The organism is Burkholderia sp. 22313 (assembly GCF_052045245.1).
GTDB lineage: Bacteria > Pseudomonadota > Gammaproteobacteria > Burkholderiales > Burkholderiaceae > Burkholderia.
In genome coordinates this window covers 111,042-156,244 of the sequence record NZ_JBQEON010000015.1, presented here as the reverse complement: position 1 = coordinate 156,244, position 45,203 = coordinate 111,042, and the positions used below count along the sequence as shown (strand labels likewise).

43 protein-coding genes (1 of these 43 only partly in view) are annotated in these 45,203 nt (G+C 68.8%); 18 read left to right on the top strand and 25 right to left on the bottom strand.

The window, feature by feature from the left end; genetic code table 11:
• From ACTJKF_RS15070 to ACTJKF_RS15035, 8 genes are all read left to right on the top strand, one after another.
• The coding region (locus ACTJKF_RS15070; protein WP_440624307.1) for an aspartate aminotransferase family protein at positions 1-1,365 on the top strand (1,365 nt) is incomplete at its 5' end.
• A gap of 62 nt (positions 1,366-1,427) precedes the next feature.
• Positions 1,428-2,543, top strand: coding sequence for a polyamine ABC transporter substrate-binding protein (locus ACTJKF_RS15065; RefSeq protein WP_440624306.1), 1,116 nt, complete (start codon positions 1,428-1,430; stop codon positions 2,541-2,543).
• A 188-nt stretch (positions 2,544-2,731) separates the two neighbouring features.
• Positions 2,732-3,886: an ABC transporter ATP-binding protein gene (locus ACTJKF_RS15060; RefSeq protein ID WP_440624305.1), complete on the top strand. Its 1,155-nt coding sequence runs from the start codon at positions 2,732-2,734 to the stop codon at positions 3,884-3,886.
• Positions 3,887-3,896: 10 nt separating this feature from the next.
• Entirely contained in the window at positions 3,897-4,883 is a 987-nt protein-coding gene (locus ACTJKF_RS15055; protein WP_440624309.1) for an ABC transporter permease subunit, read from the top strand.
• Positions 4,880-5,719: an ABC transporter permease subunit gene (locus ACTJKF_RS15050; protein WP_440624304.1), complete on the top strand. Its 840-nt coding sequence runs from the start codon at positions 4,880-4,882 to the stop codon at positions 5,717-5,719. The genes ACTJKF_RS15055 and ACTJKF_RS15050 overlap by 4 nt, the downstream gene beginning before the upstream one ends.
• Positions 5,720-5,817: 98 nt before the next feature.
• Positions 5,818-7,398, top strand: a complete 1,581-nt coding sequence (locus ACTJKF_RS15045; protein ID WP_440624303.1) for a DUF3138 family protein — start codon at positions 5,818-5,820, stop codon at positions 7,396-7,398.
• 112 nt (positions 7,399-7,510) lie between these two features.
• Positions 7,511-8,815 (top strand): NAD(P)/FAD-dependent oxidoreductase, encoded by a 1,305-nt coding sequence (locus ACTJKF_RS15040; RefSeq protein ID WP_440624302.1) that lies wholly within the window; start codon positions 7,511-7,513, stop codon positions 8,813-8,815.
• A gap of 33 nt (positions 8,816-8,848) precedes the next feature.
• The gene (locus ACTJKF_RS15035) at positions 8,849-10,150 is read left to right on the top strand and encodes an NAD(P)/FAD-dependent oxidoreductase (protein ID WP_440624301.1); all 1,302 of its coding nucleotides are present in this window, start codon (positions 8,849-8,851) and stop codon (positions 10,148-10,150) included.
• Between the two features lie 81 nt (positions 10,151-10,231).
• Here ACTJKF_RS15035 and gor read toward each other — a convergent pair whose 3' ends face one another.
• The 4 genes from gor to ACTJKF_RS15015 all read right to left on the bottom strand — a co-directional run bounded on the left by gor (position 10,232) and on the right by ACTJKF_RS15015 (position 14,798).
• The gene (gene gor / locus ACTJKF_RS15030; protein ID WP_440624300.1) at positions 10,232-11,587 is read right to left on the bottom strand and encodes a glutathione-disulfide reductase; all 1,356 of its coding nucleotides are present in this window, start codon (positions 11,585-11,587) and stop codon (positions 10,232-10,234) included.
• A 252-nt stretch (positions 11,588-11,839) separates the two neighbouring features.
• Positions 11,840-12,064 carry a hypothetical protein gene (locus ACTJKF_RS15025; RefSeq protein WP_043185162.1) on the bottom strand — a complete coding sequence of 75 codons (225 nt, stop codon included), beginning with the start codon at positions 12,062-12,064 and terminating at the stop codon, positions 11,840-11,842.
• Between the two features lie 373 nt (positions 12,065-12,437).
• Positions 12,438-13,559, bottom strand: coding sequence for a porin (locus ACTJKF_RS15020; protein WP_440624299.1), 1,122 nt, complete (start codon positions 13,557-13,559; stop codon positions 12,438-12,440).
• A gap of 459 nt (positions 13,560-14,018) precedes the next feature.
• Positions 14,019-14,798 (bottom strand): YoaK family protein, encoded by a 780-nt coding sequence (locus ACTJKF_RS15015; protein ID WP_440624298.1) that lies wholly within the window; start codon positions 14,796-14,798, stop codon positions 14,019-14,021.
• Between the two features lie 356 nt (positions 14,799-15,154).
• Between ACTJKF_RS15015 and ACTJKF_RS15010 the strand changes: the two genes are divergently transcribed.
• Positions 15,155-15,496: a hypothetical protein gene (locus ACTJKF_RS15010; RefSeq protein ID WP_440624297.1), complete on the top strand. Its 342-nt coding sequence runs from the start codon at positions 15,155-15,157 to the stop codon at positions 15,494-15,496.
• Positions 15,497-15,555: 59 nt separating this feature from the next.
• Here ACTJKF_RS15010 and ACTJKF_RS15005 read toward each other — a convergent pair whose 3' ends face one another.
• Both ACTJKF_RS15005 and ACTJKF_RS15000 read right to left on the bottom strand, forming a co-directional pair.
• A complete protein-coding gene (locus ACTJKF_RS15005; protein ID WP_440624296.1) occupies positions 15,556-16,083 on the bottom strand; it encodes a chromate transporter in 528 nt (175 codons plus the stop codon).
• Positions 16,080-16,694, bottom strand: a complete 615-nt coding sequence (locus ACTJKF_RS15000; protein WP_440624295.1) for a chromate transporter — start codon at positions 16,692-16,694, stop codon at positions 16,080-16,082. The genes ACTJKF_RS15005 and ACTJKF_RS15000 overlap by 4 nt, the downstream gene beginning before the upstream one ends.
• 96 nt (positions 16,695-16,790) lie before the next feature.
• Between ACTJKF_RS15000 and ACTJKF_RS14995 the strand changes: the two genes are divergently transcribed.
• Positions 16,791-17,675 carry a transcriptional regulator GcvA gene (locus ACTJKF_RS14995; RefSeq protein ID WP_440624294.1) on the top strand — a complete coding sequence of 295 codons (885 nt, stop codon included), beginning with the start codon at positions 16,791-16,793 and terminating at the stop codon, positions 17,673-17,675.
• Between the two features lie 67 nt (positions 17,676-17,742).
• Here the strand turns inward: ACTJKF_RS14995 and ACTJKF_RS14990 are convergent, their stop codons facing one another.
• From ACTJKF_RS14990 to flgB, 13 genes are all read right to left on the bottom strand, one after another.
• Positions 17,743-19,047: a solute carrier family 23 protein gene (locus ACTJKF_RS14990; RefSeq protein ID WP_440624293.1), complete on the bottom strand. Its 1,305-nt coding sequence runs from the start codon at positions 19,045-19,047 to the stop codon at positions 17,743-17,745.
• Positions 19,048-19,370: 323 nt separating this feature from the next.
• A complete protein-coding gene (gene flgL / locus ACTJKF_RS14985; RefSeq protein ID WP_440624292.1) occupies positions 19,371-20,606 on the bottom strand; it encodes a flagellar hook-associated protein FlgL in 1,236 nt (411 codons plus the stop codon).
• 17 nt (positions 20,607-20,623) lie between these two features.
• Positions 20,624-22,558 carry a flagellar hook-associated protein FlgK gene (gene flgK / locus ACTJKF_RS14980; RefSeq protein WP_440624291.1) on the bottom strand — a complete coding sequence of 645 codons (1,935 nt, stop codon included), beginning with the start codon at positions 22,556-22,558 and terminating at the stop codon, positions 20,624-20,626.
• 234 nt (positions 22,559-22,792) lie between these two features.
• Positions 22,793-23,548: a flagellar brake protein gene (locus ACTJKF_RS14975; protein ID WP_440624290.1), complete on the bottom strand. Its 756-nt coding sequence runs from the start codon at positions 23,546-23,548 to the stop codon at positions 22,793-22,795.
• Between the two features lie 220 nt (positions 23,549-23,768).
• Positions 23,769-24,752 (bottom strand): flagellar assembly peptidoglycan hydrolase FlgJ, encoded by a 984-nt coding sequence (gene flgJ, locus ACTJKF_RS14970; RefSeq protein ID WP_440624289.1) that lies wholly within the window; start codon positions 24,750-24,752, stop codon positions 23,769-23,771.
• Positions 24,753-25,934 (bottom strand): flagellar basal body P-ring protein FlgI, encoded by a 1,182-nt coding sequence (locus tag ACTJKF_RS14965; RefSeq protein ID WP_440624288.1) that lies wholly within the window; start codon positions 25,932-25,934, stop codon positions 24,753-24,755.
• 5 nt (positions 25,935-25,939) lie between these two features.
• Complete coding sequence (gene flgH / locus ACTJKF_RS14960) at positions 25,940-26,629, bottom strand: flagellar basal body L-ring protein FlgH (RefSeq protein WP_440624287.1); 690 nt, start codon at positions 26,627-26,629, stop codon at positions 25,940-25,942.
• A 21-nt stretch (positions 26,630-26,650) separates the two neighbouring features.
• Entirely contained in the window at positions 26,651-27,439 is a 789-nt protein-coding gene (gene flgG, locus ACTJKF_RS14955) for a flagellar basal-body rod protein FlgG (RefSeq protein ID WP_014895799.1), read from the bottom strand.
• A gap of 35 nt (positions 27,440-27,474) precedes the next feature.
• Entirely contained in the window at positions 27,475-28,233 is a 759-nt protein-coding gene (gene flgF / locus ACTJKF_RS14950; protein ID WP_440624286.1) for a flagellar basal-body rod protein FlgF, read from the bottom strand.
• Between the two features lie 20 nt (positions 28,234-28,253).
• Complete coding sequence (flgE, locus tag ACTJKF_RS14945; protein ID WP_440624285.1) at positions 28,254-29,495, bottom strand: flagellar hook protein FlgE; 1,242 nt, start codon at positions 29,493-29,495, stop codon at positions 28,254-28,256.
• Between the two features lie 28 nt (positions 29,496-29,523).
• Complete coding sequence (locus tag ACTJKF_RS14940; RefSeq protein WP_440624284.1) at positions 29,524-30,270, bottom strand: flagellar hook assembly protein FlgD; 747 nt, start codon at positions 30,268-30,270, stop codon at positions 29,524-29,526.
• Positions 30,271-30,337: 67 nt separating this feature from the next.
• Positions 30,338-30,763 carry a flagellar basal body rod protein FlgC gene (flgC, locus tag ACTJKF_RS14935; RefSeq protein ID WP_440624283.1) on the bottom strand — a complete coding sequence of 142 codons (426 nt, stop codon included), beginning with the start codon at positions 30,761-30,763 and terminating at the stop codon, positions 30,338-30,340.
• 49 nt (positions 30,764-30,812) lie between these two features.
• Complete coding sequence (gene flgB / locus ACTJKF_RS14930) at positions 30,813-31,301, bottom strand: flagellar basal body rod protein FlgB (RefSeq protein ID WP_440624282.1); 489 nt, start codon at positions 31,299-31,301, stop codon at positions 30,813-30,815.
• A 205-nt stretch (positions 31,302-31,506) separates the two neighbouring features.
• On the opposite strand from flgB, the gene flgA reads away from it, so the two are divergent.
• From flgA to ACTJKF_RS14915, 3 genes are all read left to right on the top strand, one after another.
• Entirely contained in the window at positions 31,507-32,706 is a 1,200-nt protein-coding gene (gene flgA / locus ACTJKF_RS14925) for a flagellar basal body P-ring formation chaperone FlgA (protein WP_440624281.1), read from the top strand.
• A gap of 118 nt (positions 32,707-32,824) precedes the next feature.
• The gene (flgM, locus tag ACTJKF_RS14920) at positions 32,825-33,157 is read left to right on the top strand and encodes a flagellar biosynthesis anti-sigma factor FlgM (RefSeq protein ID WP_440624280.1); all 333 of its coding nucleotides are present in this window, start codon (positions 32,825-32,827) and stop codon (positions 33,155-33,157) included.
• 85 nt (positions 33,158-33,242) lie between these two features.
• Positions 33,243-33,683 carry a flagella synthesis protein FlgN gene (locus ACTJKF_RS14915; protein WP_440624279.1) on the top strand — a complete coding sequence of 147 codons (441 nt, stop codon included), beginning with the start codon at positions 33,243-33,245 and terminating at the stop codon, positions 33,681-33,683.
• A gap of 87 nt (positions 33,684-33,770) precedes the next feature.
• Here ACTJKF_RS14915 and ACTJKF_RS14910 read toward each other — a convergent pair whose 3' ends face one another.
• The gene (locus ACTJKF_RS14910) at positions 33,771-35,621 is read right to left on the bottom strand and encodes a M24 family metallopeptidase (RefSeq protein WP_440624278.1); all 1,851 of its coding nucleotides are present in this window, start codon (positions 35,619-35,621) and stop codon (positions 33,771-33,773) included.
• Positions 35,622-36,020: 399 nt separating this feature from the next.
• On the opposite strand from ACTJKF_RS14910, the gene ACTJKF_RS14905 reads away from it, so the two are divergent.
• The gene (locus ACTJKF_RS14905; protein WP_440624277.1) at positions 36,021-36,860 is read left to right on the top strand and encodes a helix-turn-helix domain-containing protein; all 840 of its coding nucleotides are present in this window, start codon (positions 36,021-36,023) and stop codon (positions 36,858-36,860) included.
• A gap of 108 nt (positions 36,861-36,968) precedes the next feature.
• Here the strand turns inward: ACTJKF_RS14905 and ACTJKF_RS14900 are convergent, their stop codons facing one another.
• The 4 genes from ACTJKF_RS14900 to ACTJKF_RS14885 form a co-directional block, all read right to left on the bottom strand.
• Complete coding sequence (locus ACTJKF_RS14900; RefSeq protein WP_440624276.1) at positions 36,969-38,210, bottom strand: multifunctional CCA addition/repair protein; 1,242 nt, start codon at positions 38,208-38,210, stop codon at positions 36,969-36,971.
• Positions 38,207-38,854 (bottom strand): glutathione S-transferase family protein, encoded by a 648-nt coding sequence (locus tag ACTJKF_RS14895; RefSeq protein WP_440624275.1) that lies wholly within the window; start codon positions 38,852-38,854, stop codon positions 38,207-38,209. The genes ACTJKF_RS14900 and ACTJKF_RS14895 overlap by 4 nt, the downstream gene beginning before the upstream one ends.
• Positions 38,855-38,909: 55 nt before the next feature.
• On the bottom strand, positions 38,910-39,872 hold the full coding sequence (locus ACTJKF_RS14890) for a complex I NDUFA9 subunit family protein (protein ID WP_440624274.1): 963 nt from the start codon (positions 39,870-39,872) through the stop codon (positions 38,910-38,912).
• Between the two features lie 167 nt (positions 39,873-40,039).
• Positions 40,040-41,992: a transglycosylase SLT domain-containing protein gene (locus ACTJKF_RS14885; RefSeq protein ID WP_440624273.1), complete on the bottom strand. Its 1,953-nt coding sequence runs from the start codon at positions 41,990-41,992 to the stop codon at positions 40,040-40,042.
• Positions 41,993-42,000: 8 nt separating this feature from the next.
• Here ACTJKF_RS14885 and ACTJKF_RS14880 point away from each other — a divergent pair, with 8 nt between their 5' ends.
• Complete coding sequence (locus ACTJKF_RS14880; protein WP_440624272.1) at positions 42,001-42,609, top strand: 5-formyltetrahydrofolate cyclo-ligase; 609 nt, start codon at positions 42,001-42,003, stop codon at positions 42,607-42,609.
• Between the two features lie 68 nt (positions 42,610-42,677).
• Here the strand turns inward: ACTJKF_RS14880 and ACTJKF_RS14875 are convergent, their stop codons facing one another.
• Complete coding sequence (locus ACTJKF_RS14875) at positions 42,678-43,190, bottom strand: winged helix DNA-binding protein (protein ID WP_440624271.1); 513 nt, start codon at positions 43,188-43,190, stop codon at positions 42,678-42,680.
• 148 nt (positions 43,191-43,338) lie between these two features.
• On the opposite strand from ACTJKF_RS14875, the gene pxpB reads away from it, so the two are divergent.
• The 3 genes in view from pxpB to pxpA are tightly spaced (at most 55 nt apart) and all read left to right on the top strand, a layout consistent with a single transcriptional unit that may run on beyond the window.
• Positions 43,339-43,995: a 5-oxoprolinase subunit PxpB gene (gene pxpB / locus ACTJKF_RS14870; RefSeq protein WP_440624269.1), complete on the top strand. Its 657-nt coding sequence runs from the start codon at positions 43,339-43,341 to the stop codon at positions 43,993-43,995.
• Positions 43,992-45,065: a biotin-dependent carboxyltransferase family protein gene (locus ACTJKF_RS14865; protein WP_440624268.1), complete on the top strand. Its 1,074-nt coding sequence runs from the start codon at positions 43,992-43,994 to the stop codon at positions 45,063-45,065. The genes pxpB and ACTJKF_RS14865 overlap by 4 nt, the downstream gene beginning before the upstream one ends.
• A 55-nt stretch (positions 45,066-45,120) precedes the next feature.
• A protein-coding gene (gene pxpA, locus ACTJKF_RS14860) for a 5-oxoprolinase subunit PxpA (RefSeq protein ID WP_440624267.1) crosses the window boundary here: on the top strand, positions 45,121-45,203 show its 5' portion. 682 nt of this gene lie beyond the right edge of the window; 83 of the gene's 765 nt are visible here — the first part of the coding sequence; it begins with the start codon at positions 45,121-45,123; the stop codon falls past the right edge of the window.

The window sequence follows — 45,203 nt, the reverse complement described above, 5'->3', positions numbered from 1 at the left end:
GCGCGCACGACCGCCGAATACCGCGCGCTCGACGCCGCGCATCACATCCACCCGTTCTCGGACATGGGCGCGTTGAACCGCGCGGGCAGCCGCGTGATCGTGAAGGCCGACGGGGTGTATCTGTGGGACTCGGACGGCAACAAAGTCATCGACGGGATGGCCGGCCTCTGGTGCGTGAACGTCGGCTACGGCCGCCAGGAACTCGCCGACGCCGCGTATCGCCAGCTGCAGGAACTGCCGTTCTACAACACGTTCTTCAAGACCACGCACCCGCCGGTGATCGAGCTGTCGGCGCTGCTGGCCGAGGTGACGCCCGCGGGCTTCAACCACTTCTTCTATTGCAACAGCGGCTCGGAAGGCAACGACACCGTGCTGCGCCTCGTGCATCAGTACTGGCGCGTGCAGGGCCAGCCGCAGAAGAAATACGTGATCTCGCGCAAGAACGGCTACCACGGCTCGACCATCGCCGGCGGCACGCTCGGCGGGATGGGCTACATGCACGAGCAGATGCCGTCGAAGGTCGAGCACGTCGTGCACATCGATCAACCGTACTTCTTCGACGAAGCGCAAGCCGGCGAGACGCCCGAAGCATTCGGCCTCGCGCGTGCGCAGCAGCTCGAAGCGACGATCCTCGAACTCGGCGCGGAGAACGTCGCCGCGTTCATCGGCGAGCCGTTCCAGGGCGCGGGCGGCGTGATCTTCCCGCCGTCGACGTACTGGCCGGAAATCCAGCGGATCTGCCGCAAGTACGACATCCTGCTCGTCGCCGACGAAGTGATCGGCGGCTTCGGCCGCACCGGCGAATGGTTCGCGCATCAGCATTTCGGTTTCGAGCCGGACCTGATCACGATGGCCAAGGGGCTCACGTCGGGTTACGTGCCGATGGGCGCGGTCGGCATTCACGAGCGTATCGCGCGCCCGATCATCGACCACGGCGAATTCAATCACGGCCTCACGTACTCGGGCCATCCGGTCGCGGCGGCGGTGGCGGTCGCGAACCTGAAGCTGCTGCGCGACGAAGGGATCGTCGAGCGCGTGAAGCACGACACGGGCCCCTACTTCCAGGCGCTGATGCGCGAAACCTTCGCACGTCACCCGATCGTCGGCGAAGTGCACGGCCACGGGATGGTCGCGAGCCTGCAGCTTGCCGAAGCGCCGGCCGAACGCCGCCGCTTCGCGAACGGCGGCGACGTCGGCACGATCTGCCGCGACTTCTGCTTCAACGGCAACCTGATCATGCGTGCGACCGGCGACCGGATGCTGCTGTCGCCGCCGCTCGTGATCTCGCGTCAGGAAATCGATGAACTCGTATCGAAGGCGAAGAAGGCCGTCGATGCGACCGCCCAGCAACTGGGCATTTCGTAACGACTTTGCCTACAGGCGTGCGGCGGGCGCCGCACGCCACCATCATCCAGGGGAATCCCACCATGCGTGCCTGCTTTCTTCGCCAAGCCTGTTCCGTTGCGGCCCTTGCCGCAGTGGCCGCGTTCACGTCAGTCGCCAGTCCGTCGGCGCATGCCGAGGACCTGAACGTCTACAACTGGTCCGACTACATCGCACCCGACACGATCCCGAACTTCCAGAAGCAGACGGGCATCCACGTCAAGTACGACAACTACGACAGCGACGACACGCTGCAGGCGAAGCTGCTGGCAGGCAGCTCGGGCTACGACATCGTCGTGCCGACTTCGAACTACATGGCCAAGCAGATCCAGGCCGGCGTGTACCAGAAGCTCGACAAGTCGAAGATCCCGAACCTCGCGAACCTCGATCCGCTGCTGATGAAGATGATCGCGGATGCTGATCCGGGCAACCAGTACGGCGTGCCCTGGGCGTACGGCACGGACGGCATCGGCTACAACGCGCAGGCGGTGAAGAAGGCGCTCGGCGACAAGGCGCCGCTCGACAGCTGGGCACTCGTGTTCGACCCGGCCAACATGGAGAAGCTCAAGGGCTGCGGCGTGTCGTTCCTCGATCAGGCCGTCGACGTGTTCGCGGCCACGCTGCAGTACATGGGCAAGAACCCGAACAGCACCAACCCCGGCGACTACCAGGCTGCGTTCGAGGTCCTGAAGAAAGTCCGCCCGTACATCACCCAGTTCAACTCGTCCGGCTACATCAATGACCTCGCGAACAACGACGTGTGCGTCGCGCTCGGCTGGTCGGGCGACGTCGGCATCGCGCATCGCCGCTCGTCCGAAGCGAAGCGTTCGTACGACATCAAGTTCACCAACCCGAAGGAAGGCGGCCTGCTGTGGTTCGACGTGATGGTGGTGCCGAAGGATGCGCCGCACCCCGAGGCCGCGATGAAGTGGATCAACTACGTGTCCGACCCGAAGGTCAACGCGGCGATCACCAACACGGTGTTCTACCCGACCGCGAACAAGGCCGCGCACCCGTTCGTCACGCCGGCCGTCGCGCAGGACCCGACCGTCTATCCGCCCGAAGACGTGCTGAAGAAGATGGTGCTGATGAAGCCGATGCCGGCCGACATCCTGCGCCTCGAGAACCGTCTGTGGGCGCAGCTGAAGACGGGCCACTGACCGAAATCCAGCGCGGCGGCGCAGGCATCGGCTGAGCGCCTGCCCGCCCAGAATCCGCGGACTGTCGGTCCGCCCGCGCGCACCGCGCGCTGTTCCATCCGGCACGAGCCGTTGTCCGCGAGTCGCGTTGCGCGCCTCGCGCGGGGACGCTCACGCCTGCAATCCGTGAAGAACGAATGGTGACTCCCATGCAATCGATACCCTCTTCCGCTGCCGCACGCCACCTCCAACCGGCCGCCGCTGCCCGCCCGACGAACGACGCATTCGTGCGCATCGAAAACGTCGTGAAGAAGTTCGGCGACAGCACGGCCGTCGACAACGTCAACCTGACGATCGCGAAGAACGAGCTGTTCGCGCTGCTCGGCAGCTCGGGCTGCGGCAAGTCGACGCTCTTGCGCATGCTCGCCGGGCTGGAGACGGCCAGCGCCGGCAAGATCTTCGTCGACGGCGAGGACCTCGCGTCGCTGCCGCCGTATCGCCGGCCGGTGAACATGATGTTCCAGTCGTACGCGCTGTTCCCGCACATGTCGGTCGAATCGAACGTCGCGTTCGGGCTGAAGCAGGAAGGCACGCCGAAGAACGAGATCAAGGAACGCGTGGCCGACGCGCTCGCGCTCGTGCAGATGAGCAAGTACGCGAAGCGCAAGCCGCACCAGCTGTCGGGGGGCCAGCAGCAGCGCGTCGCGCTCGCGCGGTCGCTCGTCAAGCGCCCGAAGCTGCTGCTGCTCGACGAGCCGATGTCCGCGCTCGACAAGAAGATTCGCCAGAAGACCCAGCTCGAACTGGTGAACATCATCGAGAAGGTCGACGTGACCTGCGTGATGGTCACGCACGACCAGGAGGAGGCGATGACGATGGCGAGCCGCCTCGCGGTGATGAGCGAAGGCAAGATCGTGCAGATCGGCACGCCGGGCGAAGTGTACGAATACCCGAACAGCCGCTTCTCGGCCGAGTTCATCGGCTCGACCAACCTGTTCGAAGGCCGCGTGGTCGAGGACGAGCCCGATCACATTTTCGTCGAGAGCGACGACCTCGAAGCCCGGATGTACGTGAGCCACGGCGTGACCGGCCCGCTCGGGATGCCGGTCGGGATCTCGGTGCGGCCGGAACGCGTGCACGTGTCGCGCGACAAGCCCGGTTCGCATCACAACTGGGCGCGCGGCGTCGTGACCGACATCGCGTACATGGGCAGCTACTCGCTGTATCACGTGCGTTTGCCGAGCGGCAAGACGGTCGTGTCGAACCTGTCGAGCTCGCACCTGATGCATGACGGCGCGCCGTCGTGGAACGACGACGTGTTCGTGTCGTGGTCGCCGGCGAGCGGCGTCGTGCTGACGGCGTGAGGGCGACATGATGAGAACCTCCGCTTCCACTCCGTCCGCGCCGGTTGCCGCCGGTGCCGCCCCGGCGACGCAGGCGTCGCGACGCCGCAGCCGCTTCACCGCGCTGTCGCGCTTCCTGCCGTCGGGCCGCAGCGTCGCGATCGGCGTGCCGTTCCTGTGGCTCACGGTCTTCTTCGCGCTGCCGTTCGTGCTGGTGTTCAAGATCAGCTTCGCCGACCAGGTGATGGGGATCCCGCCGTACACGTCGCTCGTCGAGTTCAAGGATGGCGTCGTGCACTTCGCGCTGCAGCTGTCGCACTACGCGTTCCTGCTGCAGGACGACCTGTATATCGCGACCTACCTCAGCTCGCTGAAGATGGCCGCCGTATCGACGCTGCTGTGCCTGTTGATCGGCTATCCGATGGCGTACTACATCGCGCGCGCCGAACCCGGCCGGCGCAACGTGCTGATGATGGCCGTGATGCTGCCGTTCTGGACGTCGTTCCTGATCCGCGTGTACGCATGGATCGGGATCCTGAAGGATGACGGCCTGCTAAACCACGCGCTGATCGCGATGGGCGTCATCCACACGCCGCTGCGGCTCTATCACAGCGACGCGGGCGTCTACATCGGGATGGTCTATTCGTACCTGCCGTTCATGGTGATGCCGCTCTACGCGCACCTCGTGAAGATGGACCTCACGCTGCTCGAGGCCGCCTACGACCTGGGCGCCAAGCCGTGGGTCGCGTTCACGCGCATCACGCTGCCGCTGTCGAGGAACGGGATCATCGCCGGCAGCCTGCTGGTGTTCATTCCGGCGGTCGGCGAGTACGTGATTCCGGAACTGCTCGGCGGCGCCGACACGCTGATGATCGGCCGCGTGATGTGGGACGAGTTCTTCAACAACATGGACTGGCCGATGGCGTCCGCGGTGACGGTCGCGATGGTGCTGCTGTTGCTGGTGCCGATGGCGCTGTTCCAGTACTACCAGGTCAAGGAACTGGAGGAAGCAAAATGATCAAGCCGAGCAAACCGCTGTCGACGGGCGTCCTCGCCTTCGGCTTCCTGTTCCTGTACATCCCGATCATCAGCCTGGTCGTGTACTCGTTCAACGAGTCGAAGCTGGTGACGGTGTGGTCGGGCTTCTCGCTGAAGTGGTACGCGGCGCTTCTGGACGACGACGAGCTGCTCACCGCCGCGTGGCTGTCGCTGAAGATCGGCCTGCTGACGGCCACCGCGTCGGTCGTGATCGGCACGTGGGCGGGCTTCGTGCTCGCGCGCTTCGGCCGCTTCAAGGGCTACACGCTGTACACGGGGATGATCAACGCACCGCTGGTGATTCCCGAGGTGATCCAGGGGATCTCGCTGCTGCTGCTGTTCGTCGCGCTCGAACAGATGTTCGGCTGGCCGAAGGGTCGCGGAATGGTGACGATCTGGATCGGTCACGTGATGCTCTGCGTGTCGTACGTGGCAATCATCGTGCAATCGCGCGTGAAGGAGATGAACAAGTCCCTGGAAGAGGCGGCGCTCGATCTCGGCGCGACGCCGCTGAAGGTGTTCTTCGTGGTGACGCTGCCGCTGATCTCGCAGGCGCTGCTGTCGGGGTGGCTGCTGTCGTTCACGCTGTCGATCGACGATCTGGTGCTGTCGGCGTTCCTGTCCGGACCAGGCTCGACGACGCTGCCGCTGGTGGTGTTCTCGCGCGTGCGTCTCGGCCTGAACCCGGAAATGAATGCGCTCGCGACGCTGTTCATCTCGGCCGTGACGATCGGCGTGATCGTCGTGAACCAGATGATGATCGCGCGCGAGCGGCGTCGCGTGGCCGACCTGAAGGCGGCGTTCGCGCCGGCCTGACTCCCCGCCTCCCCCTCGACAACAAGATCGGCGCGCCGCGCGATGCGGCGCGCCAACCGAAACGCACGTTGACAGGCACACGACTAGGAGAATCCGCAATGAAGAAGAAACTGATCTGCCTGCTGGTGGCCGGCGCGTTGCCGGGCATCGCGCTGGCGAGCTCGACCTCCGCCGAGATCAAGGCGCTGCAGGCGCAGGTCGCCGCGCTGCAGAAACAGATGAAGGCGATGCAGGCGCAACTCGCGGCGAAGCCGGGCGGCGCCCCGGTCGCACCGGCGGGCACGGCGGCCGGGGGCGCGGCCAGACCGGCGATCGTGGCAGCCGATCCGGCCTCGCCGGACTATGGCCGCGCACAGGCTGCGCTGACCAACGACGAAGTCAGCGAAATGAAGCAGCAGATCGCGAACCAGCAGCTGAAGGTCGATTCGCTGACGGACGCGGCCAACACCGGTCCGCTCGCGGGCCTGTCGGTGACGGGCTACATCGACCCGACCTACATCTACAACCGCGCGGCCGGCACGTCGTCGTTCCTGTTCGCGAACCACGAGAACGTGTACAACTACTTCAACAGCACGTTCGGCGACCTCTACCTCGACATCAAGAAGACCTTCGGCGTCGGCCCGATGGCGCCGTCGGCGGAGATCACGCTGATGCCGAACCGCGGCAACGGCATCACGCTGCTGCAGAACTCGCGCGGCTCGATCACCGACAACCTGCTGAACACCGCGATCGTCAACGTGCCGATCACCGCGGAGACGACGCTCGTCGCCGGCCTGATTCCGAGCTTCGGCGGCTACGAGGTGCAGCAGTCGAACCAGATGCTCACGCTCACGCACAACCTGCTGTACGACTTCTCGGATCCGGGCAGCTACGTCGGCGTCGGCGCGAACTACACGAAGGGCAACTGGGCGTGGAAGTTCTTCCTCGGCAACGAACAGTACCGCACGTACGGTTCGGTCACGACGACGGGCACCAATGCGCTCGGCGATCCGATCACCACCAGCAACAAGGTGCCGACCTTCACCGCGCGCGCGGACTATACGTGGTCGAGCGCGCTCGATCTCGGCGGCTCGTTCAACATCGGCCGCCAGACGCTGTCGAGCGCGACCGACGCGAACGGGTTCGTCCACTACGGCCCGGGCGGCGCGGCACCGAGCGCCTACGGTTCGTTCTTCTTCGGCGAACTCGACGCGACCTACACGCTCGCCGACATTCAGTACAACGCAGAAGTCGACTACGGCCGCCAGCAGCATGCGGCGTTCAACGGCGGCCTCGCGCAGTGGTACGGCCTGTCGCTGCTCGCGCACCGCAAGTTCAACGCGCCGGTGGTCGGCCGCATGGGCGTGACGCTACGCTATGACCTGCTCGCGAACTCGAAGAACGGCGGTGGTGGCGGCGGCATCGCGCTGAACGGCAACGGGATGGATCCGAACAACGGGTTCGGCGTCGATGCGGACTGTCTCGCGATGTCGAAGGCCGGCGGCGGCCTGGGCTTCGAGTGCAAGGGCGCGGTGCGTCAGGACGTCGCGCTCGACCTGCTGTTCTATCCGACCCAGCAGATCACCGTGAAGGTCGAATATCGGCACGACTGGGCGAACAACAAGGTGTTCCTGCGCAACGACGGATCGTACGGCAAGTCCAACGACCTGCTCGCGACGCAGTTCATCTATTCGTTCTGATGCTGGCCGTGCGGGACGCCGTGCCGCGCGCACGGCGCCCCGAACCGTTTCATCCGGCCGGACGGCGGTGCGTCGCGCACCGGCGCCGGCCGCTTTCGAGGGAGCCGGTTCGATGACGCAGTCTTTCACCCGCCGCGCCGATGCGCTCGCGCGCGACTCGTACTACGAAGCGACCGCCACGCGCCCGGTGGTCGACGCTCCCGTGCTGGAGGACGCGATCGACGTCGACGTGTGCGTGATCGGCGCCGGCTTCGCGGGCCTGTCGACGGCGCTCGATTGCCGTGCGCGCGGGCTGTCGGTCGCCGTGATCGACGCGCAGCGGCCCGGCTGGGGCGCATCGGGTCGCAACGGCGGCCAGGCGATTACCGGCTTCGCGAAGGACGAGGTGATCGAGCAGCAGCTCGGCGCCGGCGGTGCGCGTGCCGCATGGTCGCTGTCGCTCGACGGCGTCGCGCTGATCGCCGAGCGGATCGCCCGTTACGGGATCGATTGCGACTTCACGCGCGGCTACCTGACGGTCGCGACGAAGCCGCGCCGCATCGACGACCTGCACGCATGGATGGATGCCGCGCGCTCGCGCTGGGGCCATCCGTCGCTGTCGTGGCTCGACACCGGCGCGATCCGCGCGCGCATCGCGTCGCCCCGCTATCTGGCGGGCGTCTACGATCCGCTGTCGGGCCACCTGCATCCGCTCAAATATTGCCTCGGCCTCGCCGCTGCCGCGCGCCGCGAAGGCGTCGCGCTATACGCCCATACCCCCGCGCTCGACGTGGTGCGCGGGGAACGACCGATCGTGCGCACGCCGTCGGGCGAAGTGCGCTGCCGCTTCGTCGTGTCGTGCTGCAACGCGGGCCCCGGCGGCGTGCTGCCCGCCGCGACCGCCGCGCGCATCGCGCCGATCGCGTCTTACATCATCGCGACCGAGCCGCTCGGCCGCGCGCGCGCCGACGCACTGATCGCGCAGCGCGAAGCCGTGTGCGACAACAATGTCTTCCTCGACTACTTCCGGTTGTCGGCCGACCACCGGATGCTGTTCGGCGGCCGCGCGAACTCCGCGGGCGCCGCGCCCGACGCGCTCGCCGAAACGATCTGGCGGCGGATGGTCGGCGTGTTCCCGCAACTCGCCGACGTGCGCGTCGACTACGCGTGGGGCGGCTTCGTCGACGTCACGCGCAACCGCGCGCCGGACTTCGGCGCGCTCGATCCGAACTTCTACTACGTGCAGGGCTTCAGCGGCCACGGCGTCGCACTCACCGGCATCGCCGGGCGCACGATCGCCGCGGCGATCGCGGGCGACTCGCGCGCGTTCGACCTGTTCGCGCGGTTGCGCCACCGGCGCTTTCCCGGCGGCGACGCGTGGCGGCAGCCCGCGCTCGAACTCGGGATGCTGTACCACCGCGTGCGCGAGCTGTTCTGAAGCCCTTTTCTCCGCTCTCCTGATTTCCCGACCATGCAGACCTTCGCCAACCAGCCGCACGTCGCGTCGTACTACGCGGCGACTGCCAACGATACGACCCGCCATGCGCCGCTCGCCGGCGCGACCGACGCCGACGTGTGCGTGATCGGCGCAGGGCTCACCGGCTTGTCCGCCGCGCTCAATCTCGCCGAGCGCGGCCATTCGGTGACCGTGCTCGAAGCGTCGCGGGTCGGATGGGCGGCGAGCGGGCGCAACGGCGGGCAACTGATCGGCGGCTTCGCGTGCGACATCGATACGTTCGGCCGCTTCATGCCGGCCAGCGACGTGCAGCGGATCTGGGACATGGGGCTCGAAACGCTCGCGCTCGTGAAGTCGCGCATCGCGCAACACGACATCGACTGCGCGTTCGTGCCCGGCTACCTGACCGCCGCGAACACCGCGCGCGACGCGGATGCGCTCAAGCGCTGGCGCGACGACGCCGCGACGCGCTTCGGCTACGACCGCTTCCATTTCGTCGAAGCCGGCGAACTCGGCGACTACGTGCAGTCGGCGCGCTATCAAGGCGGCCTGTACGACCCCGACAGCGGTCACCTGCATCCGCTGAACTACACACTCGGCCTCGCGCGCGCGGCGCGCGACGCCGGCGTGCGCATCCACGAGGACAGTTGCGTGACGCGCGTGCGCGACGTCGCGGGCGGCCACGTCGTCGAGACCGATCAGGGCCACGTGCGTGCGCGCTTCGTCGTGCTCGCGTGCAACACGTACGTCGGCACGCTCGCACCGGCGCTGTCGAGGAAGATCATGCCGGTCGGCACCTACGTGATCGCGACCGAGCCGCTCGGCGCGGCGCGCGCCGCCGCGCTGATGCCCGCGCGCGCGGCAGTCTGCGACAGCCGCTTCGTGCTCGACTATTTCCGGCCGGCGCCCGACACGCGGCTCGTGTGGGGCGGCAAGGTCAGCTATTCGACGCGGGCGCCGCGCGATCTGGCCGGCGCGATGCGCGAGGACATGCTGAAGACGTTCCCGCAGCTCGCGGACGTCAAGGTCGATTACGCGTGGGGCGGCTTCGTCGACATCACGATGAACCGCGCGCCGCACTTCGGGCGGGTCGCGCCGACGCTGTATTTCGCGCAGGGCTTCTCGGGGCATGGCGTGAACACGACGGCGCTCGCGGGCAAGCTGATCGCCGAGGCGATCGACGGACAGGCGAGCCGCTTCGACCTGTTCGGCCGGATCCGGCATCGCGACTTCCCCGGCGGCGCGGCGCTGCGCACGCCGGCGCTGGTGCTCGCGATGAGCTGGTACCGGCTGCTCGATGCGTTCGGCGTGCACTGAGCGCGATGCGCGGCGGCGCGGTGCGATCGTGCCCGCGCCGGCCCGCGAGCCGGCGCGCCGGTGACGGCTGGCCGGTGACGGCTAGTCGGCCACCTTCTGCCGCATCGTCACGAACTCCTCGGCTGCGGTCGGATGAATGCCGATCGTGTCGTCGAACTGCGCCTTCGTCGCGCCCGCGCGAATCGCGATCGCGATGCCCTGGACGATCTCGCCCGCGTCGCGGCCGACCATGTGCGCGCCGACCACGCGCTGGCTGTCGCGCGCGACCACCAGCTTCATCAGCGTGCGCTCGTCGCGGCCCGACAGCGTGTGCCGCAGCGCCTTGAACGACGTGCGGTAGATGTCGACGTCGCCGAGCACGCGACGCGCGTCGGCCTCGGTCAGGCCGACCGTCGCGACCTCGGGCTGGCTGAACACGGCGGACGGCACGTAATCGTGATCGGTCGCGACGCGTGACCAGCCGAACAGCGTCCGCGCGAGCAGCGCGCCGTCGCGCGTCGCGACCGGCGTGAGCTGCGGCCGCGACGTCACGTCGCCGATCGCATGGATCGATGCAACGGATGTCGCCGAATACGCATCGACCGCGATCGCGCCGCGCGCGTCGAGCAGCACGCCCGCTTGTTCGAGCCCGAGTCCCTCGACGTTCGGCACGCGGCCGGTCGCATAGAGCACCGCGTCGTACGGGCCGTGCTGCGCATCGCCGGCGCGCACGGACAGCGTGCCGTCGTCGGCGCGCGCAATCGATTCGACCACCGCGCGTGCATGGATCGCGACACCCTGCTTGGTCATCTCGTCGCTCAGGAATTGCCGCACGTCGTCGTCGAAGCCGCGCAGGATCCTGTCGCCGCGATAGAACAGGTCGACATGGCTGCCGAGGCCGTTGAAGATACCCGCGAACTCGACCGCGATATAACCGCCGCCGACCACCGCGATGCGTGCGGGCAGCTTTGCGAGCGACAGTGCCTCGCGCGACGTGATCGCATGCTCGATGCCGGGGCGCGGCGGCAGCGACGGGCGCGAGCCGGTGGCGATCGCGATGTGGCGTGCGCGGATCGTGCGCTCGCCGATCGCGACCGTATGCGCGTCGACGAGCGTCGCGCGGCCGGCGTGCATCTCGACGCCGGATTGCTTCAGCAGGTTGATGTAGATGTCGCTGAGCCGGTTGATCTCGCGGTCCTTCGCGGCGATCAGCGCGGGCCAGTCGAGCGTGCCGGCGCCGAAGGTCCAGCCGAAGCCCTTCGCGTCCTCGAGCTCGTGCGGATAGTGCGACGCGTAGACGAGCAGCTTCTTCGGGATGCAGCCGCGCAGCACGCAGGTGCCGCCGATCTGCTCCTCTTCCGCTATGCCGACGCGCGCGCCGTATGACGCCGACATCCGGGCGAGCCTCACGCCGCCGGAGCCGGCCCCGATGACGAACAGGTCGTAGTCGAAATCCATCGCAAGCCCTCATCGTGGTTCAGCAGTTCGGATGACGGCACGATAGCAAGATTCCGGAATTCGTGCGGGACGTGGCGCCGCGCGGCGCGCGCCCCAAAAAAAACGGCGAGAGACGTTGCCTCTCGCCGGTCAAACCAGCTGCCGGGTGTGCCATGCGTCACCGATCGACCACATGCCCGACCTGCCGGCTGCGCGGCACCGGTCCGCCCGGGGCGCACGAACGGCGCGCCCGGGCGGGACCAGCCGCCATGCTCAGGCCTGCGACGTGTCGCTGCCGTCCGTCGCCTGCGTGTCGTCTGCCTGCTGCGGCTGCTCTTCCTTCTTCTCGAGCATGCCTTCGATCGCTTCGGCGCCCTTGAAGCCGGCGACGGCTGCCGCGGCCTTGGTCAGCAGGCCCGCATCCGGATCCAGCTTTTCCGCGCCTTCGACGGCTGCCACTGCGCCAGCGATTTCACCCACGGTATTCAGGATACCCATCGTCATCCCCTTTGAAGAAAATCGTGAGCGCATCGTCCCACGAAAAAAAACCGGCAGACCGTGTTTGTCATCACCGGATACACAAGTTACGCACCAGGCCGGCCGCACGCGAAAACGCGCGCCGGAACGTCACCCGCGCGTGCGCCGGGGCACACGGCGGACCATGCACGCAGCGTAGTGGAAACGCGTCGCGCGCACTGTCAAAGTATGTTCTGGAATGCCGACGGAACCCTTACGGCCGGGCCCTTCCCGATGGAGCAATCGCTGAATGGTCGTCCGCGCGCATGAAGGCCGCGTGACGAAAAAAAGAGGCTCCCGCGGGAGCCTCTTCGATGCGCGCCGAGCGGCGCCGGCGCATGCGTTCCGACGTTCGTCAGAAGATATTGCGCAGGCCGATCGCGATGCCGGTCTGGTTGCTGCGGCCCGGCAGCTCGACGTTCGCCGCGCCGTTCGTCTTGTTGAAGTCGACGGTGCCGTAGACTTCCGTGCGCTTGCTCAGCGCGTATTCGGCGATGCCGACGATCGCGTAGCGGTTGCCGCTCGCGAGCGTGCCGTTCGCGGTCATCGCGTTGCGCATGTGGTCGTAGTAGAACGCGCCCGTCAGCGTCAGCGGCGTGCTGACCTGCCAGCTCACGCCCGCGAACGGACCGTCGTCGATCCGGCCCGTGCCCTTCGCGACCGGAATCGACTGCTGCGCGAGCAGGCTGTCGACGAAACCGGTGTCGTCCTTCGAGCGCAGGTAGCCCGCATAGACCTTGGCCTTGCTGAACGCGTATACGACGTTCGCGTGGTAGATCGTCTGCTTGCGTGCGGAGTTGTCGCTGTTCTGCTGCGCGCCGGCCGCGATGCTGAGCGGGCCCGCCACGTAGGACACCGACACGCCCCAGGCATTGCCCTTGCCGAGCGAACCCGGGATCTGGCCCGAGAAGCCGCCTGCACCGGTCGATTCGTAGTTGGTGCCCGTCGAATACATCGCCTTCGCGGTCAGGCCCGCGAACTTGCCCGTGTACTTGATCTGGTTGTCCGCATACAGGCCGCCACCCAGCGCGACCGGCAGCCACGCGTTTTCGAGGTAGTTGCCGACCGTCAGCGGATCGTAGGTGTCCGACAGCAGGTCGAACAGCGGGGTCTTCTGGCGGCCGAGGGTCACCGTACCGTACGGGCTCTGCAGGCCGACGTACGCTGCGCGGTTGAACAGGCGGCCGCTGTCGGCGAATGCGCCGTTCTGCAGGTTCACGCCGCTTTCGAGGTTGAACACCGCCTTCAGGCCACTGCCGAGATCTTCCGTGCCGTAGATGCCGAAGCGGCTGTTGGTGATCGCGCCGTTGGTCATCGACAGCAGGCCGTCGTTCTTGGCATTGGCGTTGGTCAGGTAACGGATGCTGGCGTCGGCGACGCCCCAGAGCGTGACCGAGCTTTGTGCGGCTGCGTACTGGCTGGCGAAGGCCAGGGCCGCGCCCCCTGCGATGACTGCGAGTCGGGTGGTCTGCTTCATGAGCTTTCCTTTTTTAGGTGTCTCCATTCATGGCCGGCCGCGTGCGCAACCGGGTGGCGATCGCGGACGCTCATGGCGCCCGCGATGTGGGCTGAATCATAAGACGAGTGCGCACGCTGAAAGAAATGGAAATGCGTGGTAGCGCGCGATTGTCGCCCGGCAACAACGTTTCCCGCGCCGGGCTTGCCTCTCGCGGGGCCGACGCGCGGCGCGACGAGGGCTGAACGGGCGCCGGTGCTGTAAGGATCCGGCGCGAAGCAGGCGAGGAAGGTTGTCGCGCGGCCGGTGGAAGCGGAACGGGCCGGAGAAGGTCGGCGGTGATGTCGATCGGCGGTATTGGATGCGGTCAGGACACCCGACTTGCGTTTGCGTGTCGTGCGGGGCGGTGCTTCGGGAATTCGGCGATTCCGTCTGGCGGGAGAGCCGGCAGGCCGCGCGGCGGCGGCCGTGCTCACGCCATCACGCCGGCCGTGGCGTCCCGCCGTCGGGGTTGCTGCCGTCGCTGCCGTTGCTGCCCGTGCTGCCCGTGCTGCCCGTGCCACCACCGCCACCGCCACCGCCACCGCCGGCGCGCCGCTGCCGCGCCCGCCGCACGATCTCCGCGAACGCGCCGACGAGCAGCAGCACCGCGCCCCACAGCGCGACTTCGGGCACGAGCCGCGTCACGAAGCCGCCCGCCACCGCGCCGGCCAGGAAGCAGAAGCTGATCGTCGCGAGCAGCGCCGAATCGTGCAGCGCACCCGCGTCGTAGCGCGGAATCAGCCCGACGAACAGCTTCTGCGCGGCGCGCCGCAGGTTGCCGGTCGTCATCACCGACGTGTACGACAGTTCCTCGAGATGGGTGAACGACAGCGTCTGCAGCGTCGCGACGAACGAGATGCCGGGAATCAGCCAGGCGCTCGACGCGCCGACCACCCCGCTCGCGGCGACGCCGAGAAACACGATCTCGACGATCAGGCTCGCGAACGCGGTGTGCCGCATCCAGCCGCGCCGCGCGGCGAGACCGAGCAGGTGCGCGACGAACACCGCGACCACGAAGCCGCCGAGCGGCGGCACGTGATGCAGCGCGGCCGCCCATTCGCCGGCCGACAGGTTGATGCCGAGCAGCGCGACGTTGCCGGTCATCGTGTTCGCGAACACGTGGCCGTGGCCGACGTAGGTGTACGCGTCGAGGTAGCCGCCGGACAGCGTCAGCAGCGCGGCGACAGTGAGATTGCGGCTGGCGCCGTCGAGATCCATCGATCCTCCCGTGTGGCGCGCCGCCCGGCCGCACAAGGCGGGCGACGGGCGGCACGAAATTCATCGGTTCCGGCGAGCGCCGGACGCCGCGGCTTCCCCGCGGCCGCGGCGCAGGCGCGCGTGCCGCGCCAATATAATGTTCGGCGTCGAGCGCGCGCGTGCCGGCACGCACCGCCGTCGCGGATTGCCGGGACGAAAGACCGGCCGAGTATACCGGCCACCGCGCCGGCCACTGCGCCGGCCACCGCGCCGGCGACGGCCCCGACCGCTACGCCGGCGGCTTCACCCGCCACCCGCAGCGACCACCCGCGGCTTCGCCTCGCCCCGCCGCGCCCTCTCAACCGCCAGCGAATGCCATGACACCCGCGAAGTTCTTCCTGCGCTACACCGTGATCCCGTTCGTCGCGATCGCGCTGGTGGCCGTCTGGGCGTTCAACCGCGAATCGGGCGAAATCGATGCGCGCCAGTATGCGGCGCTGGTGGCGGCCTATCCGTCGTTCACGCCGAAGCTGAAGCACGAGGTGGCCGATGCGTTGCGCGGCCACGACCGGCTCGGCAAGGCGGACTACGACGCGATCATGCGCGATGCGCTCGAAGCCGGTTACGTGATGGACTGGCCGGCGGCGACGGACGACGTCGGCGGCGAACGCGGCCGGCTGCTCGGCCTCGTGAACAGCGACCCGCCGGCGTCGCCGTAGCGTTCGCTATCGTCCCGGCGCGGGCGGGCATCGAGCGGCCGCCGCGCGCGGGCGCCCGCTCACTGACCGATGCCGGTCAGCCCGACCAGCGCACCGGCCGCGAGCAGCCACAGTGGATGGATGCGCGTGCGCCACGCGAGCACCGCGCACGCGGCGGTGATGCCCCACTGGATCGCGGTGCGGTTCGACGCTTCCGAGATCAGCACCGCGCTGGCCGCGACGAGCCCGGCCGTGACCGGCATCAGCCCCTGCTGCACGTAGCGGCGCCACGGCCGGTCGCGAAAGCGCTCCCACGCATGCAGCGCGAGCACCGTGACGACCGACGACGGCCCGAATTTCGCGATCGACGCGACGAGCAGCCCGGCCCAGCCGGCCACGTGCCAGCCGACCAGCGGCACGATCATCATGTTCGGCCCCGGCGCCGCCTGCGCGAGCGCGAACAGCGCGGTGAACTCGTGCGCGCTCATCCAGTGATGCACGTCGACGACCTGCCGCTGCATCTCCGGCAGGATCGTGTTGCCGCCGCCGAAGGCGAGCAGCGACAGCTGGCTGAAGATGGTCGCGATGGCGATCAGCGTGTCGTTCATGACCGGCCTCCATCGCGTGCGGCCGGGTGCCGCGGTGCCGGCACGTCACGGCGCCGCGACGCGAGCCAGATGCTCACCGGCGTCAGCACCAGCATCGTGCTCAGCAGCGGCATGCGCAGCACCGCGATCGCGACGAACGCGAGCGCGGCAATCAAGGCCGCCGTCCGCGGCGCCCGCAGCAGCGGCTTCGCGACCTTCACGGCCATCGCGACGAGCAGGCCCGCGGCCGCGGCCGCGAGCCCGCCGAACAGGTGCTGCACGCGCGGATCGCCCTGCGTCTTCGCATACAGCACGCCGAGCGCGACGACCACGAGCGTCGGGCCCGCGATCAGCCCGAGAATGCCGGCAAACGCGCCCGCGACGCCGCGAAAGCGCATGCCGACGGCCACCGACAGGTTGATCACGTTGCCGCCCGGCAGGAACTGGCAGAGGCCCAGCAGATCGGTGAATTCGTCGGCGGACAGCCATTTGCGCTCGTCGACGATCGTGCGCCGCGCGAACGGCAGCGCGCCGCCGAACGACATCAGGCCAAGCGACAGGAAGCCGGCGAACAGCTCGGCGAGGCCGATCCTGCGCAGGGGCGCGGCAGGCGGCGGAGAAACGGATTGCATGGGGCTCCTCATCAAACGGTACCCCGAGGTTACCGCCGTTCAAACGGCCGGCAAAACGATTTTATTGGCGCGCCCTTGTGATCTAGAATCACAAGCATGGCACGCGACCTCCCGCCCTTCTCCGCGCTTCGGGCCTTTGAAGCAGCGGCACGACATGAAAGCTTCAGCGCCGCCGGCGACGAGCTGCATGTGACTCACGGTGCCATCAGCCGGCAGATCGCCGGATTCGAGGCGTGGCTCGGCAAGCCGGTGTTCCACCGCTACGGCAAGCGCGTGAAGCTCACCGACGAAGGCCGCCGCTATCTCGACACGGTGCGCGCCGCGTTCGACAGCATCGCGCTCGCCACCGAGCAGCTGCGCAACACGGGCGCCGCGCGCGTGCTGCGCATCAACGCGCTGCCGACCTTCGCGATGAAATGGCTGCTGCCGCGCCTGTCGCGGTTCCAGCGCGACGTGCCGAACGTCGAACTGAAGCTGTCCACGTCGAACGCGCCGCTCGACTCGCTCGACGGCTTCGACGTCGCGATCCGCCGCGGGCCCGGCCACTGGCCGAATTGCACGAGCGGCCACTTCCTCGACGAAAGCGTGATTCCGGTCTGCAGCCCCGCGCTGCTCAAGCGCGCGCCGATCGCCCGTGCGGACGATCTCGCGCGGCACGTGCTGCTGCATTCGGATACGCGGCCGGAAGGCTGGCGCGACTGGTTCGCGGCGGCCGGCGTGACGATGAAGGGGCGCAAGCGGCAGTCGTTCGACCACTTCTACCTGGCGCTGCAAGCGGCCGTCGACGGGCTGGGTGTCGCGCTCGGCCCGCTGCCGCTGATCGACGACGAACTCGCGAGCGCCCGCCTGGTGATGCCGCTCGACGGGCCGCGCATCGCGACGCGCAGCTACTGGTGGATCGCGCCAGGCGCGCCGGCCGACGATCCGCTCGTCGCGCAGTTCTGCGCGTGGCTGCAGGCGCAGTCGAATACCGGCGGGTAACGCTCGAACACCGACGCGCGCGCACGACGACGGGCGGCGTTGCACCGCCCGCACGAGCCGGATCGGGTCAGACCACCGGGCCCGGTTCCTTTTCCTTGCGCAGGATCGCGTACAGGATGATCGCGCCGAACGTCGCGGTGCCGATCCCGCCGAGCCCGAAGCCACCGAACTTCAGCGAGAAGTCGCCCGCGCCGAGCACCAGCGTGACGGCCGCGACGATCAGGTTGCGGTTGTCGGAGAAATCGACCTTGTTGACGACCCAGATCCGCGCGCCCGTCACCGCGATCAGGCCGAACACGACGATCGACACGCCGCCGAGCACCGGGCCGGGAATCGTCTGGATCACCGCGCCGAACTTCGGCGAGAAACCCAGCCCGATCGCGATCAGCGCGGCGATCGCGAATACCAGCGTCGAATAGATCCGCGTGACGGCCATCACGCCGATGTTCTCCGCGTAGGTGGTCACGCCGGTGCCGCCGACGCTGCCCGACACGATCGTCGCGAGCCCGTCGCCGATGAACGCGCGGCCGACGTAGCGGTCGAGGTTGGTGCCCGTCATCGCGCTGACGGCCTTGATGTGGCCGAGGTTCTCCGCGACCAGGATCACCGCGACCGGCGCGAGCATCAGCATCGCGTGCGGATCGAAGACCGGCGCACGGAAGCTCGGCACGCCGAACCACGCGGCATGCGCGACGATCGCGAAATCGACCGGCTTGCCGAGGCCCATCCCGTTGGTCGCGATCGCGTAGATCACGTACGCGATCACGAGCCCGACCAGGATCAGCAGGCGCTGCATCATCCCGCGCGAGAATACCGCGACGCCGCCGACGCACAGCACGGTGACGAGCGCCATCACCGAATCGAAGGTCGACGCCGACACGCCCTTGACCGCGATCGGCGCGAGGTTCAGCCCGATCACCGCGACGACCGCGCCGGTGACGACGGGCGGCATCAGCGTCTCGATCCAGCGCGTGCCGATCGCCTGCACCAGCGCGCCGAGCGCGGCGTACACGACGCCGCACGCGATGATCCCGCCGAGCGCGACCGGGATGTTCGGGTTCGGACCGCTGCCGCCGTAGCCGGTCACCGCGATCACCAGGCCGATGAAGGCGAAGCTCGAGCCGAGGTAGCTCGGCACGCGGCCGCCGACCAGCACGAAGAACAGCAGCGTGCCGATGCCCGACATGAAGATGCACAGGTTCGGGTCGAAGCCCATCAGCAGCGGCGCGAGCACGGTCGAGCCGAACATCGCGACGACGTGCTGCACGCCCATCGCGACCATCTGCGGCCACGCCAGGCGTTCGTCGGGGCCGACCACGCGCGCGGCGCCGGTCGATTGCACCCGCCAGCGCGGGAAGTAGGAATCGGACATGGGGGAAAAGGGCTCCTGTCGAACGCCGGCTGCGGACAGTGCGCCGGTCTGGAATCTGGCGCGAGTTTACGGAGCGGAAATGGGGCTGGCAAGCAGGACGGCGAGCGGCGCGGCAAGCGCGAACCGCCGGGGCGACGGCCGTACCCGCGGGACGGGCTCCGGGACATCCGGCGGCAGGGTCGCGCCGGCGAAGGTCGCCAGTGGCCGACAATCGCCGACCATCGCCAACAATCGCCGACCATCACCGCCCGTGGCCGACGGCGGCCGGCCGGCGCGCCGCACAATGTAAGCAGGCGCTCACATCGCACAGCGCGCCGCGGACATCACGGATTGATGTACTGGAACAGCGACATGTTCTGCAACTGCGCGTAGGCTTTCTGCGCGCCGGACAGCGCATTCTGCATCTGCAGGAACTGGCTGATCGTCGACACCATGTCGGTGCTGGTGAGGTCCGCCAGGTTGCTGGTGATCTGCAGCGTGTTGGTCTGGTTCACGGTCTGCATCGCCTTGATTTCCTGCTCGCGCCCGCCGACCGACGCCTGCACGGTGAGAATGTTCGTCATCGTGTTGTTCAGCTTGGTCGTGCCGGTGGTCATCGCGTTCGTGAGCGCGGCCGCGGCTGCCGTATTGGTGCTGATCGGCACCTTCAGCGCGGCGATCATCGTGTCGAGCGTCTGGAACACGTCGGTGCCGGCCTTCGGCGCGGGCGTGACCGTGAACGTGTCGCCGCTGGCGGGCGTCCCCGACACCGGCACCGACAGGCCGTTGCCGAGCGCGATTCCCGCGCCGGCGGAATACGGCTGCGCGGCGGTCGTGGTCGGCGGGGCGACGGTATTGTCGGTCACCGTATAGGTCGGCGCGGCCGGCGTGCCGCCGAACGTGATCGTGAACTGGTGCGTGTTGGTCGCGGCCGACGGGCTCGTGATCGACACCGAGCCGATCGTCGCCGTGCCGGTGTTGCCGCTGCCGGCGAGCGGCACCGGCTGGCTGCCGAGCATCGGCACCGACTGGAACACGCTCGCGCCGTTGTCGCCCTGCGCAATCGCGCGCGAATCGGCGATCTGCACGTCGCGCGAGCCCGAGTCGCCGCTGTAGGTGACACCGCCGCCCGGCGCGTTCGCGAACGGCGCCGTGGCCGACTGGAACCCCGAGAACAGGTAGTTACCGGCGCCGTCCGTCGAGTTCGCGAGCGTCAGCAACTGGTTGCGATAGCCCTGCAGCTGCGTCGACAGCGCCGAGCGATCGCTGTCGGACAGCGAGCCGTCGCCGGCCTGGATCACGACCGTATGGATGCTGTTCAGCAGGTTGTTGACGCTCGTGAGCGTCTGGTCTTCCTTCTGCAGCGACGACAGCGCGGTGTTCTGGTTCGACGCGTACTGCGACAGCGTCGCCGACGTCATCGACAGCTGCACGGCCTGCGCCGCGCCGAGCGGGTTGTCGGCCGGGGTCGACAGGCTCACGCCGCTCGAAATCTGCTGATACAGCTGCGAAAGCTGCGCCTGCTGGTCGCTCATCTGTGCGACGTTGAGCTGGTAGAACTGGGTGGTGGAAATCCGCATCGCTCCGATCCCCGAAATCAGTTGAACAGGCCAAGCACGGTCTGGAACAGCGTCGACGCCGTCTGGATCACCTTCGCATTCGCCTGGTACAGCTGCTGATACTGCATCAGGTTGGCCGCTTCCTCGTTCTGGTTCACGCCCGACGCCGACTGCTGCGCGGACGTGATCTGGCCGACGAGCGACGTCTGCGCGGCGCTCGACGACTTGAGCTGGCTCGTCGTGTTGCCGATGCTGTTCACGTAGTTCGCGTACGCGCCGGTCAGCGTGGTCGAGCCGTTGCCGAACGACTTCGAATTGACGAGCTGCGCCAGCGCGAGCGCGTTGCTGCCGTCGTTCGTGCCGCCCGTGTTCGGCGCGACCGTGAACGTGTCGCCCACCGCCGGCGCGCCCGACACCGCCACCGTGACGCCGGCCGTCAGCGTGATCGGCGCACCCGCCTGGAACGGCTGCGCGGCCGACGTGGTCGGCGGCACGGCCGTGTTGTCGGTGACCGTGTAGGTCGGCGCGGCCGACGTGCCGCCCATCGTGATCGTGTAGTTGTGCGTGTTGGCCGCGGCCGTTGCGCTGGTGACCGACAGCGAACCGATCGTGCCGGTGCCGGTGTTCGTCGTGCTGACCGAGCTCACGTACGGCGACGCCGCCGCGATCGCCGAGCCGGCCGAGGTCGCGAGACCGAAGCCGTTCAGCGCGCCGCGCGTCGGCAGCACGGTGAACTGGTCGCCGGCCTGCATCGTGCCGGACGGCACCGAGAAATCCAGGCCGCCGAGCGACACCGGCATCGGGCCGGCCTTCTGGTCGACCACCACACCGCTCGCGCGATCGGTCAGCGTGTAGTTCGTGCCGTCGTACGACAGCGTGTAGTCGCTCGTCGTCGGCTGCGACGCGTTCGCGAACGACACGGACAGCGTTGCGTTGCCGGTGTTGCCCTGGTTCGCATAGACGGTCGGCGTGCCGGTGCTGAACAGGTTGCCGCCCGGGTTGCCCGACAGGTCGAGGCCCAGCGCGTTCTGCGCGTTGACCTGCGCGGCAAAGCTGGTCGCGATCGCGCCCAGCTGCGCCTCGGCCGGATCGAGCGTCTGTCTGCGGAACGCCAGCAGGCCGCCGAGCGTGCCGCCCGACAGCGACGCATCCGGCAGCGCCTCGTTCGGGGCCTGCGGCGTTGCGCCGGCGATGCCCTGCGACACGACGGTCAGCTCGCTCGGATCGGACGACGACGTGACGGTCGCGAGCTGGTAGCGCTTGTCGGCAACCACGAGCGGCTGGCCGCCCGCGAGGAACACGCTGTAACCGCTGTCGTTGCGCACCACCTGCACGCCGGCGAGGTTCGACAGGTTCGACACCGCGAGGTCGCGCTGGTCCATCAGCTGGTTCGGCGGCTGCCCCTGGCTGCTCGCCGCGGCGATCTGCTGGTTCAGCTGCGCGATCTGCGCGGTGTACGAGTTGATCTGCGACACGGTGCTGGTGAGCTGCGTGTTGACGCTCTGGCGCAGCGCGTCGTACTGCTGGCCGGCCGCGGTGAGCTGGTTCGCGAGCGTCTGCGCGTTGCTCATCGCCGTCTGCCGCACCGACGCGTCGGACGCATTGTTCGCGACGTTCTGCAGCCCGGTGAAATAGCTGGTGATCGCGGTCGAGATGCCGGCCGTCGGGCTGCCGACGTAGTTGTTCAGCTGCGTGACGAGCGAATACCACGTCGACAGCGCGCCGCCCTGCGACTGTGCGCTGTTCAGCTGGTCGCTCAGATACTGGCTGTACTGCCGCTGCACGGTGACGGTGTTCACGCCCTGCGGCATGTAGCCGCTCGACGTGTACTGGCCGCTCGCCTCGGCATAGACGGGGCGCTCGACCGAATAGCCGGGCGTCGCGGCGTTGCTGATGTTCTGGCCGGTCGTCGTGAGGCCCCAGAGCGCGGCATTGAGGCCGCTGACACCGAGGTTCATGAGTGTGTTGGACATGCGCGATCCTGATGAGCCGGCCGCGCTGCGGCCGCCGGGTTGCGTGACTCCCGGTATAACGGCCGCGGATCGGAAAAATTGAGGAAAAAATGCGCGTGCGGCGCCGACTGGCGCGTCGCGCGTCGGCGGCCCCGGCGAGCGGTGCCGGCGCCGGGGCGAACCGGCACGAGCCGGTTCGAAAGCCGGCCCAGAATGGAGCCGCGAGGGAGCCGCGAGGGCGGTGTAGCGGGTGCGTCAGGCCCGCGCGAGCGAGCGGCGCTTCATCTCGAGCTGCGTGATCAGGCGCTGCAGCGTGTTCTCCGCGCTGCCAGGCAGCGACATGAAGCGAAAGCCGAGCTGGAAGCGCCGCGAGCCGTTCGGCATCTGCGTCGAACGCTGCGACACGAGGCACAGGTCGAGCGCCAGCTTGCCGTGGCCGGTCAGTTCGAGCTCGACGCCCGGCAGCAGCGTGCCGACCTCGAGCGCCTCGACGCGTTCGTCGGCCGTGCGCAGCCCGACGCCGCCGAGCGACAGGTTATGCACCTCGAACACGAAGCTGTCGCCGTCCGGCAGCTTGCCGCGGCACAGGAACGGATCGATGACCGGCGCGTCGACGCGGAAATACTCGCGGCGCTGGATGCACATCAGCACGTCGGGGAAATCGGCGACGAACGCGGGCAGCCCCTCGTAGCGCGTCTCGCGCGGCGTGCGGGTGGTGAATTCGACGCGCACGCCCTCCGGCGCCGCCGCGAACGTGCAGTGCGACGCGCCCAGGATGCCGGCGTTCTGCTCGGACAGCGCACCCCAGTCGAACGTGAACGTGCGCGCGCCGACGTCGACCTCGAGCAGGCGCGTGACGAGCTGGCCGCCCGGATACTGGACGGTCAGGAAGTCGCCGCGGTTCACGAGGTTGCGCAACTGCACGCCGATCTCCAGCGGATTGCGGCGGGCATAGTCGGGCCCGGAATGGCCCGCATCCAGGCTCGGATCGGACGACGTTTCGATAGTCATGGCTAGCCGGTTTCTTGTCATGGGCGCCCGGGGCAACCGGTGCGCAATAAAACCGGGCCAGAACAAGGGCCCGGTTGCGGTCTCACACACTTAGCGGCAGTGCTCACCGAAAGTTTAGATCGAATCGCCGATTTTTTTCGCGCAAACGTTGAAACCGCGCGCGGCGGGAGCCGGGCGCGGTCCGAAAGACGACAGCAGGCGACGACGACGGGCGGGCCCGTCAGCCGATCTGCTGCATGATCGAGATCAGCTTCTTCGCGTAATTCGGGTCGGTCGCGTAACCGGCCTTCTGCATTCCGTGCGCAAAGCCCTCGACGCTGCGGCTCGCGCTCAGCACGCCCGCGTAGCGCGGGTTGTTCTTGAGCAGGTTCGCGTAATCGGTCATCGCGTGCTCGTACGAATCATACGCGCGGAACTTCGCGACGACGCGGCGCGGCGTGCCGTTCACGTATTCGGTCGTCAGCGCCGACACCGTGCGGCCCGTCCAGCCCTTGTTCGCCTTGATGCCGAACACGTTGTAGCTCGTCGAGCCGTCGCTCGCGCGGATCTCGCGCTTGCCCCAGCCCGATTCCAGCGCGGCCTGGCCGACGATGAAGCGCGCCGGGATCCCGGTGGTCGCGCTCGCCGTCTGCGCCGCGCCGGCGAGCCGGTCGACGAACGCGTCGGCGTCCTGCACGCCGCTCGCGCCCTTGACCGGCGGCGTCAGCGCGCTGCCGGCGGTATAGCCGCGCGAGCCGGCGAGCCCGCCGTTGTTCGACGCGTTCGCGTAGGCCTTCGCCATCGCGTTCATCGCGGCGAGGCTGCCTTCGTTGCCGGCCGCGCCGAAGCCCGCCGCCCCGAGCCCGGCCGCGCCGGCGTCGGCCGCCGTGTCGTCGCCCGAGCCCTGCCCCGCGTTGCGCAGCAGTTGCTTCATCAACGCGTCGGCGACGCCGATCCCGCGCTTCGACATCTGCTGCGCGAGCTGCTGGTCGAGCATCGACGTGTACATCTTCGACGTGTGCGAATCGAGCAGCCCGCCGTCGGGCGTCGCGTCGCGCATGCTCTTGAGCATCATCTGCGTGAACATCGCGTCGAACTGGCCGGCCACCGCCTTGGCGCCGGCCTGCGGCGACTGCTTCGCCTGCGCGCGCAGCGCGTCGAAACCCTGCACGTCGAGCGCAAAGCGCTGCGTGAGGTCGTTCGCGTTCGGGAGGTTGGTTGCCATTTAGATGATCTCCAGGTCCGCGCGCAGCGCGCCGGCGGCCTTCATCGCCTGCAGGATCGACATCAGGTCCGCCGGCGTCGCGCCGAGCGTGTTCAGCGCCTTCACGACGTCGGCGAGGTTCGCGCCGGCCGTCACCATCCTGAGCGCCCCGTTGTCCTGCTTCAGCTGGATTTGCGACTGCTGCGCGACCACCGTCTGCCCGTTCGAGAACGGCCCCGGCTGCGACACCACCGGTTGCGTGTTGACGACCACCGACAGATTGCCGTGCGCGACCGCGCAGCTTTGCAGCGTGACCATCTGGTTCATCACGATCGAGCCGGTGCGCGCGTTCAGGATCACCTTCGCGGCGGCCTTGTCCGGGCTCACGTCGAGGTTCTGCAGGCGCGCCATGAACGCGACCTGCTGCGCGGAATCCGCCGGCGCGGCGAGCTGGATCGTGCGGCCGTCGAGCGCCGTCGCGGTGCCCGGGCCGAAGCTCGCGTTGACCGCCGACACGATCCGCTGCGCGGTGCCGTAGTCCATGTCGTTCAGCTGCAGCTGCAGCACGCCGTTCATCTGCGCGATCGCGTTCGGCACCGAGCGCTCGACGATCGCGCCGCCGGCGATCCGGCCGGCCGCGAGCTGGTTCACCTGCACGCGGCTGCCGTTCGCGCTCGCCCCCGCGCCGCCGACCGCCATGTTGCCCTGCGCGAGCGCATACACCTGTCCGTCCGCGCCCTTCAGCGGCGTGAGCAGCAGCGTGCCGCCGCGCAGGCTCTTCGCGTTGCCGAGCGACGACACGGTCACGTCGAGCGCCTCGCCCGGCCGCGCGAACGGCGGCAGCGTGCTGGTCACCATCACGGCCGCGACGTTCTTCAGCTGCATGTTGTTCAGCGACGACGGGCCGCCGTTGGCCGAACCGTTGTTGATCGAGATGCCGAGGTTCGCGAGCATGTTCGCGAGCGTCTGCGTCGTAAACGGCGTCTGCATCGTCTGGTCGCCCGTGCCGTCGAGCCCGACGACGAGGCCATAGCCGATCAGCGGGTTGTCGCGCACGCCCTGGATCTGCGCGAGGTCCTTCAGGCGCTCCGCATGCGCGGGCACCGCGCCGAGCGCGCACGCCGCCAGCGCGAACGCGGCGGCAAGCGCGCCGAACGCACGGGTCGCACGGGACGAAAGGCGGTGAACAAGAGGCTGCGGCATCGTCATCACCACGGTGCGATGTTGAGGAAGAAGCGCTGCAGCCAGCCCATCGTCTCGGCTTCGTTGATGTAGCCCTTCGCCGAGTATTCGATCCGCGCGTCGGCCACCTGTGTCGAGTAGACCGAGTTCGCGCCCGAGATCGTGTTCGGGTTGACGACGCCGGAGAACCGCACGAATTCGTTGCCCTGGTTGATCAGCATCTGCTTCTCGCCGCTGACGACGAGGTTGCCGTTCGGCAGCACGTTGGTGACGGTCACCGTGATCGTGCCGTTGAACGTGTTCGCCGCGCTGGCGCCGCCCGTCGCCGCGAACTTGTTGTTGCCGGCCGCCGACAGGTTCGCCTTCGCGAACAGCCCGCCGAGGAACGCGGCCGTCGGCACGCTGAAGTCGGTGTTGCCCTGCCGGTTGGTGTTCGCGCCGGACGACTTGGTCGCGTTGATGTTTTCCGCGATCACGATCGTCAGGATGTCGCCGACGTTGCGCGGCCGCTGATCCTCGAACAGCGGCCGGCCCGCGTAGCCCGGGTTGTAGATCGAGCCGGGCGCCTGCATCGACATCGGCATCGGCGGCTGCGCCGTCATCGGCTGCTGGATGATCGGGTCGCGCGGAATTTGCGCGCAACCGGCGAGCGCGGCCACCGCGACCGCGCACGCGGCGCGGACGGGGGCTGACGGGAGGAGGCGAACCTGCTTCATGGCGACGACGGGACGTTCCGGTTAGCTCTTCATCTGCGTGACGGTCTGCAGCATCTGGTCGGACGTCGTCACGGCCTTGCTGTTGATCTCGTACGCGCGCTGCGTCTGAATCATGTTGACGAGCTCCTGCACGACGTTCACGTTCGACGCCTCGACATAACCCTGGTTGAGCACGCCCGCGCCGTTCAGGCCCGGCTGCGACACGTTCGGCGCGCCCGACGACGTGGTCTCGGCGAACAGGTTCTCGCCCTTCGCCTCGAGGCCGGCCGGGTTGATGAAGGTCGCGATCTGCAGCGAGCCGATCTGCACCGCGTTGCTGGAACCCGGCTGCGTGACCGACACGACGCCGTCCTTGCCGATCGTCAGCGACTGCGCGTTCTGCGGCACCGTGATCGCCGGCAGGATCTGGTAGCCGCTCGACGTGACGAGCTGGCCCTGCGCGTTGGTCTGGAACGAGCCGTCGCGCGTGTACGCGTTCGTGCCGTCCGGCATCAGCACCTGGAAGAAGCCCGCGCCGTTGATCGCGACGTCCTTCGAGTTGCCGGTCTGCGTGAGGCCGCCCTGCGTGTACAGGCGCTCGGTCGCGACCTGCTGCACGCCGGTGCCGAGCTGCAGGCCCGACGGCAGCTCGGTCTGCTGCGTCGAGTTCGCGCCCGGCTGGCGGATGGTCTGGTACAGCAGATCCTCGAACACCGCGCGCGACGCCTTGAAGCCGTTCGTGCTGGTGTTCGCGAGGTTGTTCGAGATCACGTCCATCTGCGCCTGCTGCGCATTCATGCCGGTGGCGGCAATGTAGAGCGATCGGTTCATGTTGAATCTTCTCCTGGTAGCGAGGGCCGTGCCGCTCAGCTGAAGTTGAGCAGCTGGTTCGCGGACTGCTCGTTCTGGTCGGCCGTCTGGATCAGCTTCGACTGCAGCTGGAACGCCCGTGCGTTGTCGATCATCGCGACCATCGCGGTCACCGGATTCACGTTGCTGCCTTCGAGCGAATTCGGCGTGACGACCACGTTCGGGTCGGCATCGGCCGGATTGCCGTCGGCGGTGCGGAACAGCCCGTCGTTGCCGCGCGTGAGCGTGGCCGGGTCGGGGTTCACGAGCTTCATCTGGTCGACGATCGCGACCGCCGTCGGCGGGTCGCCCGGCATCAGCGCGGACACCGTGCCGTCCTTGCCGATCGTCACTTCCGCGTTCGGCGGCACCGAGATCGGGCCGCCGTTGCCGATCACCGGCAGGTTGCTCGCGTTGACGAGCTGGCCGTTTTCGTCGACGTGCAGGTTGCCCGCGCGCGTGTACGCCTCGCTGCCGTCGGCGGTCTGCACCGACAGCCAGCCGGCGCCCTGCACGGCGACGTCGAGCGGGTTGCCGGTGCGCGTGATCGGGCCCGGCGCGTAGTCCGCGCCGGGCGTCGACGCGAGCACGTAGGTGCGCGTCGTCGTCGGGTCGATGTTGCTGCCGTCGCCGAAATTCATCGGCACCGCGCGATAGGTCGCGAGCTGCGCGCGAAAACCCGTCGTCGATGCGTTCGCGAGGTTGTTCGCGACGATCGCCTGCTGGTCGAGCGACTGCGACGCGCCCGTCATCGCCGTGTAGATCAGTCGGTCCATGGCTGCCGGTTATCCGCGCATTACAGGTTGATGAGCGTCTGGTCGACGGTCTGCTGCGTCTTGATCGTCTGCGCGTTCGCCTGGTAGTTGCGCTGCGCGGTGATCAGGTTGACGAGCTGCGACGTCAGGTCGACGTTCGAGTTCTCGAGCGCGCTGCCCTGCAGCGAACCGTGGTTCGTGCTGCCCGGCGCGGAGATCTGCGGCACGCCCGATGCGGACGATTCGGCGTACTGGTTGCCGCCGAGGTTGACGAGCCCGTTCGGGTTGTTGAAGTTCGCGAGCACGATCTGGCCGAGCACCGCGGTCTGGCCGTTCGAGTAGTTGCCGGTCAGCTTGCCGTCGGCGCCGATCGAGAAGGTCGTCAGCGTGCCGCTCGCATAGCCGTCCTGCGCGAGGTTGTTCACGCCGTCCTTGCCGCCGTACTGCGTGGTGCCGGTCAGGTCGAGCGTGAGCGTCTGCGGCGTGGCCGAGCCGTCGGTGTTCGGCACGGTGAACTGGAACTGGCCGAGCGATGCGGTCGGCGCGGCCGGCGTGCCCGTCGTCGTGCTCTGGATCGCGCCCGACGAGTCGAACGTGACCGTGCCGAGGTCGGTCGTGGCGCCGCCCTGCGGGCCCGCGTAGGCTTCCCACGTGCCGGCCGCCGACTTCACGAAATACATGTTGACCGCCTGCGAGCCGCCGAGCGAGTCGTACACCTGGATCGACGTCGAGTAGTTGTACGTCGTGGTGTCGGTCGCGTTGAACGGGGTCTTGGTCGGCGTCGTGTCCTGCGAGTTCAGGTTGAACTGGGCCGAGATCTTGGTCGTCGCGGTCGGCGCGATGTTGGTCGTCGGCGCCTGCAGCGGCACGGTCTGCGCGGTGCTGATCACGCCGTTCTTGTCGGCGGCGTAGCCCATCAGGTTCGCGCCCGCCGAGTTGACGATGTAGCCGTTCTTGTCGCGCTGGAACGTGCCGTCGCGCGAGTACGTCGTCACGCCGTTGTTCGACATCTGGAAGAAGCCGTTGCCGTTGATCGCGACGTCGAGCGACGCGTTCGTCGTGTTGATCGTGCCCTGGCCGAACTGCTGCTGCACCGATGCGAGCGTCGTACCGATCCCGATCTGCGTGTTGACCGACGTCGCGACCGAGTTCGCGTACATGTCGGAGAACTGCGCGGTGCTCGACTTGAAGCCGACCGTGTTCGCGTTCGCGATGTTGTTGCCGATCACGTCGAGCGCGTTCGAGGCGCCGGCGAGGCCGCTCAGACCCTGTTGATAACCCATTTCGGTCTCCGTTTTCGAGAAAGCTGGATCAGTTGGTGGTGGTCGTGCCGCCGGACGACGACGACGCGGTGTTCGGGAAAATCGACGCGACCTGGGTCAGCCCCACCGTCGAGCCGTTCGACAGCACGAGCCCCGCCGTGCCGTCCGCCTGCTTGACCACGCTCTGCACTTGCGCGGCGGCGAGCGTCGTCACGGTCTGCGGCGTGCCGTTGCTGTCGGTGTACGACGCGCTGACCGTGTATTTGCCGTCCGGCAGCGCATTGCCGGCCGCATCGGTCGGCGTCCAGTTGAACGGCACCGTGCCGGCCGACTGCGCGCCCGCCTTGATCGTGTTGACGACGGCGCCCGCGCTGTTCTTCACGGTGATCGTCAGGTTCGACACGTCGCTCGCGAGCGACACGCCGAACGGCGACGCCGCGCCGCTCTTCACCGCGACGCTGTTGCCCGGCGCGAGCACGTTCGTGCCGATCAGCAGCGCGGCCTGCGTCTGCTGGCCGGCCGCGAGCTGCGTCGACAGCGACGTGAGCGACGTGTTCAGCTGCGCGATGCCGCTCACCGTGTTGATCTGCGCGAGCTGCGACGTCATCTGTGAGCTGTCGACGGGGCTCGTCGGATCCTGGTTCTGCAGCTGCGTGACGAGCAGCTTCAGGAACGTCGCCTGCAGGTCGCCGGCCGACGTGCCGGTCGTCGACACGTTGTTGGTGTTCATCGTGTCGGTCGGCAGGGTCGACACGTTGGTGCCGTTGCTGCCGATCGTCGTGCTGGAGGAAGTCATCCTGGGGGGCCTTGTGTCGGAACGGTCGGTCCGGGTCTCGGTATGGAAGGGGCAGTCGGCGCGCGGCTTACGTGCCGATCGTCAGCGTCTTGAGCATCAGCGTCTTCGCGGTGTTCAGCGTCTCGACGTTGGCCTGGTACGAGCGCGACGCCGAGATCATGTTCACCATCTCCTGCACCGGATCGACGTTCGGCATCTGCACGTAGCCGTTCGCGTCGGCGGCCGGGTTCGCCGGGTCGTAGGTCGACTTCATCGGCGACGGGTCGTCGACCACCTTCGACACGCGCACGCCGCCCACGCCCTGGCCGGACGCGGTGCGCGCGCCGCCCAGCGGGTCGGTCGCGAACACGACCTGCTTGGCCTTGTACGGCTTGCCGTCGGGGCCGGTCGCGCTGTCGGCGTTCGCGAGGTTCGACGCGGTGACGTTCAGGCGCTGCGATTGCGCGGACAGCGCCGAACCGGCGACGCCGAAGATGTTCATCAACGAGGGCATGGAGGCTCCTGGTTCGAGGGCGAAAGCGGCGGGTGCGAAAGCGGCGCGCTTACGAGTTCGTCGAGATCGCGGCGATCATCGCCTTGATCTGCTGGGTCATCACGGTCATCCCGGTCTCGTAGTGCAGCGCGTTGTTCGCGAACTGCACGCGCTCGACGTCGAGATCGACCGTGTTGCCGTCGAGCGACGGCTGCAGCGGCATCCGGTATTGCGCGCGACCGTAGTCGTCGGCCGGGCCGCCCGTCGGAATCAGCTTCGCGGTGCCGGCCATGTGGCCGGGCGCCGTCGAGACCATCGTCATCCCGCTGGTCACGCCGGCCGGCTGCGCCATCGGCAGCTGCGCGGCATTGCTCGGCGCGAGACCGCCGCTGGTCTGCTTCAGCGAACGCGCGAGGGTCGACGCGAAATCGACGTCGCGGGCCTGGTAGCCGGGCGTGTCGGCGTTCGCGATGTTCGACGACAGCAGTTCCTGCCGATAGGCGCGCACGTCGAGCGCCTGTCGGCCGAACGCGAATTCGGCATCGAGTTTGTCCAGCATGTGTGCGTCTCTCCGTATGAAGCGCTGCACGCCCCTTGCGCCGGATGGCAACCCAAGAGGCTTTTTTCCATGACAGCGATGGTAGGCGCCGGGCGCAACCGGCAATCGGGCGAATAACGCGGCAAAGGCCCCCTCTATTCATCGTTTGCGCGACGGCCGCGCTCCCTAGAATGCGAATCGGATCAACGGCTTCGAGGACACGGCAATGACAGGCAGCGCACTTCGCGGGAACCCCGGACGCGGCATGCGGGTGCGCCGTGCGTTCGCGCTCGCCGCGGCGCTGTGGCTCGCGGCGCCGGTCGCGCACGCGGACGACGGGATGATCGTGATTCCCGGACGCGGCGAGTCGGCCGAAGCCGCGCTCGCGCATGCGAATGCGGCGCGCGGCGGGCAGTTCGGCGGGAACGCGGGAGCGGCTGTCGGGACGGGCATGGCGATGGCGGGCGGCGCCGCGGGTACGGCCGGCGTGGCCGCTACCGGCTACGCGCCGCAGCCGGCCGGCGCGATGGCCGTGACGAGCGTTCCGCCGCCGGCCACCGTGCCGGCACCGGCGCCACGCCCCGTCTATGCAGCCGCGGGCGCGAACGCCGCGTATGGCGCGCAGCGCGCAGTCGACCCGGGCAGCGTCGCGACCGTCGTCGCCGGTACGGCCGAACCCGCGTCGAATGCCGCTCGGCCGGCGGTCGCCGCGCGCATGGCGGCGGCGCGCGCCGGTTCGACCGCGCCGGCGCCGCGCACGCCGGCGGCTTCCGCCCACCCGGCCCAGGCGGCCACGCCGCCCGGCCAGCAGGACCCCGAGTCGATCCGGCGCACGGCCCTCGCGTTCCTGCAGCAGCAGGTCGCGGGCCTGCCGGGCAAGACCACCGCGACCGTCGCGGCCGCGTTTCCGCGCGGGCTCGCCGCCTGCACGACGCTCGAGCCGTTCCTGCCGACCGGCGCGCGCCTGTGGGGCCGCACGACGGTCGGCGTGCGCTGCGCGGGCGAACGGCCGTGGACGGTCTATCTGCAGGCGAAGGTTGCCGTGCAGGCCACCTATTACGTCGCCGCGCGGCAGATCACGCCCGGCGAGCCGCTCACCGCGGCCGACCTCGTCGCGCGCGACGGCGACCTGACGGTGCTGCCGCTCGCGGTGATCACCGATCCCGCGCAGGCGGTCGGCGCGACCGCGCTCGCGCGCATCGCGGCCGGGCTGCCGCTGCGCCAGGACATGCTGAAGAGCGCCGCGTCGGTGTCGGCCGGCCAGTCGGTGCGGGTCGTCGCGGCCGGGCCCGGCTTCACGATCTCGGCCGAGGGCAGCGCGCTCGCGAACGCGGCACCGGGCCAGTCGGTGCGGGTCAGGATGGCCGCGGGGCAGATCGTCACGGCGATCGTGAAGGACGCCGGAACCGTGGAAATTCCGCTGTAGGGCCGGATCCCGCCGCAAGATTGCAAAGAATTGTTTATTCGGAGAATTTCGGGCTCACGGTGCTAAAGTTCGGGCCGACCCGGCCGTTATCTGGGTCATACCGTACAGGAAACCCATCGTGAAGATCGATTCCACTCCGAACCCGAGCCCACTCGCGCCGACCGGCAACGGCGCGGCCCGCGCGCAATCCGGCGCGGCTTCGTCGTCGTCCGCACCGGCGGCCGACGCTGGATCGACCGGCGGCGACACGACCGTGAACCTGTCGGGCCTGTCCGGCCAGCTGCGTTCGGCGTCGGCCTCCGGCAGCGCCGACATCGACACGGCCCTCGTCCAGTCGATCAAGGACGCGCTGAACAACGGCACGTTGACGATCGACGTGAACAAGATCGCCGACGGCGTATTGAATACCGCCCGCGACCTGCTGCAACAGCAGCGCTCGCAGGGCAACTGAGCCGGCCCGAGGCCCGTCACGCCCGGACCGGTCCCCTGGTTTGCCGGCATGCGGGAACGCGTGCCGGCACGACGAGCATGACGCGATGAGAGAAGAGCTGCTGGCCACGGTCAACGACGAACACGCGACGGTCGAAGCGTTCGCGTCCCTGCTCGCCTACGAGGAAAAGGCACTGACGACGGCACAGCCGCTCGACATGCTGCCCGGCATCGTCGAGAAGAAGAGCGTGCTGATCGACCGGCTCGCGCAGCTCGAGCGCACGCGCGACACGCAGCTGTCCGCGCTCGGCTTTCCGGCCGGCAAGAAAGGCATGGACCAGGCCGCCGAGCGCGATGCACGCCTCGCCGGCCGCTGGCAGTTGCTGCTGCAGGCCGCCGAACGCGCGCGCCAGGCCAACGCGACCAACGGGATGCTGATCCGGATCCGGATGGACTACAACGACCGCGCGCTTGCGGTGCTGCGCTCGACGCCCGCGCCGGCCGGCGTCTACGGGCCCGACGGGCGCGTCTCCGCGCTGACGCGCTGACGGTTTGACGTACCGGTCACGCCGGCGCGCCGATGCGCCGGCCGTGCATCGCGCGGCCCGCCCGCGGCCGCGCGCCCCCGCCCCGTCTTACAGCAGCGGACACGCCGTGACCTGCGTCCCGCGTTCCACGCACAGCCGCTCGTAGTCGCGCAGATACGCGCGCTCGTCGTCGGTCAGCAGGTCGACGTCGATCAGGTCCCAGTCGTAGCCGACCGTGACGAGGTTCTCGAACGCCACCGTGTCCGCTGCGTGATCGTCCGCGCGCACGATCACGATGTTCTCGATCCGCACGCCGCCCTTGCCCGGCAAGTAAATGCCCGGCTCGACCGAAATCACCGCGTTCGGCACCAGTCCGTGCTGCGCGCCCGGCGCGAACCGCACGCCGCCCTCGTGCACGTGGATCCCGACGCCGTGCCCGGTGCCGTGGCCGAAATCGTAGCCATGGTCGCGGCACACCTGCCGGACCGCCGCATCGACGTCGCCGCCCGTCGCCGTCTTCGGGAAACGCGTGACGAGCCCCTTGATGCACGCCTTCAGCGCGACCGTGTAGATCTCGCGCTGCCACGGCTGCGCGACCGTCTCCGGCTGCGTGCGGCGCAGCACGACGCGCGTGCAGTCCGTCGCGAAACCGGCGTCGTAGTACGCGCCGCTGTCGAGCAGCACGAGTTCGCCTTCCGTCAGCGCGACGTCGGCGCTCGCCGCCGTGTAGTGCGCGAACGCGCTGTTCGCGCCGTTCGCGGCGATCGACGGGAACGTCAGCGCGACCGCCGAGCGCGCGCCGTACGCATCGTTGATCGCGCGCGCCAGGTCGTATTCGGTATGGCGCTGCCCCGGCTCCCCGGCCTTCGCCCAGCGCATCGTCTCGGCGATCGCCGCCGAACTGCGCGCGAACGCGTCGCGGAACCGGTCGAGCACCGCCGGCGTCTTGCCGGCCCGCAACGCCTCGACCGGGTTGAAATCCGCGTGGCGCGCGTGCGGCCACACGCGGCGCACCGACTCGACGAGCGCGCAGTTGACCGATTCGAAGCCGTAGCACACGTGATCGACCGCGAATTGCGCGAGGAAGCGCTCCAGTTCGGCGAAATCGCGCCGGATCACGTGCAGCGCCGGATACGACGCCAGCTCGACCGGGCACCCGTCGCAACCTTCCGGCAAGAACAGCGCGACCTGCTCGCCGATCGCGAACAGGAAGCCCAGGTGCGACGACGCATTCGGAATGTGATAGCCGCGGCTGTTCAGCAGGTACGCGAGATCGTCCGACGCGCACGTGAAGAACGCGGTCCGGCCGGGCGCCGCGCCGGTGTGCGCGGCGAGCCGGCGATTCAGCGCGTCGAGGTTCTGCGCGACGCTCGCGCCGGTCATCGCGTCCGGCAGCTCGAAGATCGGCCGCTCGACCACCCAGCCCGGCAGCGCGATCGCGCGGTCGATCTCGCGCTCGACGAGGCTCGTCCAGTCGAGCGACGCGGCTTGCGTCCGCTCGATGAGCCGATCGCGCTGCCCGACGCTGATCCGCAGCGCGTCGTAGCCGACCCGCGCGAGCCGGCTCGCGTGCGCGACCAGCCAGTCGGCCAGCGCTTGCCAGATCGTCACGTGCATCCCGAGCTTCTCGATCCGCACCTGCGCCGGGTCGCACTGCTGTTCGGCCTGCAGGTGATAGCGGCCGTCGACGAACAGCACGAACGGCGGCAGGCCGAGCGCCTGCGCGGTCGCCGCGCTCAGGAAGATCCCGCAGCCGGCCGAGCCGTCGAAGCCCGACACCGCGTAGCGCGGGTTGTTGCGGCGCGACAGGTATTCGGTGATGTATTCGTCCTGCGACGTGACGACCACGGCGTCGAGCCGCAGCGCGTCGAGCACGCGCGACAGGCCGGCCTGCGTGTCGGCGACGGGCGCGTCATACGAGGGAAGGCCGGAGAAACTGTATTTCAGTCGATCGATCATCGCGATACCTGTTATGGATTGTCGTCGGCGGCCGGCGGCATCGCGTGGCATCGCGTGGCATCGCGAGCCTGCAGCAGCACGCCGCCCGTGCGTGGACGACGCGAGGCCCGGCCGGCAGCCGGGCCGCGGTGCCGATCCAGCGGCCGGCCCTCGGTATAATTTTTGTCTCACTTAACTTTGTTTGATGCGCGCGACAGAATCTAGAGCACGCGCAAATTGAGGTCAAGCTAAAATTTTCGTAGGGCTAAAATTGCCGATGCGGCGCGGGAAGGCGGCGCGGTACAATGCGCCGGCATCGTCCGCCCGACGGCCGGGCCGGTGCGATTCGCGGCCCGCAACGTTCCGGCGACTGCCCCGCCCCTCCGCTCGCCTTCCGGTTCGTTGCCACCAAAGAGATTCATGGATTCAGACATCATGCGTATCGGCCAGCGCATCCGCCGCCTGCGCCGGGAAGCGAAGAAAACGCTGCTGGAAGTCGCGACCGAAGCGAACCTGTCGGTCGGCTTCCTGTCCCAGGTCGAACGCCGTCTCACGGGCATCTCGCTGTCATCGCTCGTCAACGTCGCGAAGGCGCTCGACGTGCCGCTCGGCGCGCTGATCGACCAGCCGCGCCAGGCGCAGCCCGACTCGCACGCGGGCCGCCGCGAGCCGTACGCGGTCGATGCCGCGTCGCAGTGGTACGAGCGGCTGTCCACCACCTTCGACGGCAGCCAGATCAACGCGCTCAAGGTCCGGATGATGGAGGGCTATCGTTCGGAATGGGTCGCGCACGGCGGCGACGAGTTCGTGTACGTGCTGGCCGGCCGCCTCTGCTACACGATCGGGAAGAAGGATTACCCGCTGTCGCCCGGCGATTCGCTGCACTTCGATGCGAGAAAGCGCCATCGCGTCGCGAATGTCGGCGACGGGCCCGCCGAGCTGATCGCGGTCGGCACGCTGCCGCTGTTCGGCGACGACTGCGCCGAGCCGGGATCCGCGGCGCTGAAGCTCAGGCTGCTCGCGCGCGATGCCGGCGCGATGCCGGGCGAGCCGCACGTGAGCCGCCGCGAAGCGGCGCCGACACGCGAACGCGCCGTGACGGTGAACGTGGATGCCGATACGGATACGGACGCGCAACAGCGCGCCGACACGCCGGCCCGCGCGGCGGCCAAGCCCGCTGCCGGGAAGTCGGTCGCCCCGACCGGCAAGCGTCCGGCTGCAGCCACGCCGGCCCGCGCCACCGCCCGCACGAAAAAGTGATGGCTGGCGGCCGGGTGGCGCACCGCGCGGCCCGGCCGAGCCGCACGATGCGCGGCATCGGGCCGCGACACCGGATTCCGGTACCGAATCGCGGCCGCCTCCGCCCGACTATTCCCCGATCGCCAGCGCCTGCTTGACGGCCTCGACCCGTGCGCGATGCACGGCGTCCTTGATCTGCATCGCCTCGTTGCCGACGCCGCGCGCGATCGCGCCGGCGTCGACGCTGCGCGCCGCGACCAGCGCCACGCGCAGCCGCTCGGCCTGCGGATACGGCTGCGTGTCGAGCCCGAGCCGGCCGCGCGCGTCCGACTCGCACGCCTGCAGCAGCTCGGCGAAGCGTGCCGGCTTGCGCAGCGCGTCGCTGCGCTCGAAGAACCGCACCAGCGCGGCCGCGCCCATGTCCATCACGCGATGCAGGTTGCCGTGCTCGCGCGCGACCACCAGCGCGAGATCGCGGCATTCGTTCGGCACGCGCAGCCGCTCGCACAACGGCTTGATGAGGTCGACGCTGCGGCCTTCGTGGCCGACGTGGCGCGGCAGCACGTCGGCGGGCGTCGTCGCCTTGCCGAGATCGTGCGTGAGCGCCGCGAAGCGCACCGGCAGCGAATAGCCCTGCTTCGCCGCATAGTCGACCACCATCATCACGTGCACGCCCGTATCGACTTCCGGGTGATAGTCGGCGCGCTGCGGCACGCCCCACAGCGCATCGACCTCGGGCAGGATGCGCGCGAGCGCGCCGCACGCGCGCAGCACCGCGAACATCCGCGACGGCTTCGCCTCCATCAGCCCGCGCGCGATCTCCTGCCACACACGCTCGGGCACCAGCGCGTCCGCTTCGCCCGCGTCGACCATGCGCCGCATCAGCGCGAGCGTGTCGTCCGCGACCGTGAAATCCGCGAAGCGCGCGGCAAAGCGCGCGATCCGCAGGATCCGCACCGGGTCCTCGACGAACGCGTCGCCCACGTGCCGGAACACGCGCGCGCGCAGGTCGGCCTGCCCGTCGAACGGATCGATCACCGGCCCGATCAGCGCGCCTGCCGGGCTCACCTCACGCGCCATCGCGTTGATCGTCAGGTCGCGCCGCGCGAGATCCTCGTCGAGCGTCACGTCCGGCGCGTAATAGAACTGGAAGCCGTGATAGCCGGCCGCCGTCTTGCGCTCGGTGCGCGCGAGCGCGTATTCCTCCTGCGTGTCCGGATGCAGGAACACGGGGAAATCCTTGCCGACCGGCCGGAAGCCCTGTGCGGCCATCTGCTCGGGCGTCGCGCCCACCACCACGTAGTCGCGGTCCTGCACCGGCACGCCGAGCAATTCGTCGCGGATCGCTCCGCCTACGGCATAGATGTTCATGGTGCGGGTTCGTACTCGGCGATCACGTTGGTTTCGCGGCGCGCGGCGTCGATCCAGCGCTGCACGGCCGGCAGCGCCGTCACGCGTGCGGCATACCCGGCCGCATCCGGCGACAGCGGCGGCGCGTACGTGTTGAAGCGCATCACGACAGGCGCGTACATCGCATCGGCGATGCCGAATTCACCGAACAGGAACGGCCCGCCCGAGGCCTCGATACAGGCACTCCACAGCGCGTCGATGCGCGCGACGTCGGCGAGCGCATCGGGCGTCGCGCCGCGCCCCGGCATCGACGCGCGCACGTTCATGCCCATCTGCGTGCGCAGCGCGGCGAAGCCCGAGTGCATCTCGGCCGAGATGCAGCGCGCATGCGCGCGATCGAGCGGATCGGCCGGCCACATCGGGAACTGCGGATAGCGCTCGGCGAGCGTCTCGGCGATCGCAAGCGAATCCCAGATCGCCATGCCGTGATCGTCGATCAGGCACGGCACCTTGCCGGTCGGCGAATATTCGCGGATACGCGCGGACGTGTCGTCGCGGCGCAGCTCGACCGCGATCTCGTCGAACGGGATGCCGAAATGCGCGAGCAGCAGCCACGGCCGCATCGACCACGACGAGTAATTCTTGTCTCCAATGACGAGTTTCATGGCGAGGCTCCGAAAAGCGCGAAAGTGAATGACGGAAGGCGACGGCCCGCGATGCCTAGCGGCGCGAGCGGAACCAGTCGAAGCGGGAGCGCCGCGCGGCATGGCCGAGATACGCGGGCGCGATGCTCTCGAGACTCGCGGGCGACAGCCCGAGTTCCGGCGCGAGCGGCCCGGACAGCACGTTCGGCACCGACATCGACGCGAGATTGTCGCGCGTGATGACCGGCTCGCCGGGCAGGCTTTCGAACACACGCGCCTGCAGCCGCGCGAGCGCGTCCGGCAAGCGCACGATGCGTGCCTGCCGGCCGACCAGCGTGCCGCAATAGCGCACCAGCTGCTCGAGCGTGTAGACGGTCGGGCCGCCGAGCTCGTAGGTCCGGCCGTGCGCGGCCACGAGATCGAGCGTGTTGACGAACGCGCGTACGACGTCGCCGACGAACACCGGCTGGAACTGCGCGTCGGGCATCGCGAGCGGCAGAATGGGCAGCGTGCGCTGCAGGTTCGCGAAGGTGTTGAGGAACGCATCGCCGGGGCCGAACACGACCGACGGACGGAAGATCGTCAGCGCGAGCGAATCGGTCGCCGCGACCGCATGCAGCGCGGCCTCGCCGTCGCCCTTCGAGCGCTGGTACATGCTCGCGCCGTGCGAATCGGCGCCGAGCGCGCTCATGTGCAGCACGCGCCGCACGCCGACTTCGACACACGCGGCGGCCAGCGCGGCCGGCAGCGCGACGTGCGCACGCTCGAACCCGGGCCCGTACGGCGTGCCGTGGCCGCCATGCAGCACGCCGACGAGATTGACGGCCGCGTGCGCGCCGGCGACGAACCGGGCCAGCGTGCGCGTATCGAGCGCGTCCAGTTCGACGATCTCGACCGGCAGCATCTGCAGGTGGCGCGCATGGTCGCGGCGCCGCGTGCCGATCCGCACCTGCTTGCCGGCGTCGATCAGCGCATTGACGAGCCGGCTGCCGATGAAGCCGGTGCCGCCCAATAGCGCGACGGTCTGGCGATCATCCATGTTCGACTCCTCCAAGGGGCGGTTCACGCGAATAACGGGCTTGCGAACGAGCCTTGCCCCGTTTGGAAAAAATCATTCGCGGGGCTGGCCGCCAGAAGGGCCCGTTATTCGCGTGAACCGCCCCTAAAACACTGCCGCGTCTCGCGCGGCAGTGTGAAGATTGCGGATCAGGGCGAGATCATGCCTAGGCGTTTCTTCAACGACTGCGGTTTGCCCTCGAAGAGCGCCGCGTAGTAGACGGTATTCGACAGCACGTTCTTCACGTAGTCGCGCGTCTCGTTGAACGGAATCGTCTCCGCGAAGATCGCGCCTTCGACCGGCTGCGTCAACACCTGGCGCCACTGGCGCGGCCGGCCCGGGCCCGCGTTGTAACCGGCGGTCGCCAGCACCGGCGAGCTGTCGAAGTTGTTGTAGATGTCTGCCAGATACCAGGTGCCGAGCTGGATGTTGGTATCGATGTCATGCATCTGCGCGCGCGTGATCGTGCCCATCCCGAGCTTCTTCGCGACCATCTGCGCGGTGGCCGGCATCAACTGCATCAACCCGCCCGCGCCCACCGACGAACGCGCGCTGATGATGAAGCGCGATTCCTGGCGGATCAGCCCATACGCCCATTCGACGTCGAGGCCCGTCGACTGCGCATAGCGCTCGACGATATCGCGATACGGCGACGGATAACGCAGCGTGAAATCGTGCTCGGCCTTCGTGCGATCGGCCGTATTGACCGTGCGGTCGAGCAGGTCGATGCGCTTGCCGTACGCGGCGGCCGCGAGCAGCTGGCGATCGGTCATCCCGCGCAGCGGCCAGTTCCATTCGCGGTTGCCTTCGAGGCGCAGGTTCAGCCCGTAGAAGCGCTGCGCGAGCGCGAAGCCCGGGATCTTGCTCATCGCATCGACCTCGGCATCGCTCACCTTCGTGCGCGGCGGGATCGTCGTGCGCTGGCCGAGCTCTTCGCCGGCGAGCTGCCCGTAGAAGTTGTACTGCCCCGCGACCTGCTCGAATTCCTGGTTCGCCTGCAGCGTGTCGCCGCTCTGCTTGAGTGCGCGCGCATGCCAGTAGATCCACGCCGGATCGTCGCGCAGCGACGGCGGCATCTGCTCGATCGACCAGCGCACCATCGGCCAGTTGCCGGCGAGCAGCGCGGCGCGCGTGCGCCATTCGTAGCCCGGATTCGACAGCGGCGCGTTCGCGGATTTCGCATACCAGACCGACGCGAGCGGCGAGCGCTTGATCGCACCCTGGTAGCCGATCGCGCCCCACGCGATCGCCTGTTCCGGCTTCGTCAGCGAACCGGCGACCGAGGTCAGCATCCCGGCCGCCGCATCCGGATCGTTGCGCGCCATGCGGCCGAGCGCGATCAGCGCGAGCTGGTGCGAGGCCGCGTCGGGACCGACGCCGCGCGCGAGATACAGCGGCGGCGCGCTGGTCGCCTGGTCGAAGCCTGCCGGGCGCGGGCCGAGCGCGTCGACGATCTTGCCGCCGAGCGTCGTGTAGTTCTGCTCGTACGCGAGGCGCGCCTGCTGCCACACGTCGTCGCTCGTGAACTGCTGGTTGACGGTGAGCGCCGTAATCAGGTCGACACACGCGTCGCCGTAGTATTTCGGCTCGACGAGCAGCGCACGCGCCGCATCGGCGACGTTCTCGCCGCGCGCCGCGCGCGATTCGAGCGCGTAGCACTTGACCTGCGTGTCGTCGTCGAGCACGAAGCGCTTGTACTGGTCGTCGAAGTTGCGCCAGTCGTGGCGCGCGCCGAGCACCAGCAGGTAGTCGTTGCGCAGGCGGTCGGCGATCGCCTGGCCGTCGTAGCGCTGCAGGAACGACTGCACGGGTGCGTCGGGCGCATCGATGCGCGCGCGGCCCGTCGAATCGAACAGCTGCGGCTTGATCTGGAAATACTCGACGTAGGACGGGACCGGATAGTTCGGGATCATCGACGCGAGCTGCGCGGCCTTCGCGGCGTCGTTGCGGCGCGCGGCTTCGCGAAGCTGCACGAAGATCTGGTCGTCCCCGGCGAGCGTGTCGTCGTTCGGCGCGGCGCACGCGGCCGTGCCCGCGACGAGCGCGGCGGCCGAAAGCGTGAGCGCGACCGCGCGATATACTCGGAAAAGGCTGTTCGACATCGTTTTGAATGGAGCACGAAGTGAGCGAAAGCATAGCATGCAACCCTGTGCCGAACCCGAAGGTTGCGCTGCGCAAAACGCTGTCCGGCGCGCGTCGCGACGCCGCGTCGCAGCCCGCCGCGAACGCCGCGCTCGACGCGCGGCTGCGCCTGTTGCTCGAACGCCTCGCGCCGCGCACGGTCGGCTTCTACTGGCCGCTGCCGGGCGAGTTCGACGCGCGCGACGCCGTGCTCGCGTGGGCCGCGGCCGGCACCGGCCGCCGCGCTGCGCTGCCGGTGATCGGCGCGCGCCACACGCCGCTCGCGTTCCATGCGTGGGATGCGGATACGCCGATGCGCGAAGGGCATCACCGGATTCCGGAGCCGGCATCGGGCATCGTCGTCGTGCCCGACCTGTTGCTGATTCCGTGCGTGGGATTCGATCTGCAGCGCTACCGGCTCGGCTATGGCGGCGGCTATTACGACCGCACGCTCGCGGTGTGGCCGGGCGCCACGCTGCCGGTGACGGTCGGCATCGCCTATGAAGCGTGCCGCGTGGACGCGCTGCCGGCCGAGGCGCACGATCTCGCGATGCGCTGGATCGTGACCGACGGCGCGCTGTACCCGGCCGCCGGATGACGCGGCGCGCGACGCCGCGTGAGCGGCATGCCGCGCGCCACCGCGTTCACCGCCCGGTTCGCAATCGTTTACAGCGACGCCGCCGCGCGCGCGGCCGTGTCGTAGAGGCCCGATGCGTGGCGCAGCAATTGCGCCGCGTCGCCGATCTGCGCGTTGGTGAGGCCGCTGTCCTTCAGCGTCTCGATCAGGCAATGCTCGCGCACCTCCCGATACTTCAGGCACAGGTCGCGGCCCGCGTCGGTCGCGAAGAAGAACACTTCCTTGCCGCTCTTCTCGCTCTTCACATAGCCGCGCGCGATCAGTTTTTTGAGCGCATAGGTCGCGACGTGCGTATCCTCGATATTGAGCACGAAGCAGATGTCGGCGAGCTTTTTCTTGCGTTCGCGATGGCTCACGTGATGCAGCAGCGACACCTCGACCGCCGTCATGTCCTTCGCCCCGGCGGCCGACATGCAGCGCACCATCCATCGGTTGAATGCGTTGCCGGCCATGATGAGCCCGTATTCGAGTTCCGACAGCTCCGCGCTCGAATCGGAAACGAGGTGTTCGGATGACACGATCTTGGTCGCAGGACGCTTCATGGAAAGGCGGCGCAAGCCGGATGACGGGGTGTGCCGAGTGTACGCCAGAAGCCCGGACATACGGGCTAGGCGAAAACGCTTATTGGGAAGTTGTCGATATTTTATTGACAATGTGCGCTAACATTGCCGTCCGAACCGTGCCAGTCCGATGACGCCACCCCGCATTTATCCGCTCGGCGATGCCGCCCTCGTGTGCGAGGTGCCGCCGCCCGCCACGCTCGATTGCCAGCGCCGCGTCTGGGCCGTCGCCGAGGCCGCGCGCGCGTGGCCCGACGTGATCGACGTCGTGCCGGGCATGAACAACCTGACGCTCGTGTTCGACGCGCTCGCCGCGACCGCCGAGTCGCTCACGCCGGCGTTGCGCGACGCATGGGAAACCGCCGACGTCGAGCACGCGGACGGCCGGGAGGTTGAAATCCCCGTCGAATACGGCGGCGCGGCCGGCCCCGACCTGGCGGCCGTCGCCGCCCATACCGGGCTGTCCGCCGACGAAGTCGTCGCGCGTCACGCGGCCGGCGCATACGTCGTGTTCTTCATCGGCTTCCAGCCGGGCTTCGCCTATCTCGGCGGCCTCGATGCGTCGCTGCACGCGCCGCGCCGCGCGGCGCCGCGGCTGGAAGTGCCGGCCGGCTCGGTCGGCATCGGCGGCGCGCAAACCGGCATCTATCCGGCCAGCTCGCCTGGCGGCTGGCAACTGATCGGCCGCACGTCACACGTGCTGTTCGACCCGACGCGCGCGCAGCCGACGCTGCTGCTGCCCGGCGACCGCGTGCGCTTCACCATTGCGGGAGTCGACGCGACATGAGCCAGAGCACCGCAGCCGGCACGATCGAGGTCGTCCGCGCCGGCCCGCTGTCGACCGTGCAGGATCTCGGCCGCCGCGGCACGCGCCATCTCGGCGTCGCGCAGGGCGGCGCGCTCGACAGCCTCGCGCTCGAAGTCGGCAACCGGCTCGTCGGCAATCGCCCCGACGCGGCGGCCGTCGAGATCACGATCGGCCCGGCCGCGTTCCGCTTCACGCGCGCGACGCGCATCGCGATCACCGGCACCGAATTCGGCGCGACGCTCGACGGCCAGCCCGTGTATTCGTGGTGGAGCCTGCCGGTCGACGCCGGGCAGACACTCGTGCTGCCGGCCGCGAAGCGCGGGATGCGCGGCTACCTGTGCGTCGCGGGCGGCATCGACGTGCTGCCGATGCTCGGCTCGCGCAGCACCGATCTCGCGTCGCGCTTCGGCGGCCTCGGCGGCCGCGCGCTGCGCGACGGCGATCGGCTCCCGGTCGGCGTGCCGCCGGCCGGCGCCGGCTGCCTCGCGGCCGACGCGCCCGAATTCGGCGTGAAGGCGCCCACGTGGTGTGCGTTCGCGCGCGTCGACGAGCCGCCGCGCCGCCACCGGCCCGCGCATGCGCATGCGCCGTGGGCGATGCCCGTGCGCGTGTTGCCGGGCCCCGACTACGCGTCGTTCGCGACCGATTCGCAGCAGGCGTTCTGGGACGAGGAATGGCTCGTCACCGCGAACAGCAACCGGATGGGCTATCGTCTCGCCGGCGCCGAACTGGTGCGCGAGCGGCCGGCCGAACTGCTGTCGCACGCGGTGCTGCCCGGCACGATCCAGGTGCCGCCGAACGGCCAGCCGATCGTGCTGATGCACGACGCGCAGACCACCGGCGGCTATCCGAAGATCGGCACGGTGATCCGCGCGGATCTCTGGAAACTCGCACAGGCGCGGCTCAACCTGCCGATCCGCTTCGTGCGCACGACACCCGACGCCGCGCGCGCCGGCCTGACGGCGGAACGTGCGTATCTGCGGCAGATCGACGTCGCGATCGAGATGCGCGAGGAAGCGCGCCGCCGCGCGCAGTCGCGCGCGGCGTGACAATGGCGGAAGCAACACGGAGGACGCGCCACGCCATCAGTGGACGAGGAACACCATGGAAATCGATCTGAATGCCGATCTCGGCGAAGGATGCGGATCGGACGAGGCGCTGCTCGACCTCGTCACGTCGGCGAACAT

Bases quoted from the DNA above. Each gene is read 5' to 3' on its own strand.
- ACTJKF_RS15065 (WP_440624306.1), top strand. From the start codon at position 1,428: ATGCGTGCCTGCTTTCTTCGCCAAGCCTGTTCCGTTGCGGCCCTTGCC.
- ACTJKF_RS15060 (WP_440624305.1), top strand. From the start codon at position 2,732: ATGCAATCGATACCCTCTTCCGCTGCCGCACGCCACCTCCAACCGGCC.
- ACTJKF_RS15055 (WP_440624309.1), top strand. From the start codon at position 3,897: ATGAGAACCTCCGCTTCCACTCCGTCCGCGCCGGTTGCCGCCGGTGCC.
- ACTJKF_RS15050 (WP_440624304.1), top strand. From the start codon at position 4,880: ATGATCAAGCCGAGCAAACCGCTGTCGACGGGCGTCCTCGCCTTCGGC.
- ACTJKF_RS15045 (WP_440624303.1), top strand. From the start codon at position 5,818: ATGAAGAAGAAACTGATCTGCCTGCTGGTGGCCGGCGCGTTGCCGGGC.
- ACTJKF_RS15040 (WP_440624302.1), top strand. From the start codon at position 7,511: ATGACGCAGTCTTTCACCCGCCGCGCCGATGCGCTCGCGCGCGACTCG.
- ACTJKF_RS15035 (WP_440624301.1), top strand. From the start codon at position 8,849: ATGCAGACCTTCGCCAACCAGCCGCACGTCGCGTCGTACTACGCGGCG.
- gor (WP_440624300.1), bottom strand. From the start codon at position 11,587: ATGGATTTCGACTACGACCTGTTCGTCATCGGGGCCGGCTCCGGCGGC.
- ACTJKF_RS15025 (WP_043185162.1), bottom strand. From the start codon at position 12,064: ATGGGTATCCTGAATACCGTGGGTGAAATCGCTGGCGCAGTGGCAGCC.
- ACTJKF_RS15020 (WP_440624299.1), bottom strand. From the start codon at position 13,559: ATGAAGCAGACCACCCGACTCGCAGTCATCGCAGGGGGCGCGGCCCTG.
- ACTJKF_RS15015 (WP_440624298.1), bottom strand. From the start codon at position 14,798: ATGGATCTCGACGGCGCCAGCCGCAATCTCACTGTCGCCGCGCTGCTG.
- ACTJKF_RS15010 (WP_440624297.1), top strand. From the start codon at position 15,155: ATGACACCCGCGAAGTTCTTCCTGCGCTACACCGTGATCCCGTTCGTC.
- ACTJKF_RS15005 (WP_440624296.1), bottom strand. From the start codon at position 16,083: ATGAACGACACGCTGATCGCCATCGCGACCATCTTCAGCCAGCTGTCG.
- ACTJKF_RS15000 (WP_440624295.1), bottom strand. From the start codon at position 16,694: ATGCAATCCGTTTCTCCGCCGCCTGCCGCGCCCCTGCGCAGGATCGGC.
- ACTJKF_RS14995 (WP_440624294.1), top strand. From the start codon at position 16,791: ATGGCACGCGACCTCCCGCCCTTCTCCGCGCTTCGGGCCTTTGAAGCA.
- ACTJKF_RS14990 (WP_440624293.1), bottom strand. From the start codon at position 19,047: ATGTCCGATTCCTACTTCCCGCGCTGGCGGGTGCAATCGACCGGCGCC.
- flgL (WP_440624292.1), bottom strand. From the start codon at position 20,606: ATGCGGATTTCCACCACCCAGTTCTACCAGCTCAACGTCGCACAGATG.
- flgK (WP_440624291.1), bottom strand. From the start codon at position 22,558: ATGTCCAACACACTCATGAACCTCGGTGTCAGCGGCCTCAATGCCGCG.
- ACTJKF_RS14975 (WP_440624290.1), bottom strand. From the start codon at position 23,548: ATGACTATCGAAACGTCGTCCGATCCGAGCCTGGATGCGGGCCATTCC.
- flgJ (WP_440624289.1), bottom strand. From the start codon at position 24,752: ATGGCAACCAACCTCCCGAACGCGAACGACCTCACGCAGCGCTTTGCG.
- ACTJKF_RS14965 (WP_440624288.1), bottom strand. From the start codon at position 25,934: ATGCCGCAGCCTCTTGTTCACCGCCTTTCGTCCCGTGCGACCCGTGCG.
- flgH (WP_440624287.1), bottom strand. From the start codon at position 26,629: ATGAAGCAGGTTCGCCTCCTCCCGTCAGCCCCCGTCCGCGCCGCGTGC.
- flgG (WP_014895799.1), bottom strand. From the start codon at position 27,439: ATGAACCGATCGCTCTACATTGCCGCCACCGGCATGAATGCGCAGCAG.
- flgF (WP_440624286.1), bottom strand. From the start codon at position 28,233: ATGGACCGACTGATCTACACGGCGATGACGGGCGCGTCGCAGTCGCTC.
- flgE (WP_440624285.1), bottom strand. From the start codon at position 29,495: ATGGGTTATCAACAGGGTCTGAGCGGCCTCGCCGGCGCCTCGAACGCG.
- ACTJKF_RS14940 (WP_440624284.1), bottom strand. From the start codon at position 30,270: ATGACTTCCTCCAGCACGACGATCGGCAGCAACGGCACCAACGTGTCG.
- flgC (WP_440624283.1), bottom strand. From the start codon at position 30,763: ATGCCCTCGTTGATGAACATCTTCGGCGTCGCCGGTTCGGCGCTGTCC.
- flgB (WP_440624282.1), bottom strand. From the start codon at position 31,301: ATGCTGGACAAACTCGATGCCGAATTCGCGTTCGGCCGACAGGCGCTC.
- flgA (WP_440624281.1), top strand. From the start codon at position 31,507: ATGACAGGCAGCGCACTTCGCGGGAACCCCGGACGCGGCATGCGGGTG.
- ACTJKF_RS14915 (WP_440624279.1), top strand. From the start codon at position 33,243: ATGAGAGAAGAGCTGCTGGCCACGGTCAACGACGAACACGCGACGGTC.
- ACTJKF_RS14910 (WP_440624278.1), bottom strand. From the start codon at position 35,621: ATGATCGATCGACTGAAATACAGTTTCTCCGGCCTTCCCTCGTATGAC.
- ACTJKF_RS14905 (WP_440624277.1), top strand. From the start codon at position 36,021: ATGGATTCAGACATCATGCGTATCGGCCAGCGCATCCGCCGCCTGCGC.
- ACTJKF_RS14900 (WP_440624276.1), bottom strand. From the start codon at position 38,210: ATGAACATCTATGCCGTAGGCGGAGCGATCCGCGACGAATTGCTCGGC.
- ACTJKF_RS14895 (WP_440624275.1), bottom strand. From the start codon at position 38,854: ATGAAACTCGTCATTGGAGACAAGAATTACTCGTCGTGGTCGATGCGG.
- ACTJKF_RS14890 (WP_440624274.1), bottom strand. From the start codon at position 39,872: ATGGATGATCGCCAGACCGTCGCGCTATTGGGCGGCACCGGCTTCATC.
- ACTJKF_RS14885 (WP_440624273.1), bottom strand. From the start codon at position 41,992: ATGTCGAACAGCCTTTTCCGAGTATATCGCGCGGTCGCGCTCACGCTT.
- ACTJKF_RS14880 (WP_440624272.1), top strand. From the start codon at position 42,001: ATGGAGCACGAAGTGAGCGAAAGCATAGCATGCAACCCTGTGCCGAAC.
- ACTJKF_RS14875 (WP_440624271.1), bottom strand. From the start codon at position 43,190: ATGAAGCGTCCTGCGACCAAGATCGTGTCATCCGAACACCTCGTTTCC.
- pxpB (WP_440624269.1), top strand. From the start codon at position 43,339: ATGACGCCACCCCGCATTTATCCGCTCGGCGATGCCGCCCTCGTGTGC.
- ACTJKF_RS14865 (WP_440624268.1), top strand. From the start codon at position 43,992: ATGAGCCAGAGCACCGCAGCCGGCACGATCGAGGTCGTCCGCGCCGGC.